At 52.5% G+C, this 55,757-nt stretch carries 63 protein-coding genes and 2 pseudogenes (1 of these 65 running past the window's edge); 54 read left to right on the top strand and 11 right to left on the bottom strand.

Annotation, left to right across the window (positions count from 1 at the left end; translation table 11 throughout):
- The 3 genes from JUF11_RS09390 to tsaE form a co-directional block, all read left to right on the top strand.
- Positions 1-250: the 3' portion of a uracil-DNA glycosylase gene (locus JUF11_RS09390; protein WP_204119376.1), read on the top strand. The gene continues 443 nt to the left of window position 1, outside the view; the window shows 250 of its 693 coding nt (coding positions 444-693); its start codon lies off the left edge, out of view; it ends in the stop codon at positions 248-250.
- An 86-nt stretch (positions 251-336) separates the two neighbouring features.
- On the top strand, positions 337-1,314 hold the full coding sequence (gene pta, locus JUF11_RS09385) for a phosphate acetyltransferase (RefSeq protein WP_204119375.1): 978 nt from the start codon (positions 337-339) through the stop codon (positions 1,312-1,314).
- A gap of 14 nt (positions 1,315-1,328) precedes the next feature.
- Positions 1,329-1,781, top strand: a complete 453-nt coding sequence (tsaE, locus tag JUF11_RS09380; RefSeq protein ID WP_204119374.1) for a tRNA (adenosine(37)-N6)-threonylcarbamoyltransferase complex ATPase subunit type 1 TsaE — start codon at positions 1,329-1,331, stop codon at positions 1,779-1,781.
- Positions 1,782-1,831: 50 nt separating this feature from the next.
- Here the strand turns inward: tsaE and JUF11_RS09375 are convergent, their stop codons facing one another.
- Both JUF11_RS09375 and JUF11_RS09370 read right to left on the bottom strand, forming a co-directional pair.
- Complete coding sequence (locus tag JUF11_RS09375) at positions 1,832-2,368, bottom strand: 3'-5' exonuclease (protein WP_204119373.1); 537 nt, start codon at positions 2,366-2,368, stop codon at positions 1,832-1,834.
- A gap of 1 nt (position 2,369) precedes the next feature.
- On the bottom strand, positions 2,370-3,137 hold the full coding sequence (locus JUF11_RS09370) for an exodeoxyribonuclease III (protein ID WP_204119372.1): 768 nt from the start codon (positions 3,135-3,137) through the stop codon (positions 2,370-2,372).
- A 492-nt stretch (positions 3,138-3,629) separates the two neighbouring features.
- Here JUF11_RS09370 and murB point away from each other — a divergent pair, with 492 nt between their 5' ends.
- The 10 genes from murB (at position 3,630) to JUF11_RS09320 (ending at position 13,799) form a co-directional block, all read left to right on the top strand.
- A complete protein-coding gene (gene murB, locus JUF11_RS09365) occupies positions 3,630-4,520 on the top strand; it encodes a UDP-N-acetylmuramate dehydrogenase (RefSeq protein WP_204119371.1) in 891 nt (296 codons plus the stop codon).
- Between the two features lie 21 nt (positions 4,521-4,541).
- Positions 4,542-6,638, top strand: coding sequence for a cation:proton antiporter (locus tag JUF11_RS09360; RefSeq protein WP_204119370.1), 2,097 nt, complete (start codon positions 4,542-4,544; stop codon positions 6,636-6,638).
- A gap of 14 nt (positions 6,639-6,652) precedes the next feature.
- On the top strand, positions 6,653-7,819 hold the full coding sequence (locus JUF11_RS09355) for a MalY/PatB family protein (RefSeq protein WP_204119369.1): 1,167 nt from the start codon (positions 6,653-6,655) through the stop codon (positions 7,817-7,819).
- A gap of 211 nt (positions 7,820-8,030) precedes the next feature.
- Entirely contained in the window at positions 8,031-8,570 is a 540-nt protein-coding gene (locus JUF11_RS09350; protein WP_204119368.1) for a helix-turn-helix domain-containing protein, read from the top strand.
- A gap of 225 nt (positions 8,571-8,795) precedes the next feature.
- Positions 8,796-9,884, top strand: a complete 1,089-nt coding sequence (locus tag JUF11_RS09345) for an ABC transporter ATP-binding protein (RefSeq protein ID WP_125580880.1) — start codon at positions 8,796-8,798, stop codon at positions 9,882-9,884.
- Between the two features lie 7 nt (positions 9,885-9,891).
- Positions 9,892-10,710, top strand: coding sequence for an ABC transporter permease (locus JUF11_RS09340; protein ID WP_204119388.1), 819 nt, complete (start codon positions 9,892-9,894; stop codon positions 10,708-10,710).
- Positions 10,707-11,543, top strand: a complete 837-nt coding sequence (locus JUF11_RS09335; RefSeq protein WP_204119367.1) for an ABC transporter permease — start codon at positions 10,707-10,709, stop codon at positions 11,541-11,543. The genes JUF11_RS09340 and JUF11_RS09335 overlap by 4 nt, the downstream gene beginning before the upstream one ends.
- Positions 11,527-12,600 carry an ABC transporter substrate-binding protein gene (locus tag JUF11_RS09330; protein ID WP_204119366.1) on the top strand — a complete coding sequence of 358 codons (1,074 nt, stop codon included), beginning with the start codon at positions 11,527-11,529 and terminating at the stop codon, positions 12,598-12,600. The genes JUF11_RS09335 and JUF11_RS09330 overlap by 17 nt, the downstream gene beginning before the upstream one ends.
- A 104-nt stretch (positions 12,601-12,704) precedes the next feature.
- Complete coding sequence (locus tag JUF11_RS09325; RefSeq protein ID WP_204119365.1) at positions 12,705-13,469, top strand: epoxyqueuosine reductase QueH; 765 nt, start codon at positions 12,705-12,707, stop codon at positions 13,467-13,469.
- Between the two features lie 69 nt (positions 13,470-13,538).
- The gene (locus JUF11_RS09320) at positions 13,539-13,799 is read left to right on the top strand and encodes a hypothetical protein (protein ID WP_204119364.1); all 261 of its coding nucleotides are present in this window, start codon (positions 13,539-13,541) and stop codon (positions 13,797-13,799) included.
- A 50-nt stretch (positions 13,800-13,849) separates the two neighbouring features.
- Here the strand turns inward: JUF11_RS09320 and JUF11_RS09315 are convergent, their stop codons facing one another.
- Positions 13,850-16,633 (bottom strand): cation-translocating P-type ATPase, encoded by a 2,784-nt coding sequence (locus JUF11_RS09315; RefSeq protein WP_204119363.1) that lies wholly within the window; start codon positions 16,631-16,633, stop codon positions 13,850-13,852.
- Positions 16,634-16,862: 229 nt separating this feature from the next.
- Complete coding sequence (locus JUF11_RS09310; protein WP_236000511.1) at positions 16,863-18,287, bottom strand: aldehyde dehydrogenase family protein; 1,425 nt, start codon at positions 18,285-18,287, stop codon at positions 16,863-16,865.
- A gap of 318 nt (positions 18,288-18,605) precedes the next feature.
- Between JUF11_RS09310 and cdaA the strand changes: the two genes are divergently transcribed.
- The 4 genes from cdaA to glmS all read left to right on the top strand — a co-directional run bounded on the left by cdaA (position 18,606) and on the right by glmS (position 23,918).
- Positions 18,606-19,451, top strand: a complete 846-nt coding sequence (cdaA, locus tag JUF11_RS09305) for a diadenylate cyclase CdaA (protein WP_204119361.1) — start codon at positions 18,606-18,608, stop codon at positions 19,449-19,451.
- Complete coding sequence (locus JUF11_RS09300; RefSeq protein ID WP_204119360.1) at positions 19,448-20,491, top strand: CdaR family protein; 1,044 nt, start codon at positions 19,448-19,450, stop codon at positions 20,489-20,491. Before cdaA ends, JUF11_RS09300 begins: the two co-directional genes overlap by 4 nt.
- Before the next feature lie 39 nt (positions 20,492-20,530).
- Positions 20,531-21,892 carry a phosphoglucosamine mutase gene (glmM, locus tag JUF11_RS09295; protein ID WP_204119359.1) on the top strand — a complete coding sequence of 454 codons (1,362 nt, stop codon included), beginning with the start codon at positions 20,531-20,533 and terminating at the stop codon, positions 21,890-21,892.
- Positions 21,893-22,112: 220 nt separating this feature from the next.
- Positions 22,113-23,918: a glutamine--fructose-6-phosphate transaminase (isomerizing) gene (glmS, locus tag JUF11_RS09290; RefSeq protein WP_204119358.1), complete on the top strand. Its 1,806-nt coding sequence runs from the start codon at positions 22,113-22,115 to the stop codon at positions 23,916-23,918.
- A 106-nt stretch (positions 23,919-24,024) separates the two neighbouring features.
- Here glmS and JUF11_RS09285 read toward each other — a convergent pair whose 3' ends face one another.
- Positions 24,025-25,830 carry a M3 family oligoendopeptidase gene (locus JUF11_RS09285; protein ID WP_204119357.1) on the bottom strand — a complete coding sequence of 602 codons (1,806 nt, stop codon included), beginning with the start codon at positions 25,828-25,830 and terminating at the stop codon, positions 24,025-24,027.
- Positions 25,831-25,913: 83 nt separating this feature from the next.
- Here JUF11_RS09285 and JUF11_RS09280 point away from each other — a divergent pair, with 83 nt between their 5' ends.
- The 3 genes from JUF11_RS09280 (at position 25,914) to JUF11_RS09270 (ending at position 27,899) form a co-directional block, all read left to right on the top strand.
- On the top strand, positions 25,914-26,399 hold the full coding sequence (locus JUF11_RS09280) for a VanZ family protein (protein WP_204119356.1): 486 nt from the start codon (positions 25,914-25,916) through the stop codon (positions 26,397-26,399).
- Complete coding sequence (locus JUF11_RS09275; protein WP_204119355.1) at positions 26,396-27,067, top strand: DUF6198 family protein; 672 nt, start codon at positions 26,396-26,398, stop codon at positions 27,065-27,067. Before JUF11_RS09280 ends, JUF11_RS09275 begins: the two co-directional genes overlap by 4 nt.
- Positions 27,068-27,161: 94 nt before the next feature.
- A complete protein-coding gene (locus JUF11_RS09270; protein ID WP_125580854.1) occupies positions 27,162-27,899 on the top strand; it encodes a YebC/PmpR family DNA-binding transcriptional regulator in 738 nt (245 codons plus the stop codon).
- A gap of 133 nt (positions 27,900-28,032) precedes the next feature.
- On the opposite strand, the gene JUF11_RS09265 is transcribed toward JUF11_RS09270, so the two are convergent.
- Entirely contained in the window at positions 28,033-28,896 is an 864-nt protein-coding gene (locus JUF11_RS09265; protein ID WP_204119354.1) for an Rgg family transcriptional regulator, read from the bottom strand.
- Between the two features lie 146 nt (positions 28,897-29,042).
- On the opposite strand from JUF11_RS09265, the gene JUF11_RS09260 reads away from it, so the two are divergent.
- From JUF11_RS09260 to JUF11_RS09180, 17 genes are all read left to right on the top strand, one after another.
- Positions 29,043-29,462 (top strand): hypothetical protein, encoded by a 420-nt coding sequence (locus JUF11_RS09260; protein WP_204119353.1) that lies wholly within the window; start codon positions 29,043-29,045, stop codon positions 29,460-29,462.
- Between the two features lie 191 nt (positions 29,463-29,653).
- A complete protein-coding gene (locus JUF11_RS09255; protein ID WP_204119352.1) occupies positions 29,654-30,496 on the top strand; it encodes an ATPase, T2SS/T4P/T4SS family in 843 nt (280 codons plus the stop codon).
- A gap of 1 nt (position 30,497) precedes the next feature.
- Positions 30,498-31,466: a type II secretion system F family protein gene (locus JUF11_RS09250; RefSeq protein WP_204119351.1), complete on the top strand. Its 969-nt coding sequence runs from the start codon at positions 30,498-30,500 to the stop codon at positions 31,464-31,466.
- A gap of 1 nt (position 31,467) precedes the next feature.
- The gene (locus tag JUF11_RS09245; RefSeq protein ID WP_204119350.1) at positions 31,468-31,770 is read left to right on the top strand and encodes a prepilin-type N-terminal cleavage/methylation domain-containing protein; all 303 of its coding nucleotides are present in this window, start codon (positions 31,468-31,470) and stop codon (positions 31,768-31,770) included.
- Complete coding sequence (locus JUF11_RS09240) at positions 31,767-32,195, top strand: hypothetical protein (RefSeq protein WP_204119349.1); 429 nt, start codon at positions 31,767-31,769, stop codon at positions 32,193-32,195. The genes JUF11_RS09245 and JUF11_RS09240 overlap by 4 nt, the downstream gene beginning before the upstream one ends.
- Positions 32,192-32,494: a hypothetical protein gene (locus tag JUF11_RS09235; RefSeq protein ID WP_204119348.1), complete on the top strand. Its 303-nt coding sequence runs from the start codon at positions 32,192-32,194 to the stop codon at positions 32,492-32,494. The genes JUF11_RS09240 and JUF11_RS09235 overlap by 4 nt, the downstream gene beginning before the upstream one ends.
- The gene (locus tag JUF11_RS09230) at positions 32,463-32,927 is read left to right on the top strand and encodes a hypothetical protein (protein WP_204119347.1); all 465 of its coding nucleotides are present in this window, start codon (positions 32,463-32,465) and stop codon (positions 32,925-32,927) included. The genes JUF11_RS09235 and JUF11_RS09230 overlap by 32 nt, the downstream gene beginning before the upstream one ends.
- A complete protein-coding gene (locus tag JUF11_RS09225) occupies positions 32,911-33,093 on the top strand; it encodes a hypothetical protein (RefSeq protein ID WP_204119346.1) in 183 nt (60 codons plus the stop codon). The genes JUF11_RS09230 and JUF11_RS09225 overlap by 17 nt, the downstream gene beginning before the upstream one ends.
- Before the next feature lie 98 nt (positions 33,094-33,191).
- Complete coding sequence (locus JUF11_RS09220) at positions 33,192-34,202, top strand: class I SAM-dependent methyltransferase (RefSeq protein WP_204119345.1); 1,011 nt, start codon at positions 33,192-33,194, stop codon at positions 34,200-34,202.
- Between the two features lie 11 nt (positions 34,203-34,213).
- Positions 34,214-35,404 (top strand): acetate/propionate family kinase, encoded by a 1,191-nt coding sequence (locus tag JUF11_RS09215; RefSeq protein WP_204119344.1) that lies wholly within the window; start codon positions 34,214-34,216, stop codon positions 35,402-35,404.
- 44 nt (positions 35,405-35,448) lie between these two features.
- The gene (locus JUF11_RS09210) at positions 35,449-35,904 is read left to right on the top strand and encodes a hypothetical protein (RefSeq protein ID WP_204119343.1); all 456 of its coding nucleotides are present in this window, start codon (positions 35,449-35,451) and stop codon (positions 35,902-35,904) included.
- A gap of 147 nt (positions 35,905-36,051) precedes the next feature.
- Entirely contained in the window at positions 36,052-37,416 is a 1,365-nt protein-coding gene (locus tag JUF11_RS09205; protein ID WP_204119342.1) for an amino acid permease, read from the top strand.
- A complete protein-coding gene (locus JUF11_RS09200; protein WP_204119341.1) occupies positions 37,413-38,750 on the top strand; it encodes an amino acid permease in 1,338 nt (445 codons plus the stop codon). Before JUF11_RS09205 ends, JUF11_RS09200 begins: the two co-directional genes overlap by 4 nt.
- Before the next feature lie 123 nt (positions 38,751-38,873).
- The gene (locus JUF11_RS09195; RefSeq protein ID WP_204119340.1) at positions 38,874-39,896 is read left to right on the top strand and encodes a LacI family DNA-binding transcriptional regulator; all 1,023 of its coding nucleotides are present in this window, start codon (positions 38,874-38,876) and stop codon (positions 39,894-39,896) included.
- Between the two features lie 168 nt (positions 39,897-40,064).
- A complete protein-coding gene (locus JUF11_RS09190) occupies positions 40,065-41,390 on the top strand; it encodes a PTS sugar transporter subunit IIC (protein WP_204119339.1) in 1,326 nt (441 codons plus the stop codon).
- A 13-nt stretch (positions 41,391-41,403) separates the two neighbouring features.
- Positions 41,404-43,365, top strand: a complete 1,962-nt coding sequence (locus JUF11_RS09185; protein ID WP_204119338.1) for a heparinase II/III domain-containing protein — start codon at positions 41,404-41,406, stop codon at positions 43,363-43,365.
- Between the two features lie 44 nt (positions 43,366-43,409).
- A complete protein-coding gene (locus tag JUF11_RS09180) occupies positions 43,410-43,763 on the top strand; it encodes a cupin domain-containing protein (protein WP_204119337.1) in 354 nt (117 codons plus the stop codon).
- An 81-nt stretch (positions 43,764-43,844) separates the two neighbouring features.
- Here the strand turns inward: JUF11_RS09180 and JUF11_RS09175 are convergent, their stop codons facing one another.
- The 4 genes from JUF11_RS09175 to JUF11_RS09160 form a co-directional block, all read right to left on the bottom strand.
- Complete coding sequence (locus JUF11_RS09175) at positions 43,845-44,972, bottom strand: hypothetical protein (RefSeq protein WP_204119336.1); 1,128 nt, start codon at positions 44,970-44,972, stop codon at positions 43,845-43,847.
- Positions 44,973-45,249: 277 nt separating this feature from the next.
- On the bottom strand, positions 45,250-46,398 hold the full coding sequence (locus JUF11_RS09170) for a site-specific integrase (protein WP_204119335.1): 1,149 nt from the start codon (positions 46,396-46,398) through the stop codon (positions 45,250-45,252).
- 193 nt (positions 46,399-46,591) lie between these two features.
- Positions 46,592-46,846 (bottom strand): hypothetical protein, encoded by a 255-nt coding sequence (locus JUF11_RS09165; RefSeq protein WP_204119334.1) that lies wholly within the window; start codon positions 46,844-46,846, stop codon positions 46,592-46,594.
- Between the two features lie 392 nt (positions 46,847-47,238).
- A complete protein-coding gene (locus JUF11_RS09160) occupies positions 47,239-47,943 on the bottom strand; it encodes a helix-turn-helix domain-containing protein (protein ID WP_204119333.1) in 705 nt (234 codons plus the stop codon).
- A 156-nt stretch (positions 47,944-48,099) separates the two neighbouring features.
- On the opposite strand from JUF11_RS09160, the gene JUF11_RS09155 reads away from it, so the two are divergent.
- The 3 genes from JUF11_RS09155 to JUF11_RS09145 are packed head-to-tail and all read left to right on the top strand — an operon-like array spanning position 48,100 to position 49,369.
- Positions 48,100-48,348, top strand: coding sequence for a helix-turn-helix domain-containing protein (locus JUF11_RS09155; protein ID WP_204119332.1), 249 nt, complete (start codon positions 48,100-48,102; stop codon positions 48,346-48,348).
- 14 nt (positions 48,349-48,362) lie between these two features.
- Positions 48,363-49,172, top strand: a complete 810-nt coding sequence (locus JUF11_RS09150; protein ID WP_204119331.1) for an ORF6N domain-containing protein — start codon at positions 48,363-48,365, stop codon at positions 49,170-49,172.
- A gap of 2 nt (positions 49,173-49,174) precedes the next feature.
- Positions 49,175-49,369 carry a hypothetical protein gene (locus JUF11_RS09145; protein ID WP_125753762.1) on the top strand — a complete coding sequence of 65 codons (195 nt, stop codon included), beginning with the start codon at positions 49,175-49,177 and terminating at the stop codon, positions 49,367-49,369.
- Here the strand turns inward: JUF11_RS09145 and JUF11_RS09140 are convergent.
- Positions 49,362-49,613, bottom strand: coding sequence for a DUF1883 domain-containing protein (locus JUF11_RS09140; protein ID WP_204119330.1), 252 nt, complete (start codon positions 49,611-49,613; stop codon positions 49,362-49,364). The genes JUF11_RS09145 and JUF11_RS09140 overlap by 8 nt on opposite strands.
- A gap of 54 nt (positions 49,614-49,667) precedes the next feature.
- Between JUF11_RS09140 and JUF11_RS09135 the strand changes: the two genes are divergently transcribed.
- From JUF11_RS09135 to JUF11_RS09075, 14 genes and pseudogenes are all read left to right on the top strand, one after another.
- Positions 49,668-49,982, top strand: a complete 315-nt coding sequence (locus tag JUF11_RS09135) for a DUF771 domain-containing protein (RefSeq protein ID WP_204119329.1) — start codon at positions 49,668-49,670, stop codon at positions 49,980-49,982.
- Positions 49,983-50,088: 106 nt separating this feature from the next.
- Complete coding sequence (locus JUF11_RS09130; RefSeq protein ID WP_204119328.1) at positions 50,089-50,289, top strand: hypothetical protein; 201 nt, start codon at positions 50,089-50,091, stop codon at positions 50,287-50,289.
- Entirely contained in the window at positions 50,279-50,413 is a 135-nt protein-coding gene (locus JUF11_RS13315; RefSeq protein WP_268886767.1) for a hypothetical protein, read from the top strand. Before JUF11_RS09130 ends, JUF11_RS13315 begins: the two co-directional genes overlap by 11 nt.
- Positions 50,410-50,634, top strand: a complete 225-nt coding sequence (locus JUF11_RS09125; RefSeq protein ID WP_204119327.1) for a hypothetical protein — start codon at positions 50,410-50,412, stop codon at positions 50,632-50,634. The genes JUF11_RS13315 and JUF11_RS09125 overlap by 4 nt, the downstream gene beginning before the upstream one ends.
- 17 nt (positions 50,635-50,651) lie before the next feature.
- On the top strand, positions 50,652-51,137 hold the full coding sequence (locus JUF11_RS09120; protein WP_204119326.1) for a siphovirus Gp157 family protein: 486 nt from the start codon (positions 50,652-50,654) through the stop codon (positions 51,135-51,137).
- Complete coding sequence (locus JUF11_RS09115; RefSeq protein WP_236000509.1) at positions 51,138-51,809, top strand: ERF family protein; 672 nt, start codon at positions 51,138-51,140, stop codon at positions 51,807-51,809.
- Between the two features lie 4 nt (positions 51,810-51,813).
- Positions 51,814-52,503, top strand: a complete 690-nt coding sequence (locus JUF11_RS09110; protein ID WP_204119325.1) for a putative HNHc nuclease — start codon at positions 51,814-51,816, stop codon at positions 52,501-52,503.
- Positions 52,503-52,820 (top strand): annotated as a pseudogene (gene ssb / locus JUF11_RS09105) (single-stranded DNA-binding protein); the annotation flags it as partial. The gene JUF11_RS09110 and the pseudogene ssb, both read left to right, overlap by 1 nt.
- Before the next feature lie 59 nt (positions 52,821-52,879).
- Positions 52,880-53,776 carry a phage replication protein O gene (locus JUF11_RS09100; protein ID WP_236000507.1) on the top strand — a complete coding sequence of 299 codons (897 nt, stop codon included), beginning with the start codon at positions 52,880-52,882 and terminating at the stop codon, positions 53,774-53,776.
- The gene (locus JUF11_RS09095; RefSeq protein WP_204119323.1) at positions 53,760-54,191 is read left to right on the top strand and encodes a RusA family crossover junction endodeoxyribonuclease; all 432 of its coding nucleotides are present in this window, start codon (positions 53,760-53,762) and stop codon (positions 54,189-54,191) included. Before JUF11_RS09100 ends, JUF11_RS09095 begins: the two co-directional genes overlap by 17 nt.
- 19 nt (positions 54,192-54,210) lie before the next feature.
- A complete protein-coding gene (locus JUF11_RS09090) occupies positions 54,211-54,711 on the top strand; it encodes a hypothetical protein (protein ID WP_204119322.1) in 501 nt (166 codons plus the stop codon).
- Between the two features lie 132 nt (positions 54,712-54,843).
- Positions 54,844-55,020, top strand: coding sequence for a hypothetical protein (locus JUF11_RS09085; protein ID WP_204119321.1), 177 nt, complete (start codon positions 54,844-54,846; stop codon positions 55,018-55,020).
- A complete protein-coding gene (locus JUF11_RS09080; RefSeq protein ID WP_204119320.1) occupies positions 55,017-55,553 on the top strand; it encodes a DUF1642 domain-containing protein in 537 nt (178 codons plus the stop codon). Before JUF11_RS09085 ends, JUF11_RS09080 begins: the two co-directional genes overlap by 4 nt.
- Positions 55,543-55,757 (top strand): annotated as a pseudogene (locus JUF11_RS09075) (hypothetical protein); the annotation flags it as partial. The gene JUF11_RS09080 and the pseudogene JUF11_RS09075, both read left to right, overlap by 11 nt.

Here is a 55,757-nt window from a genome sequence, read left to right as displayed (position 1 = left end):
CATTGCGGCGCTGTCAGATCGCGGCCGGGTGGTGTTCATCCTGTGGGGCAGCTCGGCGCGGGCTAAAACCAGCTTGATCGACCAGAGCAAAAACGCCATTATCACGTCGCCGCACCCCAGTCCCTTGTCGGCTTACCGCGGCTTTTTTGGCAGCAAGCCGTTTTCCAAAACGAACGCGCTGCTGACGCAAATGGGGGAGAGGCCCATCAATTGGCAGCTCCCGGCGCAGCCAGACCTGAGCAACCAGTAATTTATGAGTGCAAGCGGTAAAGAGGACTGATATGATAGAGGGCGAGCGTTGAAGGCGCTAACAATTCGCAATTTGGAGGGATCATCTTGGATTTATTTGAAAGCTTAGAGCAAAAGATTACGGGCAAAAACTTGTCGATTGTCTTTCCTGAAGGCAACGACGCACGGATTTTAGGCGCAGCGGTGCGCTTGGCCGCAGAAGGGCTGATTAAGCCAGTCCTGCTGGGCACCACCAGCGAGATTGCCGCCGTGGCTGAAGCGAAAGGGTTGGACATCAGCAAGCTGGAACTGCGTGATCCGCAAACCGATGCTATTTTGCCAGAAATGGCGCAGGCCTTTTTCGAACGGCGCAATGGTAAGGCCACCGAAGAACAGGCCCAAGCCATGGTCAAAGATCCGAATTACTTCGGCACGATGCTCGTGTACATGGGCAAGGCAGACGGGATGGTGTCTGGCGCCGTGCACTCCACGGCGGATACCGTGCGGCCTGCTTTGCAAATCATCAAGACCCGCCCTGGTGTTTCTCGAACCAGTGGCGCCTTCATCATGCAGCGCGGCCGCGACGAACGCTATCTGTTCGCCGACAATGCCATTAACATCGATCCTGATGCCCAGACCCTAGCCGAAACCGCCGTTGAATCGGCCAAAACGGCTAAACTGTTCGACATTGACCCAAAAGTGGCCATGTTGTCCTTCTCCACCAAGGGTTCGGCTAAGGCACCGCAAGTGGACAAAGTGATTGAGGCGACCAAGCTGGCCCATGAACTGGCCCCAGATTTGGCTTTGGATGGTGAATTGCAGTTTGACGCGGCCTTTGTCCCAACGGTGGCGAAGCTCAAGGCGCCTGATTCAAAGGTGGCAGGTTATGCGAACGTCTTTATCTTCCCCGACCTGCAATCTGGTAATATTGGTTACAAGATTGCCCAACGCCTCGGCGGCTTTGAAGCGATGGGGCCGATTTTGCAAGGCCTGAACAAGCCAGTCTCTGACCTGTCACGCGGCGCGAATGAAGAGGATGTGTACAAAGTCGCCATCATTACGGCGGCGCAGAATTTGATCAACTAAGGAGTCGTGATTGGATGGAATTTAGCGATGAAGCAAGTTTACAAGCCTTTGCCCAAAGCCTAGCGCCGCACTTGCAAGCAGGGGACATTCTGCTGCTGGATGGTGACCTGGGCGCCGGCAAAACCAGTTTTACTAAGGGGCTAGCGCGCGGACTTGGCATCGCGGATTACATCAAAAGTCCCACCTTCACCATTATCCGCGAGTATCCAGATGGCACTTTGCCGCTGTACCACATGGATCTGTACCGGCTGGAAAATGGTGGGGCTGGCGATCTGGGCTTAGAGGAATATTTTGAAGGCGATGGCGTGTCAGTCGTGGAATGGCCTGATTTTCTGGGTGAAGCCACGCCTGAGGACTACCTGCTCATTCACTTCCTCAAAGATCCTGATGACGATCACAAACGCACCTTGACCTTTGAAGCCGTGGGGCCCCGCGCCAAAGCGCTGCTGGCAACCATTCAGGCATAATTCAAAAACGTGCTCCTCACGCTGTTGGGAGGAGCACGTTTTTGAATCCGTTAAGCGGTGATTTTCAGCATGCTAGCTAAGGTCGCATCGCCGAATTGTTGTTCCTGAGCGAGCAGGATGCGGGCGCAGGCGTAACTGTCCTGCAACGCATTGTGGTGATGCGCCAGGGGGATGTGCAGCGCTGCGGACACGGTGTCCAGGCGGTGATTGGGCAGCTCAGGCATCAGGCGCTTAGCCGTGCGCGCGGTGTCAATCACCTGATAGCGCGGAACAGCCATGTCATAGCGCTCCAGCGTCCGTTTGAGCACCGACACGTCGAAGGGCGAATTGTGCGCTGTGACTAGGCGGGTAGGAGCGAAGAAGCTGGCGATATGCGGCCAGACCTGCGGAAAAGTCGGCTCACCGGCGACTTGGGCTTCCGTGATGCCATGGATCCGCACATTTTGGCTTTCGAAGGGCACCTCTGGGTCAATCAAGGTGTAGAAGCTATCCACCACTTGGCTTTGCCGCACCACCACTAAGGCCAAGGAGCAGGCACTGGCACGCTGGCGGTTAGCCGTTTCAAAATCCATTGCGATAAAATCCATTTTATTCTCCTAATAAATCAACGGTTTCCAGCTCAACTGGGCAGTGGTCAGAGCCGAGCACTTCATTGTGAATCTTGGCATCCTTGATGAACGGTACGAAATTGTCGCTGGCGACGAAATAGTCGATGCGCCAGCCGGCATTGCGGGAGCGAGCGCTGAAGCGATAGCTCCACCAAGAATACACGTCTTCAAGGTTCGGATAGAAATGGCGAAAGGTGTCAGTGAACCCTGCTTCCAGCTGGGTGGTGAAGTCGTTGCGTTCTTCGTCGGTGAAGCCGGCGTTATGGTGATTGGAACTCGGGTTTTTCAAATCAATTTCATGATGGGCGACATTCAAATCACCGCAGTAAACCAACGGCTTCTTGGCGGCCAGCGCCTTGGTGTAGGCCAGAAAGGCTTGGTCCCAGGCCTGCCGATAATCGAGGCGCTTCAATTCGCTTCCTGAATTCGGCGTGTAAACCGTGATCAGGTAAAATTTCGGATATTCCAACGTGATGACGCGGCCTTCATCATCAAACTCAGGCTGGCCGATGCCGTAAGTCACCGCCAGTGGTTCGTGCTTGGTGAAAATGGCGGTGCCAGAGTAGCCTTTGCGCTCGGCGTAGTTGAAGTATTGGTGGTAGCCCGGCAGGTCCAAGCTGGCTTGGCCTTCCTGCATCTTGGTTTCCTGGATGCAGAACCAATCAGCATCCAAGTCATTGAAGCTCGTCATAAAATCGTGTTTCAACACGGCGCGCAGCCCGTTGACGTTCCAAGAAATGAGTTTCATGAGCTCAACTTCCTTCTTCGGTATTTGCCCCTAGTATATAAGAAAAGGGTGGTCTGCTCAAATCACGGTTGGGCTCTTAAGTCACTGGGAAGGTAATCGGCTCTTGTCTAGTGCTGTGATAATTCAACATCTGGTGAAGGTACCTTCTTTATGTGTGTGCTGAATGCTACTTTAGATGGCGTATTTGAGGGTGGATGTAAGCATGGGGGTCGGACTGTTCCATGGCCCACAAATGTATACGGCGATTTAGATACTGCAGTGAACAACCACCGTAGGGCAGGGCGACCGGAGCTGGCATGGGCTCAGTGGTGAAATTGTTCTTTGCCAACTGGTTGGCTTAGAACAAGCCGCGACTTTGAGACTCGCAGAGGCTCAAAGCGCTGGCCACCACGTTCCAGCCCATGCCAACGGAGGTTGCCCGGCCCGACATTTCAACCGGATTCGGTGAGGGTATGCTAAACTAGACCTGTAAACTTTTTGCGGAGGCTAACCATGGCAGAAACCCTTGATGGTATTCGAATTTTAACGAACGAACCGCTTAGCCGGTATACCTTTACCCGCACCGGCGGGCCCGCGGATCAGCTGGCCTTTCCTAAGTCGGTGGCGGAAGTGCAGCGGTTGGTCGTGGCGGCTGAGGAACACGGTTGGCCGCTGACGGTGATTGGTAACGCCTCAAATTTAATCGTGCGGGATGGTGGTATTCGCGGGCTGACCTTGATTTTAACTGAGATGGCGGCTATCGAAGTCAACGGCACTACCGTCACGGCGCAAGCGGGCGCGCGGCTGATTGATACCACTGAAGCCGCTTATCGTGGTGGCTTATCTGGGTTTGAATTCGCCTGCGGGATTCCCGGGAGTATCGGCGGGGCCGTGTACATGAACGCTGGGGCGTATGGCGGCGAAATCAAAGACGTGCTAACGTCGGCGATAGTGCTGACGAAGGCCGGTAAAATCAAAACCTACGACAATACGGCGATGAATTTCAGTTATCGGCATAGTTTGGTGCAGGAAACTGGCGAAGTGGTGCTCAGTGCCACCTTCTCATTGATACCAGCGCCTAAGCCTGATATCCGGGCCCGGATGGACAAGCTCAATGCCCGCCGCGCTAGCAAACAGCCACTGGAATATCCTTCATGTGGTTCGGTGTTCAAGCGGCCAGTGGGGCATTATGTCGGCCCCATGATTCAGCAGGCCGGGCTGCAAGGGCATACGATTGGCGGGGCCCAGATTTCGATGAAGCATGCCGGGTTTATCGTCAATATTGCCCAGGCCACAGCGACGGATTACATGAACATGATTAAATATGTTCAAACTAATGTGTTTGCTAAGTTCGGGGTGCATCTGGAGCCGGAAGTGCGAATCATTGGTGAAACTGCCTCATAACCAGAAAGGAGTGGCGCATTCGTGCATCTAGTTGAAGCTGGACTGTTACTGATTAGTTTGGTCGTGGTCTCGAATGTCATCAGCCATTATTTAGTGGCTGTGCCAGTCTCCCTGATTCAAGCCGCGCTGGGGTTAGGCGCGGCTTTGTTGTTTCATGTCACGCTAGATATGCAAACCAGCTGGTTCATGGTGCTGTTCACAGCGCCACTGCTGTACAACGATGGCCGACGGTTCCCGCGGCGGGAGTTGTGGAATCTGCGAGGGCCGATTATTGGCAATGCCATTGTGCTGGTGTTTGTCATTACGTTCCTGGGCGGCTTTTTCCTGCACTGGTTGGTGCCGAAAATGCCGTTAGCGGCCAGCTTTGCGTTGGCGGCGATTATGGCGCCAACAGATCCGATTGCGGTTCAGTCGTTGGCGCAGCGGGTGCATTTGCCCAGCGGCTTGCTCCATTTGATCAGCGGGGAAAGCTTGATTAACGACGCTAGCGGTTTGATTGGGTTCAAATACGGGATTGCCGCCGCCATGACTGGGAGTTTTGTGCTGACGCAAGCGGTGGGCGACTTTCTGTATATTGCCATCATTGGGGCCCTGGCTGGGGCGGCGCTGATGGGGCTGATCAACCTACTGCGGCTGTGGTTGTTGCAGCAAGGCATTAACGATACGATTTTGCATACGGTGCTCCAATTAATCACGCCGTTTGTCATTTACCTAGTGGTGGATGATGGCCTCGGCGCGAGCGGTGTGATTGCCGTTGTGGTTGCTGGCCTATTGACCAATGTCGTCGGTAATCGGTACATTTCGGCGTTGCCTGAGCTGCGGATTGTGGCGGAAAAATCATGGGAGCTCCTAGTGTATGTACTCAATGGGCTGATTTTCTTGATTTTGGGGCTGGAGCTGCCGGTGGCGATGCGGATGACCATCGAAAGTCGTGAAGTGTCGACTTGGCAGGCCGTGCTGGATGTGGTGCTGGTCTACCTGGTGATGCTGGTGATCAGAACTTTGTGGACCTATGGTTACATGCTGGCGACGGCACACCGCCCCAATGCGGAAGCGCCAAGTTTGAAGTTGGCCTTGCTGAATGGGATTGCTGGCGTGCGCGGGGCGATTAGTTTGGTCGGCGTGCTGGCAGTACCAGTGGTGCTTGCCAATGGTCAGGCTTTTCCTGAGCGCAGTTTGATGTTGTTTATCGCCGCGGGGTATATCATTTTGAGCATGGTGGTGGCGACAGTGCTCTTGCCAATCATGACCAAGAACCGGGCGCCGCTGAAGTTGCGGGGTTCTAGCGTCAGCGAGGAGCCCGCAACGGCCACCGAGTCGGTGCGCCTAATTACTTTGCCGCAGGCGCAGCGTTACCTCTACCAAATGGCAGTGCGTAAACTGGAAAGTGAACGCCGGGAGGATAACCAAAAGCCGGTGCTGGATTTGATCACCGAGTATCAACACCTGATTCGGCGCATTGACTTGCAAGCTGATGATAGTGAAGGGTTGCCGCCGTTTGTGCAAGACGAGGTTGATCTGCGGTTGGTCGGATTAGCGGGCGAACTTGATGCACTAGAGGCCTTGAAACAAGCCGACGCCATTCAGCCCGGTACCTATCAGCGCTTTCAGCGCCGCTTGCAAGCCAAACAGCGCGATTTGCAAAGCATGACTGCGAAGCAAGGCACGGTGACCAGCCATATTGTTTGGGACCGCATTCGTTTTACCCTCGCCACCTGGTGGCAGCAGCTGCTGGCGACGCGCGTTAAGCAGCCAGCACGCTACCATGAGCGGCTGGCGGTGGAAAAAGCGCTGGCCAAAGGCGGTTTGAAGGCCGTGAGTGCTTTCCTCCGGCGACCGGAAAACCGGGCGCATCACTACAATCGTCAGGTGATTTATGCCTTGATTGTGCAGTATCGTAGCCGAATTGCCACGGTGAAAGCCAAGACCACGCATAAAAGTATGCAGTATGAAAAGGAAATGGCGCGTTTGCGGACGCTGGCTTTGGCGGCGGAACGCGCGGCGATTCATGAATTGCGGGAACAAGGCTATATCAATACCAGCTTAGCCCAGCGTCTGATTCAAGGCGTGAATTATACGGAGAATGCGGCCGCCATGGCTGAACTGGAAGATTCATAAGGAGGAATGCAGGCATGTTTGACGAAATCATCAACCGTCGTGGGAGCAATTCAATCAAGTGGCAGGTACAACCAGGCGAATTGCCGATGTGGATTGCCGATATGGATTTTGCCACGGCGCCAGCGGTGGTCGCGGCGATGAAAGCCAAAGTTAACAGCGGCGTTTTTGGCTATGAAGAGGTGCCGGCGGCGTATTTCACGGCTGTCGCTGATTGGTATGAGCAGCGTGACCACCAGCGTCCGGACCCGGCTTGGATGAGTTTTGCCAGCGGGGTGATGCCAGCGATTGGGGCGATGATTCGCCAGCTGACTCAGCCCGGCGATCAAATCGTGGTGCAGGCCCCTGTGTACAATATGTTTTTCTCGACCATTGCTGTCAATGGCCGCACCGCTGCCTCGGCGGACTTAAGCTATAATCCGCAAACGGCGCGCTATGCGATTGACTTTGACCGGCTCGAGTCGGTGTTGGCCCAGCCAGCGAGCACACTGATGCTGCTGTGCAATCCGCATAATCCAATCGGTAAAGCATGGTCCAAGGCCGACCTTACTCAGATTGCCACGCTGTGCGTGAAGCATCACGTCCGGCTGATTGCCGATGAAATTCACGGTGATTTGGTCTTCGGGGAGCCGGCGTACACGCCGGTCTTCAGCTTGCCTGATGAGCTGCGGGCCAACAGCATCGTCTGTGTTTCGCCGTCCAAAACCTTCAACTTGGCTGGTATTCACGCGGCCACGGTGATGGTGCCAGATGCCGCCTTGCATGCCCAGGTGGACCGGGCGCTGGCCACGGCGCAAGTGGCCGAGCCCAACGCTTTGGCCACGACGGCGACCATCGCCGCCTACACCCAAGGCGGCCAGTGGCTCGATGCCTTGAAAGCGCAACTGACCACTAATCGCCAGACGCTGGCCACCTGTCTGGCTACGCAGCTCCCAAGTGTGCGGTTGGCCTCAGAGAATGCCACCTACTTGGCCTGGCTCGATATCAGTCAGGTGAGTGCGGATAGTGCGGCTTTTTGCCAGTGGCTCCGAGCGGAAACCGGCCTGATCTTGGCCGCAGGGGACGCCTACCACGGTAATGGTGCTCACTTCCTGCGGCTAAATCTGGCCTGCCCGCCGCAAATGTTGGATGATGGGTTGCAGCGCCTAGTCGCTGGCGTGACTAAGTATCCGCACGCTTCGTAGGGTTTCATCCCGCACCGCTTCACCTGGCTCATGCTAGCAAGGTGAAGCGGTGTTTTTTTGTATGGTGACTTGAACATGTGAAACCGGTCACAATTTTTCTTGTAAAAAGTTGGCACTGCCGCTTGAAATTCGCTTCATACCCAGTATAATTAGCAAAGCGTACTAAACTTTTAGTTTAGTTTAACGAAACTTGCGTTGTGGAGGTGACTAGATGGATATAGGCCAAAAAATCCGGGATCTGCGAATTCAGAAGAATTTGACTCAAGAAGAACTAGGCGAGCGCACTGATTTAACTAAGGGGTACATCTCCCAGTTGGAACATAATCAAAGCTCACCGTCGATGGAAACCTTCTTCGACTTATTAAACGTCTTGGGTCAAACGCCGGCTGAATTTTTCACCGAAGACCAAACTCAGCAGCTGGTGTATCCAGTGGGTGATCAGGTTGAATATGAGGACGAAGAGCGCGGCTATTTATTGCGCTGGCTGGTCCCGGAATCCAATGAAAACGAAATGGAGCCGGTGCGCATTGAATTCAACGAAGGCGGAGAATTCAAAACCTTCGAACCTTCGCCGGCGGAAACTTTTATTTATGTCATGAAAGGGCGCGTCACGCTCCAGCTAGGTCACCACACGTACAGCGCCAAGCGAGGAGAGACCATCTACTTTCACGCCACCCAGCAGCACCGCATCGTCAACGCCGCCAAAGGCCCGTCGACGATTCTGCTGGTCGCAACCGCGTCGTATTTATAACAGGCTGCGGAGCGCAACTATGAAGGCTGCGGAGCGGGGACGGTTTTAGCTCGACAAATAGCCTAGCTTTAGGCATTGCCGCTGAATTTTGGCGGCGAAGCCTGAAGCGTAGCTATTTGCTCGAGCGTTGTCCTGCGGAGCGCAACTAGAAGCTGTGGAGCGGGACGCTTTTAGTCCGTCGCCAGCACACGTCAGGGGATGCATCGAGGATTAGGGGGAATCAGATTGAGCAATACCATCATCGAACTGCAACATGTCAGCAAGCAATATGGTGACACTGAAGTTTTAAAAGATATCAATATCGAAATCGAACAAGGCAAGTTTTATACCTTACTGGGCCCGAGTGGCTCCGGTAAAACCACGATTCTGCGGGCGATTGCCGGCTTTTTGGATCCGACCAAAGGGGATGTGCTGTTCAATGGTCAGCGCATCAATGATATCCCGGCTAACGAGCGCAAAGTGAACACCGTGTTCCAGGACTATGCACTGTTCCCGCATTTGAATGTGTTTGAAAACGTGGCATACGGCTTGCGGGTCCAAAAAATCGCCAAGGCCGACATCGAAACGCGCGTGGATGCGGCGTTGAAAATGGTCCGGCTCAATGGCTTAGCGGATCGAGAAATCTCTGAATTATCTGGTGGCCAGCAACAGCGGGTCGCCATAGCCCGCGCCATTGTCCTGGAACCAGAGGTGCTCCTGCTGGACGAGCCACTGTCAGCGCTGGATGCCAAGCTGCGCAAGGATATGCAATATGAATTGCGCGAATTGCAGCAGCGCCTCGGCATCACGTTCTTGTTCGTGACGCATGACCAAGAAGAGGCGCTGGCGCTGTCCGACGAAATCTTCGTGATGAATGACGGCGAAGTGCAGCAATCCGGCACCCCGGTGGACATTTACGATGAACCGGTCAACCACTTTGTCGCCGACTTTATTGGCGAAAGTAATATCGTGGCTGGTCACATGGTGCAGGACTACTTGGTGGAATTCAACGGCAAGCAGTTTGAATGTGCCGATGCCGGCATGCGCCCCAACGAATCCGTTGAGGTCGTGCTCCGGCCGGAAGACCTCGACATCACGGCCCTTGGCGGCGGCAAGGTGACGGTGGATGTGGACACGCAGTTATTCCGTGGTGATTACTATGAAATCGTGGCCTACGATGATGCTAAAAATGAATGGTTGATTCACTCCACCAACCCGGCCAAAGATGGTGAACGCGTCGACTTGACCTTTGATCCGGAAGACATTCACGTGATGCGCCTGAACGAATCGGAGGAGGACTTCGACGCCCGACTGGAAAGCTACGAAGGGGAATAGGGGGCCGCTGATGAAAAAAACCACCAATCTGGCCTTCTATGTGCCATATATCCTCTGGATTTTACTGTTTGTCATTGCGCCGATGCTGCTGATTGTTTATCAATCCTTCTTTAACATTGAAGGTCAGTTCACCTTCAGCAATTATGCGACTTATTTTCATTCCAGCACCTACATCATGATGACCATCAACTCGGTGTGGTATGCCTTCCTGATTACCGCGCTGACGTTGGTGATTTCCTATCCGGCGGCTTACCTGCTGCACTACGCGAAGCATAAAGAGCTGTGGTTGCTGTTGATCATTTTGCCGACCTGGATCAACTTGTTGCTGAAAGCTTATGCCTTTATTGGCATTTTCAGCCAGGATGGCGGCATCAATACCTTCCTCCAGATGATGGGGCTGGGCACGCACCAGTTCTTGTTCACGGATTTCTCCTTCATTTTCGTGGCGAGTTACATCGAAATTCCGTTTATGATTTTGCCGATTTTTAATGGGATTGAGGAACTGAATGAAGGTTTGGTCAACGCCAGTCGCGACCTGGGGGCCAAGTGGTGGCAGACTTTCACCCGCGTGATTTTGCCGCTGACCATGAGTGGCGTCAAAAGCGGGGTCCAGGCCGTGTTCATTCCAAGTCTGAGCTTATTCATGCTCACCCGCTTGATTGGCGGTAATCGGGTCATCACCTTGGGGACCGCGATTGAAGAACACTTCCTGACCACCATGAACTGGGGGATGGGCTCAACCATCGGGGTCATCTTGATCATTGCGATGGTCGTGATCATGTTCCTGACTGGTGAACGGAAGAAGAAAGGAGGCCGCCGGGCATGAAGTCACTGAAAAAATGGAAATGGACTAATCTCTATTTGATTTTTGTCTTCATCATGTTGTATGTCCCAATTGCTTACCTGATTTTCTACTCGTTTTCGGCAGGGGATACCATGAGCAACTTTCATGGCTTCACCTGGACCCATTACCAGGAACTGTTCGCTGACACCCGGATGATTCAAATTGTGGTGGATACGTTGATGCTGGCCTTGCTCTCCAGCCTGATTGCGACGATTGTTGGCACGCTAGGGGCGCTGGCGATTAGCCGTACCAGTCGGCCAGTGGTCAAAAACTCGATTCTCTCGCTGAACAACATTCTGATGGTGTCGCCGGATGTCATCATCGGCGCCAGTTTTCTGATTTTCTTCACCGCGCTGCACATTCCGCTAGGGTTCTTGTCCGTCCTGCTGAGCCATATCGCCTTTTCCATTCCGATTGTGGTGCTGATGGTGCTGCCGCGGCTGCAGGAAATGAGCAACACGATGCTGGATGCAGCCCGTGATTTGGGCTCCACCAACTTGCAGGTGTTGACCCGCGTCATCATGCCGTTCATCACGCCTGGGATTTTAAGCGGCTTCTTCATGGCCTTCACTTACTCGCTAGATGATTTTGCCGTCACCTTCTTCGTCACCGGCAACGGCTTTGAAACCCTGTCCGTTGAAATCTATGCCCGGGCGCGTCAAGGCATCAGCCTGGAAATCAATGCGCTGTCTGGCGTGATGTTCCTGTTCTCCTTGGTGCTGGTAGTGGGGTACTACTTCATCCAGCGCGGCACCAAGTCGCATAAGGCGAAGCTAAAAGCAAAGGGGGCAGTCACCAATGAAGCGACTCATTAGCATGGCCGCCATTATCTTGGCTGCGGTGCTCGGCTTGGCCTTCTGGAGCCACTCTTTGGCCAAAGCGCAAGGCGCCACCGGCGATAACACGTTGAACCTGGCGAACTGGGGCGATTACATCGACCCGGCTTTGATTAAAAAGTTTGAAAAGCAAACGGGCTACCATGTCAATTTGGAAACCTTTGACTCGAACGAGGCGATGTACACCAAGATTCAGCAAGGCGGGACTTCCTATGATTTGACGGTGCCTTCTGAATACATGGTCGAAAAAATGCGTAACGCCAAGATGCTGGTGCCACTGGATAAGAGCAAACTCAAAGACCTCAGTAATTTCGGCGCGTTGTACATGAACCGCTCCTTTGATCCCGGCAATAAGTACAGCCTGCCGTATTTCTGGGGCACCTTGGGGATCATTTACAACGACAAGTTTGTTAAGCCTGGTGAAATCCAACACTGGAATGACTTGTGGAAGAGTAAATATCGCGACAACATCATGCTGATTGACTCGGCGCGCGACATCATGGGCTTTTCCCTGCGGTCGATGGGTAAGTCGATGAACACCACGGATCCGAACACCCTGGCCTTGGCCAAGGCGAAGCTTGATCAGATGTCACCGAATGTTAAAGCCGTGGTGGCCGATGAAATCAAGATGTACATGGCCGCCGATGAATCGGCGCTGGCGGTGGACTGGTCAGGGGAAGCGGCGGATATGATGGCCAATAACTCGCATCTGCACTATGTGGTGCCGAGTGAAGGCTCGAACTTGTGGTTTGACAATTTGGTCATCCCTAAGACTGCGAAGCACTTCAAGGCCATTTATGCGTTCTTGAATTTCCTCACGAATGCCAAAAATGCGGCGCAGAACGCGGATTACGTCGGGTATTCTACCCCCAATGTAGCGGCGCTGAAGTTGCTACCCAAAGCGGTGCGTAACGATAAGCAGTTCTATCCAGATGAGGATGTTATCAAGAAGTCTGAAGTGTATAGTGACTTAGCCCCGAAGACAGTAGGGCTGTACAACGATCTATACTTGGAATTTAAAATGTACCGGAAGTAGTGTCAAATGCCGAGGTGCGGCGCCAGTCGTCCTCGGTTTTTGCTTGCCCGCAAATTGTCTTCGCGACTGAGTTTTTGTATACTTAGGCCACGGAGGCGAGACGGATGTTGGAATACGCAGAAATTGCCAGTCAATTCGAAAAAGACCAAAAAATCAATTTTGACCTGATTTTGCAAGAGGTCATCAAGGGCTGGCAGGAACAAAAGCTGCGTCCGCGCCTGTTGATGCACGCTTGTTGCGCGCCTTGTAGCACCTACACGCTGGAATATCTCACCCAGTTTGCTGATGTGACGATCTTCTTCTTCAACCCCAATATTCATCCGCGGATGGAGTATGAGCGGCGTAAGCTAGTGCAACAGCAGTTTATTCTTGATTTTAACGCCCGGACGCACAACCAGGTTCAGTTTATCAGCGCCGACTACAAGCCCAGCGATTGGCTGGCGCAAACCAAGACGCTGAAGAATGAACCAGAAGGCGGCGCGCGCTGCCGCGTCTGCTATGATTTTCGGCTGGATGCGGTGGCGGCCAAGGCGCAGGAATTGGGCTTTGACTACTTTGGTAGCACGCTGACCATTTCGCCGAACAAGAATGCGCAGTGGATCAACGAAGGCGGGCTGGAAATTCAGCATCTGTACAATGTGGCTTACCTGCCGAGTGACTTCAAAAAGCGTGGCGGCTATGCCCGATCGGTGCAGATGTGCAAGGACTACAATGTCTATCGCCAGTGCTATTGCGGCTGTTTGTTTGCGGCCAAGGCGCAAGGCATCGACCTGGCTGCCATCAACCGCGAGGCTACCAAGTATGTGGCGGCCCACGAAGCGGATGATTTCTCACCGATTCAATTTCACATTGCCGAACAGGCAAATTAAAGTGAAGGGTTGAACCTTGTTTTCCCTTGCTCAACGTTTTACACTTTGAGCAGTAGAGGAGGCGAGAACATGGCAACAGATCCAATTTCGACCCCAACGGCTTTGGGCGTGGATTATCTTTTGACCTTCACGGCCGCGCCAGCAGAACGCTCGGTGCGGCTGGCGCTCGATCCTGTGGTCACTTATCTACGGCGCTATCAAGATGGCTATCGGTTCAATTCATTACTGGGCCCGACCAGCTTGAAGGTGCGCTTGCAGCATGCCTTGACCCTGACTCCTGACCAATTTCAATTACGCTCCACTAGTGCCGCGTTTGACCGGCGGTACTGAGGGCAGACAAAAACCCAGCCACTTTGGCTGGGTTTTTTCGTTTGCTAGACTTAATCGGCGGCGTCGGCAAGCGGATCATTGCGCCGCGCTAAGCGTTTGCGAATTTCCTCGATTAACACAATCGGGAACGGAATGATGAACAGGAACAGCCAATCACCAGGGTTGAGGACCGTGGTATTGAACAATTCTTGCACCCCAGGCGTCACGGTCAGGAAGGCAAACAAGACGATTTCAAAGGCAATCCCATACCAGACGCGCCGGTTGCTGAACAACCCCACTTTGAACACTGAAGCCATGTTGGTCCGGCAGTTCAAGGCATTGGCGATCTGGGAGAAGACAATCGCGCCAAGGACCATGGTGGTCGCCCGCGCATAGACATTGCCGCTGGCAGCCAGGGCCACGTTAGGCCAACCGTTTTGGTAGTTGACGAAGAAGTAGGCGGCGGTGGAAATCACACTGGAGATCAAGCCATACCAGGCAAAGGCCTTCCAGATGACCCGCTTACTCAAGAGGTGCGCGTTTTTGGCGCGCGGCGGCTGGTGCATGATGCCAGGCTCCGCTTTTTCAGAACCCAGCCCCAGCGCTGGCAGCATGTCCGTCCCTAAGTCGACAGTCAAAATCTGCATCACCGTCATAGGCAGCGGAATCAGCCCACCAGAGAACAGGAACAGCGCAGAAGGAATGGCTTCAGGCACGTTGGAGGTCAAAATGTAGGTCAGGAACTTCTGCAAGTTGGCGTACACCGTGCGGCCTTCTTCAATCGCGGCCACGATCGAGGCGAAGTTGTCATCGGTCAAAATCATATCCGCCGCATCCTTCGCCACGTCGGTCCCGGTCACACCCATGGCAACGCCGATATCGGCCTTTTTGAGGGCGGGGGCATCGTTGACGCCATCACCAGTGGAAGCAACGATTTCACCGTTCTTTTGCAAGGTGGAAACGATCTTGTACTTCTGTTCAGGGGCAACCCGGGCGAAAATGATTTCGCCTTTCAAGGTGTCTTGCAACTGGTCTTCAGTCATGGCATCCAATTCGGTGCCGGTAACGACGCGGGCTTGGTCCGAGGTCAGGCCAATTTTAACGGCGATGGACTTCGCTGTTAACGTGGAGTCCCCAGTCACCATGATGATCTTAATGTTGGCTTCGTGGCACTTGCGCACCGCTTCGTAGATTTCTGGGCGCGGTGGGTCAGCCATGACGGTCAAGCCGACGAAGGTCAAATGGTTTTCGGCGTCTTCGATGGTCATTTTGTCCAGCTGACTGGCGGTATCGGCTTCAGCGGGGAACTCACGGTAGGCGGCAGCCAGGCTACGTAAGCCTAACTTCGCGTACTTGTTGTTGGCAGCGTTGATCGCGCGGCGGTCATCTTCGGTGATCGGCCGCACTTTACCATCGACTTGAATCGTGTCGCACTGGTGCACCGTGTCGCTTAATGAGCCTTTGACGCACAGCATCAGGGTTTGATCATCGAGGCGGTGCACCGTACTCATGCGCTTACGGTCGGAGTCAAAAGGAAACTCTTTCAGCCGCGGAGTTTTGGCGGTAGCGGCCGCGAGATCAAAGCCGGCTTTTTCGGCTAAAATCACCAAAGCGGCTTCGGTTGGTGTGCCGAGAATTTTCGGCTTACCACTGTCTTTGTCTTGCTGCACCTGGGTATCGTTATTCAGCGAAGCCACCCGTACCAGCAGAGCCAATTCCGGCTCGGTGGTCGGGTCAACGCGCTTGCCATCCAGTTCGATGTGGCCGTTGTTCACATAGCCTTGGCCGGTGATTTTGTATTCCTTACTCCGAGTCCAAACGTGATTGACGGTCATTTGGTTTTGCGTCAGGGTCCCAGTCTTATCCGAGCAGATCACCGTGGTTTCGCCCAGGGTTTCAACGGAATTCAGATCCTTCACCAGTGCATGCTTTTTGGCCATGCGGGTGACGCCTTGGGCTAAACTCAAGGTGACAGTTGGCAGGAGGCCTTCAGGAATGAACGCGACGATCATCCCTAAGGCGAAAATGAACGCCTTGGCAGCTGGATAGTGGACAAAGAAAATCGCCGAGATGAAAAAGGCAATCCCAATGGCAATGGCAATCATAGAAATCTGCCGGGTCAGGTGATCCAGCTCAATGGCGAGGGGACTCTTGACCTTCTTTTGCTGCTGGGTCAAAGCAGCGATTTTCCCGAACTCGGTGTTCATGCCGGTGGCAATCGCGACCGCTTTGCCGGTGCCGGCGCCGATGGTGGTACCGGCATAAATCAGGTTGGACTCGGCGAATTGGCCTTCGCCCGGGTCGTATTTCACTTCTTTGGATTCTGGGACGGATTCACCGGTCAGCGCACTTTGATCGACTTGCATGGAAGTCGCTTCAAGCAAGCGTGCATCGACCGGAATGGCGTTACCGGCTTGCAACAGGAAGACATCACCTGGCACCAAGGCCGTGGCGTCTTTTTGTTGCACCTTACCATCGCGATAAACCTGCGTGTAAGTGGGCAACATCGCCATTAAGGAGTCGGTGGCTTTTTTGGCTTGGAATTGCTGCCAGAAACTGAAGACCCCATTAATGATGTTCACGAGCCAAATGGCAATCCCTAGCTCCATGGTGCCACTGATCATCGCGACCAGCCCTGACACCCAAAGCAAAATCGCCATCAGGCTCCCAAAGTTTTTGATAAAGGCCTTAAATTGCGATTCCCCTTGGGTGTGGGTAATCGTGTTTTCCCCGTATTGAGCTAAACGCTTTTGCGCCTCAGCCTCAGTAATGCCGGTGTTCGTGCTGTCAAGATCCTTCAGCACTTCTGCCGACGTCTGGGTCGCATATTGCGTCCGCTTATCTGTTGCAGTCATCTTTCTAACCTCCACATGATTGAGTCGCCTCAATCAAAGATCGGCCTGCTGACGCAGGCCATTCCCCCTAGAGCCTTGCATGGTTCCAGTATATAGAGCTATTCTAACGCTTTGCACTTAATTGAACACCTTTTCTCGGTAAAATTCGCAAAACCAAATCGGCCACCACCAAAAAGGCCAGCCAACGCGGTTTTGCTGCGCAGACTGGCCAAAAGAATATGAGAAAATGCTAATTTTCGTGGATGAGGTCGCGTAGTTCGCCAATCAAAGCATTGGGATGGCGCGTGGCACGGGCCACGGTTTTGATATTCAGCAGATCCATCACGGTCAGATTGTGGGAAATCGAGTTCTTCCCGTAAGACCCAGTCCCAAGCGTCAAGGAAGGGGTGAGGCGATTGAACAAGCCGCCAATCCCGCCTAAACTGGCCGGGCTGTTCACCAGAATGCGGCAAGCTGGCATCGCTTCTCCAAAGGCGTCAATCACGGTTTGGTCGGTGGTGTGAATCGCTGCGGTATGGCCTAAGCCGCCATAGTGGAGCAGTGACTGGCATAAGTCGAAAGCTGAGGCATGGTCGTTGGCCAGATACAATGACAGCACGGGACACAATTTTTCCCCAGATAATAGGAAGTTTTTGCCAATGCCGTCGAGTTTGGCAATCAGTAGTTTGGTGCCTTTAGGGACGGTTAAGCCCGCCAGTTTAGCGATTTTCTCGGCGCTTTGCCCGGCCACCGGACCGCGGACGGTGCGGCGCTGCGGATCAATCACTGCCGCGGTCAACTTGGCGACCTCTTGGTCAGGAACAAAATAGGCGCCGCCGGCTTGGAAGGCCGCTTTGACAGCCGGATAAATGCTGCGGTCGACCACAATGCTGTTTTCAGAGGCGCAAATCATCGAATTATCGAAGGATTTGCTGAGTAGAATATCCTGTACGGCAGCGGCGATGTCGGCAGTTTTTTCAATGTAAGCGGGCGCGTTGCCTGGGCCAACGCCAAGCGCGGGCTTGCCGGTGGAGTAGGCCGCCTTCACCATGCCAGGGCCGCCGGTGGCTAACACCAAAGCCACCCGGTCGTGATTCATCAAGGCACTGGAAGCCTCGATGCTGGGGTGGGCGATGCATTGAATGAGGCCGGCTGGTGCGCCGGCAGCGGTGGCAGCGTCTTCCATGATTTTCACCGCGGCGCTACCGCATTGCTGCGCTTGGGGATGCAAGCCGAAGATAATCGCGTTGCGCGTCTTCAAAGCCAAAATCGCTTTAAAAATGACGGTTGACGTGGGATTGGTCACTGGCGTAATGCCAGCCAGAATGCCGAGGGGTTCGGCATATTGCGTGAGCCCGTTGGCCGGGTCTTCACTGATTTTGCCTACGGTCTTCGTCGTCTTAATCGCATTCCAAATGTATTGGCTAGCGTAAATATTTTTAATGGCCTTGTCTTCGGCATTGCCGCGGCCGGTTTCCTTCCAGGCTAAAAACGCCAGGTCTTTGGCGTGCGCCCTGGCGGCGGCGACCACCGCATGCGTGATGTGATCCACTTGCGCTTGGGTGAAGTTTTGATAAAGATTGAAGGCGTGCTCCGCCTGGTTGACGAGAGCATCGACCTCCGCCGCGGGGTCTGCCGCGGCAACGGGTTGTTTAAGGACTGTGACTTGAGCCATCATTGCCATCTCCATTCATAGATTACAGGGCTAGCGTAACGAACTCCTGTCTGGTTGTAAATACCGTGAAAGCGTGCTGTAACAGGCTTTGATTGGTGTGCAAAGCAGGTGAATGCACGATGAGCAAACAGGTGCGTCGGTAGGCCTTTGTACATTTTTTCACGAAAATTTCTTGAAAATGATGGCGGATACATGCCGACAAGATTGGTACAGAAAAATATTTTCACGGCACAGCCTCGCCATTGCGTCCTTGAGCGCGGTCCCAACGCCAGCCGTCCACGTGGTATAATAAGTCGATAACATTTGGGAGGATCGGATATGCAGGATTTACTGAGTAATTTCTTCCATTGGTCAACGTTGACGAATCTGATCGACATTCTCGTGGTTTGGTATGTGATTTATCGCCTGATCATGTTGGTGCGGGGCACCAAGGCCGTGCAACTGCTCAAAGGCATCTTTGTGATTGTGGTGATCAAAGTGGTGTCTTTGTATTTACAGCTGCATACCGTGGGCTACTTAGTCGATTTGGTCATCACTTGGTCAGTGCCGGCTTTAGTCATCATCTTTCAGCCGGAAATTCGGCGCGGCCTCGAACACTTGGGTCGCGGCTCGGTGCTTCCATGGGCGCGCAATGATGCGCATCAGGCCGAGGAGCGCTTGGTCAAAGAGCTGGATAAAGCCATTCAATACATGAGCAAGCGCCGCATTGGGGCATTGATTACCATTCAGCAAAATACCGGTTTGGAAGATTATATTGAAACCGGGATTCCGATCGACGCTGATGTGTCTGGGGAATTGCTGATCAATATTTTCATCCCCAATACGCCGTTGCATGATGGGGCAGTCATTATCCGCGATAACCGGATTGCCGTAGCCGCCGCCTATTTGCCGTTGTCTGAAAGTAGCCTGATTCCCAAAGAACTGGGCACCCGCCACCGCGCGGCGGTCGGGATCAGTGAAGTCACAGATGCCTTAACGTTGGTCATTTCGGAAGAAACTGGCGGTGTGACCATCACGATGAATAATCATCTGATTCGCGACTTGACGCGGGAAGATTATCTCAAGTTATTCCGGGCGCAGCTGATTCCCAAAGAGGAAACCAAGCGTAATCCGGTGGCGAACTTCTTCTTTGATCTGACCCACAAAGGAGGAGACAAGCGATGAAATTCAAATTCAATCAAATTTGGGATAGCAAATGGTTTTATTGCCTCCTGGCGTTGATTTTAGCGGTGGCGTTGTTCGCTTATGTGAATATGGAAGACTTGAACCGCAACCGTAATAGCGGCAGCAACGACACGGCGATCACCGCCACCACCAGTCGTTCGCTCAAGGTGCCGCTGGAACTCAAAGCCGACACGGACAAGTACTTCATCACGGGTTATCCCCAGCATGTGACCGTTGAAGTCGAAGGCAGTAGTAGCCTGGTGACGGTCACCGCGAACACCTTGAACTTCCGCGTGGTGGCTGATTTAAGTGGCCTGGGGGTCGGGACGCACACGGTCACCTTGAAACAGCAAGGACTCAATAAGGATTTGACCTATGCAATCAAACCAAAAACTATCAAGGTCACCATTCAGGATCGCAAATCCAAGCGGATGCCGATCCAAGTGAAGTACAATCATGACTCGCTGGCGCCTGGCTACAGCGCCGGCGATCCGACGCTGAGCAGCGAAACCGTCGATGTCACTGGCGGTAAAGGCGAAATCAATCGGGTTTATCAAGTGGTGGCCAATGTGGTGATGAGCCGCAATACTAAAACAACCATCGATCAGGAAGTCTTGCTGCAAGCCTTGGCGGAAGACGGGAGCACGTTGAACGTGGTGCTGTCACCAGCCACGGTGCATGTGCGGCTACCGATCACGCTGCCAAGTAAAAAATTACCCGTGACGGTTAAACAAAGCGGCACTGGTATTCGTGGCCAGAGCTACAGCTTTAAGACCAGTACGGACTCCGTGACGGTGTATGGCAGTTCGGCAGTGCTTAAGAAATTGGACAGTGTCACCATTCCGGTGGATGTCTCCAAACTGACGCAAACCACCACGCAAACCGTGCGCCTGACGGATGTAGTGGATGGCATTGTCTCCAGTGATCCCAAGACCGTTAAGGTGACGATCAACATGACCACCGATGCCGCAGCGGCGGCAGGTGAGACCAGCAGTAGTGCTGAAACCAGCAGTAGTAGTAGCGGTTCGAGCAACGATTAAGCCAATTTGTAATCTAAAAACAGAAACGAGGAAATTTTCATGACGAAGTATTTTGGTACCGATGGGGTGCGGGGCATTGCTAATCAGGAATTAACGCCGGAGCTGGCGTTTCGCCTAGGTCGCTGCGGAGGGTATGTGCTGACCCAGCATGCCAAAGATGCCGCCAAAAAGCCGTTGGTGCTGGTAGCACGCGATACCCGCGCCTCCGGTGAAATGTTGGCGGAATCGCTGATTTCTGGCCTGCTATCTGTCGGGATTGAAGTCTTATCTTTAGGCGTCATCACCACGCCAGCAGTGGCCTACCTGATCAAGGTGCAAAGTGCGGATGCCGGCATTCAAATTTCCGCCAGTCACAACCCGGCAGCCGACAATGGCATCAAGTTCTTCGGCCCAGATGGCTACAAGCTGTCTGATGCCACCGAAGAAGAAATTGAAGCGTTGCTGGATGCCCCAGAAGACACCTTGCCACGCCCAGCGGCAGAAGGCTTGGGCCGAGTGAATGATTATCCAGAAGGCGCTTTAAAGTACACCCAGTTCTTGGAACAGACCTTATCTGACGACCTGACTGGCCTGCATGTGTGCCTGGATGCGGCTAACGGCGCCACCAGCAATTTGGTCGCGCGCTTGTTTGCAGACTTGGATACCGAGTTCGACACCATGGCGACCCATCCTGATGGCCTGAACATCAACAAAAATGTGGGTTCCACCCATCCAGAAGCTTTAGCCAAGTTTGTGGTGGAAAAAGGCGCCCAGGCTGGCTTAGCCTTTGATGGTGATGGCGATCGCTGCATCGCCGTGGATGAAAAGGGTCAAATCGTTGATGGCGACAAGATCATGTTCATTTTGGGCAACTACATGAAAGAACATGGCCGCCTGAAGCAAGATACCGTGGTGACCACGGTGATGAGCAATCTTGGCATGTACAAGGCGCTGGAAGCTAACGGCATGAAGTCGGTGCAAACTGCAGTGGGCGACCGGCATGTGTCCGAAGAAATGCGCGCCCATGGCTACAACATCGGCGGCGAGCAATCCGGCCACGTGATTTTGTTTGACTATCACAATACTGGGGATGGGATGCTGACCGGGATTCAGCTCTTGAATGTCATGAAGCAAACCGGGAAGCCGCTGTCTGAACTGGCGTCGCCAGTGCAAACCTATCCGCAAAAACTGGTCAATGTCAAAGTGGCCGATAAGAACAATTGGCAAAGTTACCCTGCCATCCAGGATGCCATTGATACCGTGGAAAAAGAAATGGCCGGCGATGGCCGCGTCTTGGTTCGCCCTAGCGGCACCGAACCGCTGTTGCGGGTGATGGCGGAAGCCAAAACGGAAGCTTTGGTCAACCAGTACGTGGATCAAATCGTTGCCGTTGTTGAAGAACAAATGGGGGCTAACGCCTAATCGTTGCATGAACGTCATGGCTTCGGCGATGACGTTTTTTTATACCAAAAATGAAACCGGTTCCGTTGAAATTGACATATACCAATATTATTAAGAATATCTATACCACTATCTATTTTTCGTTGACAAGGACTAACTACGGCGCTATATTTGAAATCGTTAACGGCATACCAATATCAATTAATGATGTATACCAATAAAATATAGAGGACGTGGCAATATGTGTGGAATCGTTGGCGTCATTGGGCGCGAAGATGCAAGTACGGTGTTACTGCATGGCTTGAGTAAGTTGGAATATCGCGGTTATGATTCAGCTGGCTTGTATGTGAATGGCGCCGGCCAAGATTACCTGGTCAAACGCGTCGGCCGCATTCAGGCGCTCAAGGACGCAGTCGGGCCAGAGGTGCAAGGCACCATGGGCATCGGGCATACCCGCTGGGCGACCAATGGCGAGCCGACCGTGGCCAACGCTCACCCGCACCAGTCGCAAGATGGCCGGTTCTACCTGGTGCACAACGGCGTGATTACCAACGCCGCCAAGCTGAAGCAAACCTACCTGCAAAACGTGACGTTGGCGAGTCAAACCGATACCGAAGTGGTGGTGCAACTGATCGCCTTGTTTGCCCAGGAGGGGCTTTCTGCCAAGGCTGCCTTACGTAAAACCTTGAGCTTGCTGGAGGGCTCTTACGCCTTTGCGCTAGCTGACCGCACGGCGCCAGATATTTTGTACGCGGCAAAGAAACAAAGCCCGCTGCTGGTGGGTCTGGGCAATGGCTTCAATGTGATTGCTTCCGATGCCATGGCGATGATCGATCAAACCCATCAGTTCCTCGAATTGAATGATGGGGAACTGGTGACCTTAACCGCGCAGGCGGTGACCATTGAAGATGCCGCCGGCACGCCCGTGAAGCGTGACCCGATTACCATTGAATTGGATGCCCAAGAGACGGAAAAAGGCGCCTATCCCTATTACATGCTCAAGGAGGTCAGTGAACAGCCAGCAGTGATGCGGCGGCTGCTCAGGCGCTACACCAAGGGCGCCTCGCTGCAGTTTGATGTCAAGCTGCTGGCGGCGCTGAAGGATGCAGACCAACTCTACATTGTCGCCGCCGGAACCAGCTATCATGCCGGACTGGTAGGCCAAGCACTGTTCGAACAGTTGGCCGGCGTGCGCACCACGGCGTTTCTGGCTTCTGAGTTTGCTTATCACCAGCCGTTGCTCAGTCAAAAACCGTTTTTCATTTTCTTGACGCAAAGCGGCGAAACCGCCGATCTACGGCAGGTGTTGGTGCAAATCAACGCCAAAAACTTGCCGAGTTTGACCATGACCAATGTGCTGACGGCAACGCTGGCGCGGGAAGCCACCTTTGCTTTAGATTTGGCGGCGGGGTCGGAAATCGCTGTGGCCTCGACCAAAGCCTACACGGCGCAGGTCGCCTTGGAGGCCCTGCTGGCCAAAGCCTTAGGGGCAGCCAAAGGTCAAGCGGCGGCCAAGGCCTTTGACGTCGAACATGAGCTGAGCTTGGCTGCTACTGGCCAGCAAGCCTTGATTGATCAGCAAAGCGCCATTCATGAGCTGGCCAAGGAAATGTTTGCCACCACGCGTAATGCCTTTTTCATTGGCCGCGGCACGGATTACTATGTCAGTTTGGAATCGGCGCTGAAGCTCAAAGAAATTTCCTACGTGCAAGCAGAAGGGTTTGCCGCCGGCGAGCTCAAACATGGCACGATTGCCTTGATTGAACCCGGCACGCCGGTGGTGGCCATCATTACCGATCCCACCACTGCGGCTCGCACCCGCAGCAATGCCGAGGAAGTCGAAGCGCGCGGCGGCAAAGTACTGCGCATTGTCGCTGAGTCATTGGCTGAACCTGGCGATGACTTGATTGTCCCGGCGCTGAACCCGCTGTTGTCGCCGCTTTTGACGATTGTCCCGGCGCAGCTGCTGGCGTATTACACCAGCTTGGATCGCGGCTATGACGTCGATCGGCCCCGCAACTTGGCTAAATCTGTGACTGTGGAATAAGGCTGCAGTCAACCCAAAAGCGGGTTTAAGCCAAAGCAAAAAAACACGCCTACCATCCCTCAGCTGAGGGATGGTAGGCGTGTTTTTGGCGACTTCAGGTCACGCTTTAGGCCCAAAATGGCTGGCTTAAGTCGATAAAGGTTTGCGCATCTTTGGCGGCCAGGTCAATGCCTTGCTGCCAGAAATCCGGTTTGGTCAAATCGACGCCGAGGTGCTTTTGTGCTAAGGCCTCGGTGGTCATGTTGGCCGTGTCCTTAAGCAAGGCAATGTAATGATCTTCGAAGTTTCCGCCTTGGGTTTGGGCCTTGGCATAAATGCCGCTGGAGAACAGGTAGCCAAAGGTGTACGGGAAGTTGTAGAACGGCACATCATCAATGAAGAAGTGGAGTTTGTCCGCCCAGTACATTGGGTCATAGCTGCTCAGGGCGCCGGCATAGGCTTTAGCCTGCGCCTCTTGCATCAAGGTTTGCAGCTGTGCCACAGTCACTGTGCCTTCGGTGCGGGCATCGTAGAAGCTGCGTTCGAACAAGTAGCGCGCGTGAATGTTCAGCAGCATCGCCAGCGGATTGCTCATTTTGGCATCGAGCAAGTTCAGACGTTCTTCCACGCTGGTCGCTTGCTTGACCGTGGCATCGGCGATGATCAGCTCGGCGAAAGTCGAGGCGGTTTCGGCGACGTTCATGGCGTATTCCCGGCGCATTCGCGGATAGTCCTTGAGAATGCTGGCATGGAAGGCATGGCCGAGTTCATGGGCGATGGTGGACACACCGGCAGCGGAGCCATCAAAGGTCATGAAAATGCGACTTTCCTTGGCGTCAGGCACTTCGGTCATGTAGCCGCCGGCAATTTTACCAGGGCGATCTTCGGCTTCAATCCAGCCATTTTCAAAGGCATGCTGCGCAAAATCAGCCATTTTCGGGGAAAACTGGCGGAAGTTGGTGATGATAAAGGCCGCCGCTTCATCGAAGGTGTAGGTTTTCGGCTGGTAACCACCCAGCGCCACTGGGGCCCATTGATCATGCCATGGCATTTGCGGCTTGCCAATCAGGCGCGCCTTTTGGTCCAGATACTTAGTGAATGGCGCCTTGTTCGCACTGACCGTGGCCCACATTTGATCAACGGTGGCTTGCTGCATGCGATTGAGCTGCAGCGGCACATGCATATAATCGTCAAAATGATGCGCCTGGTAATTAGCCAGCCGGAAACCGGTCAAATGATTCAGGGTGTCGGCAAACGGCTGGGCATGCTGGGTCCAAGTGTTTTCCCAAGCATTGAAGACGGCCTCGCGGTGGGCCGGCTCAGGGTCGCCTTCAAAGCGGTTTTGCGCCTGCCCAGCCGATAAGCTGAGGGCTTGGCCATCCAGCGTCACGTCAAAATGCAAATCAGCAGATAAGGTGTCGTAATGGTCGCTCCAGCCGTGGAAGCCATCAATGGCCAACTGATTGATGAGCGCTTCCGTTGCATCGTCCAACAGCTCCTGGCCTTGCTCACGCTGTTCCGTGAGGCCAAAGGCGCTGGGGGCGATGGCAGGCACCGCAATCAAAGCCTTGAAATCAGCTTCGGTCATCGCCACCAGTTTCTTGGTGAGGGCGTTGTTAGCTGCGGTGAGCGCAGTGGCCAACTGGGCGACTTGGTTGCTGACGACGCCGGCCTGAGCGTTTTTCGTGTCTGCGGAGTGAATCATGTTGGCAAAAGTGCCCACGGTGCCGAGGCCATTTTCGACGTCTTCCAGCAAGGCAAATAGGGTCTGGAAAGCGGCGAAGTCTGCATCTTCAGTCGGCTGCCACGCGGCGATCTGGGCGCTTAAGGTTGGCAACTTGGTCGAAACATCGGTCAACCGGGCTTTGAGCTGCGGCGAATCGATGCCACCAGGGAAAATGTTGTCGAGCTGCCAGTTCAGGGGATAGGTCATGGGAAAACCTCCTTATAATTTTCCTCATTATACCGCTGGCTTATGGCGTGTGCTATGCTAGCGAAAGGAAATGAGGGGATCGCGTGCGCCGCAGAGGTTGGTTGATTGTTGCCGGAATCTTAATTCTATTATTCATCAGTTCAAGCATGACTTACCGCCAGCAGTCCCTGGTGCCGTGGCTAACCCGGCTAGTGGGCCAGCATGGTCCTAAGTGGCTGGCTGGCGTCGATTTTTGGTGGGCTGATCAGCACATCAGCACCCAGGTGAAAGGGCCAGCGGTGGTGATTGAATTCTTCTTGCGGAAGTTGGCGCACTTTGGCACCTACCTGGTACTCGGGGCGGGGCTTACCGTCGCCCTACGTAAAGCGGTGACGCCAACCTGGCTGCGGGCGGGGTTGCTGTTTTTTGCCTGCACCGGCGTGGCGGCATTTGATGAATTTCATCAAGGCTTTACGCCTGGGCGCTCGCCGTTGTTTCAAGATGTGATGCTGGACGCGGTTGGGGCGGCGTTGGGCATTTTGGTGACCGTGGCCATTCAGGCGCTGCGGGCAAGGAGGCGGCGAGGATGAAGGCCAAAAATGACGCGCCGCTACGCTCGCGGCAATTAATCGGTTATTTTGTGTTTTCGATTTTGCTGAACGGGTTTGGTAATGGCCTCACGGTGGCGATGAATCTAGGCTCGGCGCTGTGGACGGCTTCGGCGGTGAACCTGGCCCATGCCTTGCACTTAACGCTGCTGACGGTGCTGCTGGCCGAAGGGGTGGCGGTGGTGCTATTTAACGCCTTGGTGCTGCGGCGACTGGAATGGCGGCGGATTGCTGGCAACTTTATTTTTATGATTCCGTTTTCGTTTTTGGTGTCGTGGTTTGCCCAGTTAATTGGCATGACCCCGTTAGTCGCGCTGCCGTTGATGTGGCGGGTGGTTTTGGATTTGTTCGGGATTGTTTGCACCGGGGTCGCCGTGTCGATTTATCAGCGGCTGAATGTGATGCTGCATCCCAACGATGACTTGATGCAGATTCTGCGATTTCACTTTTTGCATGGCAACGCCGCGCTGGCGCAGCCGCTGTCGTTTGTCCCCCCGATTACGTTGATTCTCATCTGTGTCTTGGCGACCCGGCAGGCGTATGCTTTGAACATTGGTACTTTGTTTTCCCTGGTGGCGCAAGGGGCGATTGTCGGGCTGGCGGACCGTGTGGTGTTCCCGCAGCTCAAGCATCGGCATTTGGTCGTGTAAGCGCTGGCGGTTAGTGATTGAACCGGCAAGCGTTTTTTGCTATACTCTATAGCGTTTATGTGCATATTACATTCATTCGAAAAGAGGGTTTACGATGTCAGGACATTCCAAATGGCACAACATCCAGGGCCGTAAAAACGCTCAGGACGCCAAGCGCGGCAAAATTTTCCAGAAAATCTCCCGTGAGCTTTTCATGGCAGCAAAGCAAGGTGGTTCTGACCCCAACAACAACCCTTCGCTTCGGTTAGTCATGGATAAAGCACGCGCTGCCAACATGCCTAAGGACAACGTGAAACGCGCCTTAGATAAAGCGGATGGCGGCGATGCGACGCGTTATGATGAAGTGACCTATGAAGGTTATGGGCCAGCCGGCATCGCGATTTTGGTCGAAGCCTTGACCGACAACAAAAACCGCACATCCTCCGATGTGCGGGTGGCGATCACACGTCATGGTGGGACCATGGCGACGGCTGGGGCCGTTTCTTACATGTTCGACCGGCGCGGTTATTTCGTGATCGACCGTGAAGGGCTCGATGTGGATGAGGACCAAATGCTTGAAGCGGTACTCGAAGCAGGGGCCGAAGATTTGCAAACGTCTGACGACGAATTCGAAATTTACACCGATCCTAAGGATTTTACTGAAGTCCGGGATTCATTGGAAGAACAAGGCTTCCACTTCACCACCTCTGAATTGACCATGGTGCCGCAAAACACCGTGCCGATTCCCGAAGAAAAGCTTGAAACCTTCCAGAACCTGATTGACGCGCTTGAAGATAATGACGACGTGCAAAACGTCTACACTTCCGCGCAATGGCCTGACGACGCCGAATAAGCGGCGGCCGGTTGCCCTGAGCTGAACTTGAGCTCAGGGCTTTTTTCTGATGGCGAATGAAAAACCACCCCAGAGTCAGTCGGAGTGGTGTCGGCTATCGAATTTGCATAGAAGCTTATGAATGCTTGCGTTTTTAATCTTGCGCTGTTAACTGCTTGAACCAACCACGAAATTTGGCGGCTAGGGTTGCGTCAATCAGGCTGGTTACATTCAGAAACTGATTTAGGGCAGCGGTCGTAGCCGGCGTCGGATGCTCCAGCTGTGGCAATAGTAAACGTAGAAAGGCTAGATGGTGGTTGAGATAGAGAAAGTCACGGTTGGTGTCACTGACGGCCGAAATCGCCCTGAGCATTTGGCGCGTGCCATCGAAATCATGCGCTTCAATTCGATTCACAGCGAGATTATACAGGGCCGCCGTGAAGTAGCGGCTGTACTCTGGTAAGTGGAAGCTCTGATATTCGGACAACATTCTTTTGAGCACGCGATTATTTGTTTCGGGTGAAAGACTGTACGCTAAGTTGCAGAATGCTATGTATTCAAGGCCATACCAAGAACCATCTTGCATCAGGTAGTTTTCCACAAAACTATCATCAGTCAGTGACAGCTGCGTTTGCTCATTTTTAAGTTCTGCTACGCAGGATGCTAAAATCAGGCGAATAAGATAGCGCACCGAGTCTGCCGATGTTGCGTCTGAGTACGTCGCTAAAAATTGCTTTAATGTTGTCCAATCAAGGTCGTCGTATGCGTGGCTAATTTTTTGCATGATGGCTTCGACGCTAGGAGTGGGTGTTTGGATTAACTGGGCAAATTCTGCCATGGACATTCCAGTCGGCTGCAGTAATGCCATTAGATTAGTCATTCGAATGTCAGTGTTATCTCGTTCAAAATGCGAGACCGCCGATGCATCTAGTTGCCCTCTAACTTGTTTAATTGCCAGCCCACGCCGAGTGCGAACAGCGTGGTACGCGGCACCCAGCGTTGGTGTAGTTAATGCCATTGAATATGCCCCCTAAAAATATGAATATATTCACTTTTATGCCAGCGGGAAAATACAATCGTTACACTATGATTGTAGGCGCTGCTTCCATTCTAGGTTGAGAGCGCTTAAAAATAAAGTGGAAGGAAGACCGAAGAATAGTCGCATTGACGCAAAAGGATGCACTTAACATTCTCAATGACCTCTCAATTATGCCTGAAAACAATTATTTATGGGCCAGAACAACGGGTTCGTCGGCTTCAAATTTGCTGTGGTTCATCACCTCAAATCCCGCTATTTATGGTGACTTATTCGAACGACAGGTCCTACTTGTCTTCACCTCGGCCAAGCTCTGGGTGTATCCCTTGGTGGGTCGGCGTAAAGGACACCCGGAGGGCATGGATATGGCTGAAATCAGCGAATTTCGTGTGACAAGTACCATGACTGAGAAGCGGATTGACTTTCGCTTCAAAGAAAAGCCAAAACACTTTAAGTTTCCCACAGATCATCGTGGGGCAATGCAATATAACGGAGAAAATGCCGATTGGTTAGCATCGAAGAATTGGTTGGGTTTAACCGCTAAGTAAACCGTTTTGAATGAAAGTATCGGCCAAGACAATTGCATATTCTTCCTAGACCATTTAACGCAATCGGTACACGCAAAACTCGCGGTACCGATTTTTTTCGTGCACCAGTGTGGTGTCATCAAGATCTGAAGACTGTTAACCATATGATAGGTACGCACGTGTTTGCGAAATATCTATACGAGGTGGTCAAAATGGACGAAGCACTGCTTGAAATATTCCGTCAGGCCAAAGCCCAGCAAGCGAGTGATGTTTATTTGCTGCCCAAACCTGATGGCCTGGCGGTGATGCTCCGCGTGCCCAGCGGTCCGACCTTGCTAACGATGGTGGCCGCAGCCCAGGGTCGCAATTGGATCAATGCATTGAAATACGACGCCGGGATGAACGTGTCGGAAACTCGGCGCGTCCAGTTGGGGGCGGTGACCGTGGCGAGCTTACAGCTGACGCTGCGGCTGAGCACGGTGGCTGATTTTCAGGCTCAGGAGACTTTGGTGGCGCGGCTGATTTACGGGGTACCGCCACTAGATGCCTGGAGTCGGCCAGTGGTGACGCAACTCTTGGCTGCGCTGCAGCATACCGGCATGCTGGTGCTGTGCGGCCCCACTGGCAGCGGCAAAACGACCTTGCTGTATCAGATTGCCACTGAGTTGGCAGCAACGCAGATGGTGATGACCATCGAAGATCCTGTAGAAATTTGGCAGCCGACTTTTTTGCAGTTGCAGGTCAATCCTGAGGCGCAAATGAGTTACGCGGCGTTGCTCAAAGCTGCGCTGCGCCATCGGCCAGATGTGTTGGTGATTGGTGAAATTCGGGATTTAGAAACGGCTACGATTGCTTGTGAGGCTGCCATCAGCGGCCACACGGTGTTGACAACAGTGCATGCCGATCGCGCCGACTTGGTCCGGCTACGGCTACAATCGCTTGGTGTCGCACCTCAGTTGGTCGAAGCCGCAGTGCAAGTCGCCGCGGCGGTGAGATTGGCCTTCACGCCAGTCGTGCATCCTGAGGTGACGCTGGCAGTGCGACAGGAGGGATGACATGACGCGCAGAAAGATTCCGCTGACGGTGCAGGTGGCCGTGTGCAGCCAGTTGCGCCAGCTTCTGATGGCCGGTTTTTCGTTGCGGGTGGCACTGACCATCATTGGCTTAAATTTTCCCGGGTATCAGCCGCACTGGCAGCGGCTCACCACCATGTTGGCGGCGGGGGCGCCGTTGGCCGAAGGAACGGCGATGATTGGTTTTCATCCGGTGATTGTGCAGCAACTGACGCTAGCCACTGGGCATGGTGATTTGGCCGGCGCATTAGGCGCCGCCAGCCAATTCATGCAGGTGCAAACTCAAAGTCGCCGTAAACTGCAACTACTGCTCTTGTATCCGGCGGTGTTGATTGGGCTGCTGCTGGTGCTGCAAGTGGGGTTGATGATTGGCGTGCTGCCCTTGTTAAGCTCACGCCCGTCACCGCTGCTGGCGGAAGAAGCCGTGGGGATGGCCGGTGTGGCATTGTTTGGCGGCCTCATGGGTTGGCGGTTTCACCGCGCCGCGGCCCCCAAAAGAGCGCAGTGGCTGCTAGGTTTGCCTTGCGTGCAGGGGGCGGCCAGGCAGTATTATCAATATCTTTTTACCAGCGGCTTAGCGCAATTTCTGACGGCTGGCTTGACCTTGCCGGATTATCTCAATCAGCTGAGCCGGTTGGTAGCTAGTCCGCTACATGCGACTGCTGAGGCGGTGCAAACGGCTTTGGCCCAAGGCGCCAAGGCGAGCGCGGCGCTCCGACAGCCGCTGATTGAGCCGGCCGTGGCGGAATTGATGAGCCTGGGTCAGTCCGAACAAGTCGTAGCGGAAGGAATGCGGGTGTTTGCTGCCCAGCGCCTGCAGGCTTTTGAAGCAACCTTGACGCGGTGGCTGGCAGTGGTGCAACCGGTGATGTTTTTGTTGATCGGCGGTCAAATCGTCTTGATGTATCGTGAACTACTACTGCCGCTGTATGGCGGCTTGGGAGGTTACTGACATGAAAAAACGCCGGGCTTTCACCTTGATTGAGGTGCTCGCGGCTCTGGGCCTGATTATTGTGCTGACCTTGACCTTGGTGGTGACCATCAAAACTCAAGTCGATCAGGCTAACGCCCGCCAGTTGCAAAGCATGGTGGCCACTGTCAACGCGCAAATCGAGATCGCCTACAGCCAGACGGGCCGCAATGAGGCCGATTTTGCCACCACCGCTAGCCTCGTGCGGGCAGGCATCATCACCCAAAAACAAGTCGAGCAACTCAGCGCGGCCAGTTATCAGCCGCATGCCTTCACCGCGCCATGACCCGGCGCGCCTTCACCTTGATGGAAGTGTTGGCGGCGTTAACGGTCACGATCTTGCTGGCCGCGGGCAGTCTGGTGGTGGGCCGGCAGGTGCTGGCGCATCAGCAGGAGGAAGTATTTCTGCGCGCCGTGGCGGTCAATTGGACGACTCTGCGCCGGCGGGTGGAGGAAACCGGCCAAGCAGGCAAGTTGACCGTGACAGCAGATGCTTTGAGTTATACCCTCGCAGATGTCCCATTTGCATACTTGCGCGTGCCGGCCAGCATGACATTAACCGATGGGCTGGGCGTGATCACGTATAGCAGTGCCGGCGCCTTTTCTGACGTTACCGCCATCAAGCTGACTCGAGGCAATGGCCGCTTAGTGACGCTCAGTTTTCAGATGCAGTGGGGCTTGTTCCGGCAGAAAGAAGAGGCAAGCAAATGAAACGGCGTGGCAGTGTGATAGCAGAGCATCTGGCTGCCATTGCCGTGGTGGCCATGGTGGTGCTGTGGGTGGTGTTGGTGCAAACAGCCTACCAAACCCAGGTGGCTCAGGTGCAACGCGCGCTGGAAGCACGCTACGCCGCCATGGTGGCGCTACAACTGCTTGCACCAGGTGAAATCGGCAGTCAAAGCATCAGCGTTGGGCAGCATACTTGGCAGGTGACAGTCACTAACGGTGGCGTGGAGGCGCTTGAAGGAGGTCAGCAGTTTGCGTTCACATTCGGCAATGACGATGACTGAAGTGGTGATGGCTTTGGGCCTGATGGCGAGTCTGGCGCTGTGGTGGCGGCCGCTACTTCAACTGACGGTGGCCGTACCACCAGCGGCGGACTTGGATTATTATCAAGCCGCCGCTGCTATTGAGCGGTATGTGAGCGAAAGTGAAATTCTGACGGTGGCGACAAGCCAACTCAAGGTCAAACATGTTGGGCCGCGAACGCAACTTGAACAAATCAGGATTTTAGAGCGGCTGGCCTCTTCAGTGGATGGCCGCGATTACTTACAGTTTTCCGCCATTGGCACCAGTGGCAGTGAGAAAGGGTATAGCCCTTTGCTGTACGGCGCCTTGCAGATCCGGTTCACTCTATTGCGCCCAGGCGTGGTGCAGTATCAACTGACAATGCTTAGTGGCAGCCAGTACACGGGGGTGGCGATCGATGCGACGGCGAGGTAGTGCGTTGCTCTCCGCGTTAGCGCTACTGGTACTAGCGACGCTGGTAGGGGCAGGGAGTTTATATCAGATTTCGGTGTGGCAGGCCGATTATGTGGCCCAATTGGCTAGGGAGGATCAAGCAATGCGTGAAGCCTTTAATCAATGGAAAAGGCTTCCATTGCCGTAAGCGCGGCGCTTGGTGGCGATTGCTTGCTCATTAATTTGCTTGAATAACCCTTTAAGCACCGGTAGAATGGTTCTGTACGACTAAGGGGGTCCACAGGCGTGGCAAATGAGCACATGGAATCGTTATATTCGGCCTTAGATCAGGCCGCGACTTTGCTACACAAGCAGGTTAAAACTAGTTTTGTCGAGGCGGCCACTGAAGCCGGCGAAGACTTACAAACTGGCATGATCAATCACCAAGATGGCGTGCCCGATGCCGACGCCACGGCTAAGTTGGAGGCGTTATTCGCGCCACTGGATTTGAGCACCTTTTCGGCTGAAGAATGCCGCCAAGCGCTGCAGTTGCTGCTAGTGAAGGCCATTACGATTGATGGCGTGGAGCCGAACAAACAGGTGACACCTGATGCGATGGCCGAGCTGGCCACCTTCATCGCCACGGTGTTCATCACGCCGCAAAAAGAAACCGTCAAGGTCGCCGACTTGGCAGTGGGCTCAGGCAACTTGCTGTTTGCTGCCATGAATCAGCTGGCCGCGGCGCTGAAGGTCAAGGTGCAAGGCATCGGCGTGGACAACGACGATACCTTGCTGGCCTTTGCCGGGATGAGTAGTGCGCTCCAGCAATTGGATGTCGCCCTGTATCATCAGGATGCGTTGGGCCCATTGGTGGTCCAGGATGCAGATCTGGTGGTGTCCGATTTGCCAGTGGGGTATTATCCGCTGGATGATCGGGCTAAACAGTTCGAAACGGCTGCGCCTAAAGGCCATTCATATGCGCACCATTTGCTGATTGAACAAAGCTTGCGCGCCTTGAAGCCAGGCGGGTTAGGTCTGTTCTTTGTGCCAAGCAGTGTCTTCCAATCTGATGAGGCCAAGAGCTTGACCGCCTGGTTAACGCGTTCGGTTCATTTTCAAGGGCTTTTGAACCTACCGCAAAATTTATTTGCCGATAGCAAAGCCCAAAAGTCACTGTTGATTTTGCAAAACCCTGGTCCCAAGACGCATCAGGTCAAACAAGTGCTGCTAGGCGCGTTCCCAGCCTTGACCGACCAAGCGGCTTTTCGCCAGTTCATCGCTTCGGTTCATGATTGGGCCAAGCAAAATTTAGCGTAGGAGATGTCAAAATGCCCAAAATTCTAGCAATCAACGCCGGTAGTTCAACGCTTAAGTGGAAATTATTCCAAATGCCTGAAGAGCATGTGATCGCCAGCGGTATGGTCGATCGGATGGGATTGTCCAATTCCGAGTTCAAGGTCAAGTATGGCGACGATAAAAAATACGTCGTGAACCAAGATATTCCAACGGCAGAAATGGCCGTTGATATGTTGCTGAAAGCCTTGATTGAATTGAAAATCATTACCGACTACAAGGAAATCCAAGGGGTCGGTCATCGCATCGTGGCTGGTGGCGAACGCTTTAAGGAATCCGAACGGCTCGATGAAAAGTCCCTCAAGGAAGTCGAAGCCTTGGCCGAATATGCCCCGTTGCATAACCCAGCTGAAGCGGAAGGCATCAAAGCGTTCATGAAGCTGCTGCCTGGCGTGCCAGAAATCGGGGTTTTTGATACCTCGTTCCACAGCACAATGCCGAAGATGAACTACTTGTACTCCATTAAGCCCGAATACTATGAAAAGTACGGCGCTCGGAAGTATGGCGCGCATGGGACCAGTCATCGTTATGTGTCGCACCGCGCTGCCGAAATGCTGGGCAAGGACCTCAAGGATTTGAAGATGGTCACCATGCATTTAGGCTCCGGGGTTTCCATCACCGCCGAAAAAGACGGCGTGTCCTTCGATACCTCAATGGGCTTCACCCCACTGGCTGGGGTGACGATGAGCACGCGCAGTGGGGATATCGACGCTTCCTTGGTCGCATTCCTGATGCAAAAGCTGCACATCACTGATCCTGAAGACATGGTGAATATCCTAAATAAGGAATCCGGGATTTATGCCTTGTCGGGGTTGTCGCCTGATATGCGGGAGCTGGAACAAACGCGCCATGAACGGCCGGAATCTCAGCTTGCCATTGATATTTTTGTCAACCGCATCGTGAAGTACGTGGCTGGCTATATCGCCGAAATGGGCGGCATCGACGCTTTGGTCTTCACGGCTGGCATGGGCGAAGGGGACATTGTGATGCGCAAGCGGATCATTGATGCCTTGAGCGTCTTCGGCGCCAAGATTGATGACGAGCGCAACAATGTCATGGCCAAAGAACGGCTGATTTCCAGTGATGACTCAAAGGTAAAGGTGTTGTTGGTGCCAACCAATGAGGAACTGATGATTGCCCGCGATGTCATGCGCTTAGGCAAGTAAACCAAAAGGGGCTGCGGCCCTTTTTTATGTTAAGGAGGCTGGCCATGGACTTTTTGAGCTGGATTTATCTCGCAGTATTTGTATTGGCGCTAGGCGTTTTGATTTTTGTCCGCCTGCAATTGGTCTTCACGGCACGGCCGAATCGGTTTTTGGTGGGCTTCTATGCCGTGGCCGCAGTGATGATTGGGGGCTTTACGCTAGTCACCAGTCGCACGCTGGCAGATTATATCAGTGGCTTTTTCATCGCTGGCATGCTGGCCTTGTTTGCCTTGTGGCGCCGCGGGGTGACGGCAGATTCGCTGATTACCGGCGTCGGACGCGTGACCGGTTTGTACACGCTGGCCGCGGTGCAACTCACCACGGTTGATGGTGGCTGTGTGCTCGAAGCCACGGTGGGCACGGTGACCGTGGCCAAGTTGCGGTTGCGGCAGTCCGCCGAGACGGTGGCCGCTTTTTTAGGCGAGAAAATGGAGCCGAAGCGCGTGGTCATTGTGCGGTGAATAATTTTCATCTATCTGTTCAATAAGTGAGTAAAAGCGCGGCCGGGTGGGAACTGGCCGCGTTTTTGCGTGGCAAACGCCGGTGCGGCGGCCTTTCGGTTCCCTAACAAGAAGGCTACAATAGATAACATGTCTGGAGGGATTTTGATGGAAACACAGCACCAACAAGCCGACTTGGCGCGCATCCTCAAAAGTCGCCATGTGCAGTTGATTGCCATTGGCGGCACGATTGGCACGGGCTTATTTCTTGGCGCCGGCCAATCGATTCACCTGGCCGGGCCGTCGATTATTTTGGCGTATCTGCTGGCCGGCGGCATGTGCTTTTTGCTGATGCGGGCCATGGGCGAGCTGTTGATGTCCGATTTCTCGCAGCATTCCTTTGTTGATTTTATCCATCGTTATCTCGGCGAGCGCGCCGGCTTTGTGGTGGGCTGGACGTATTGGCTGTGCTGGCTCGCCATTGCCATGGCCGAAGTGACGGCGATTGGCATGTATATTCGCTACTGGCTGCCGGGCCTGCCGCAATGGCTACCGGGGCTGATTGCACTGGTGATTTTACTGCTACTGAATTTGATTTCCGTTGGGTTGTTCGGGGAAACCGAGTTCTGGTTTGCTTTGATCAAAGTCGGCGCCATTATTGGCTTGATTGTCGTTGGCGTTTGGATGATTGCCGTCCATTACCCGACCAGCAGTGGTCATGCTAGCGTCATGAATCTGGTGAACGATGGCGGCTTTTTCCCCCGCGGTCTGGGCGGCTTTTTGGCCTCATTTCAAATGGTGACCTTTAGCTTTGCCGGTATCGAAATGGTGGGGATGACTGCCGGCGAAACCGCCAATCCGAAAAAAGTGATTCCCGAGGCCATCAACGAGCTACCGCTACGCATTATTTTATTTTACGTCGGCGCCTTGGCAGTGATCATGTGCATCTATCCTTGGTCTGCTGTTAGTCCGGCCACCAGTCCGTTTGTCCAGGTGTTCAATAACGTCGGCATCAAGGCAGCGGCTGACATCATTAACTTTGTGGTGCTGACGGCAGCGGCTTCAGCCTGCAACTCCAGCATTTTCACAACCGGGCGGATGCTGTTTTCCTTGACCTTCAAAAGCCAAAATCCACTGCTCAAGCGCTTTGGCCGCCTGTCCCGGCGCCAAGTGCCGGCGAACGCCATTATGGCGTCCAGCCTGCTGATTGCTTTGGCCGTGGTGCTGAATTTATTCTTACCAGGGGCGGTGTTCCAACTGATCTCCAGTGTTGCTACCACCAGTTTTTTGTTTGTGTGGGGCGCTATTGTGTTGGCTCACTTACGGTACCGCCGGCAAAATCAGCACCCTACTGGCTATGTGGCGCCGTTTTATCCCGTAGCAGATTATTTCGTGCTGCTGTTTTTGGCTGGTACCGGGGTAATCATGCTGTTGAACAAGGCGACGGTGCTGCCGGCGGCGCTGGCGCTGGTATGGATGCTGGTGTTGAGCTGTGGCCGCTGGTGGCATGACCGAAGGGGGGCGGCGCAATGAGGCGCGAGACGCCGGAATTGGCGCGCCATCTGACCAGTCGGCATTTGCAGCTGTTGGCGATTGGCGGCACGATTGGCACAGGCCTTTTTTTAGGGGCGGGGCAATCGATTCATGTCGCCGGCCCCAGTTTGATTTTTGCCTATCTTCTGGCTGGGCTGATGTGCTTTTTCCTGCTGCGGGCGTTAGGGGAGTTGCTGCTGGCTGATGGCGGCGACCGCTCGTTCTTGGACTTGCTGCAGCATCATCTCGGCCCCAAAGCCGCCTTTGTGGCCGGCTGGACTTATTGGTTCTGCTGGGTGGCGGTGGCCATGGCGCAAGTAACTGCGATTGGGGTTTACATCCGTTTTTGGTGGCCGAGTTTACCGCAGTGGCTACCGGGGTTGGTGGCGTTGGTGGTGTTGCTCCTGGTTAATCTGGCTTCAGTGGGCACCTTTGGCGAGCTGGAATTCTGGTTTGCCATGATCAAAGTCGTGGCGATTGTGGCGCTGATTGGCGTCGGGGTCGTGCTGATCGCCGGTCACGTCAAGACGGCTGGTGGCACCGCCAGTTTGACTAATTTGACGGCGCATGGCGGTTTCTTTCCTCGGGGATTGCGCGGCTTTTTACTTAGTTTTCAGATGGTGACTTTTAGTTTCACCAGCATCGAGCAAGTGGGCTTGACCGCCGCTGAAACCCACAACCCGCGCCGGACGCTGCCAAAGGTGATCAACTGGCTACCGATCAACGTGCTGACGCTCTATGTTGGCGCCCTGGTGGTGTTGATGAGTCTTTTTCCTTGGTCTGAGGTCGATCAAACTGGTAGCCCGTTTGTGCAGGTCTTTCATAGTCTGGGTATTCCCGGCGCGGCCGGGTTGATCAATTTTGTCGTTTTGACGGCAGCCGCGTCCGCCTGCATGGCGTGCCTGTACAGTGCCGGTCGCTTGCTTTTTGAACTCAGTGTCAAACAACCACGGCTACAGGCCTTGACCAAATTGTCACGGCGCCAGGTGCCAGTGCGGGCGCTGATGGTTTCCAGCTTAGTGATTGCGCTGGCGGTAGGGCTGAATGCGGTGCTGCCGGCCTCGGTGTTTACGCTGGTTTCCAGTGCGGCCACGGTGTCGTTTTTGTTTGTTTGGCTGATGATCATCATTGCCCATTTGCGGTATCGGCGGCACGCGGCGGCCCAGATTTTCGCGGCGCCACTGTTTCCGGCAGGGGACTGGTACGTGATTGGCTTTTTGGCTTTTGTGTTTGTTCTGATGTTTCTCAATCGTGATACCGCCACGGCCACGTTGGCGGCGGGGGTTGGGCTGTTCGCCTTAACGGGCCTGGCTTGGGTGCAAAGCCGACGCTAATTGACCACCAGCTTTTCGACGTGGTGGTCTTTTTCTATGGCTGAATACAGAAGCGGCTGATTGCGCTGAGGGCAGTTAACCATTAGAATTGAGCCTAGGTAGCACTTTCCGATGGAGGAGCATATGACGAAACCCACGATTCAGGATGTCGCCGATTATGTCGGCGTTTCAAAAAGCACAGTCTCCCAATATTTAAATCATCACTATAACTTTATGAGTCCGGCCACCCGCAAAAAGATTGCCGCGGCCATTAAGACGCTCGACTATCAGCCGAACCAAGTGGCGAAGAGTCTGAAACAAAAGCGCACCAAAATTATCGCCATTGTCTGTGCTTCGCTGTCATCGCGGTTTTCAATTCAACTCATCTCGGCAGTGGAAGGCTACTGTCAAAAGCAAGGCTATACCGTCGTGATTGCGCGGACCCATGACGACCCCGCCACTGAAAAGCAGCTGATCACGTCGTTCATCAATCGCCAGATCGATGGCATTATCGTCTTCCCCACCAAACAAAACACCGCGTATTACCAAGAGCTTGCCCAGCGTGATTTTCCGATTGTGTTCGTTGATCGCTATCTCCCTGATGTGTCAATCGACAGCGTCTTGCTGGACAATCCGCTGGCGGCACAGCTGGCCGTTGAGGAGTTGATTAACCGCGGACATCAGCGCATTGGGATTGTGACCTTGCCGCTTGGTGATCAAATCACCACCCGGCAGGAGCGCCTGCAAGGCTACCTCGACACCTTGGCGGCACATGAGCTGCCAGTGATCAAAACCAATATCATCAGTTGTGAACGCAGTGAGGTGGCGGCGCGCCTGACAAGGCTGTTCGCAGTCAAAAAGCCACCGACTGCCTTGTTTTTAACGAACGACATGTTGCTTGAGGATACGTTGAACTGGGTGCGGACGACGAGCCTACACGTTGGCGAGGAGTTGTCACTGGTGTGCTTGGATGATGTGTCCTTTGCCCGGTTTTACGAACCGCCAATCACGACGGTGGCGCAGCCGGTCACAGAAATTGGGCTCACGGCAGCGACCTTGCTGCTGGCTAAAATCCAGGCGCCAGCTTCAGCAGCACCAGCAATCATCCGCAAACAACCGCAATTACATGTGCGCGAGTCCGTTCGCGACTTGAATGCCACCACTTGAAAAATGGACCAAAAATTTTCCTGAATTCGCTTGCAAAAAGTAGATTCAGGTTTTATTATTCAGAGTAGATAAACCGGTTTAGTTAATTCGGACCGGTTTATCTTCTGCAGATTAACTAAACCGGTTTACCTATTGACAGTATAGCTTTTGTATAGGAGGGATATTCAGATGGAAACTTCACCCAAGCCCAAATTCAGTGATCGTTTTGTTAGTGTCGCTGGTCGCATTGGCGCCGAAGTTCACTTGCAGTCATTGCGTGATACCTTTTCAATTTTGATGCCATTTTTTGTTCTTGCTGGGTTAGGTACGTTGCTGAACAGCGTCCTGTTTCCGGTCATTTTTAAAGGCGACACCTTGGTTCAAATTCAAACCTGGGGTGGTTTGATCAACAATGCCACCCTCAACATCTGCGGCCTGTTAGTGGCGCCGATTTGTGCCTACACCCTGGCGCAGCATAAAGGCTTCTCCAATCCGATTGGGGCGGCTGCAGTGGCGATTGGTGCTTTAATCACCTTCATGCCGCTGACCAACCAAATCATTCCGACTGGCGCCACCAAGGCTGTTAGCATTGCCGGCGCCGTGATGTACACCGATCTCGGCACGCAAAGCATGTTTGCTGGGGTGATTGTTGGCCTGCTGGTTACAGAACTGTTTATGACTTTGGCCAACAATAAACACCTGCAAATTAACCTGGGCGAAAATGTGCCGCCTCAGGTGGGCAAATCTTTTGCTGGCATGATTCCAACGATTTTAACCATCAGTATCTGCGCCTTGTTGTCCGCGTTAATGCTGGTGTTCCTAAATAAAGATCTTATTACCTTGATTGCCACCTTCATTCAGGAACCGCTACGCCGCATTAACACGAGTCTACCAGGATACTTACTGATTTTCTCGCTGGGCAATTTGCTGTTTACTTTCGGGATTCACCAGGCCGTCATTTTCGGCACGGTGCTGGAGCCACTGCTGATTGTTAATATTAACGAAAACGCCGCGGCTTTTGCTAAAGGCGTGCTGCCACCCAATATCTTGACCAAGCCATTCGTCACGGTTTTTGCCCAGATGGGTGGTAGTGGGTGTACCATTGCTTTATTGCTGGCGATTTTGATTTTCTCTCGCTACACGCCAAGTCGGCGGATTGGGGCCCTGTCCTTCGCACCAGGGATATTTAACATCAATGAGCCATTAATATATGGGTTCCCCATTGTCTTCAATCTGCCAATGATGATTCCATTTGTCGGCGTGCCGTTTGTGCTGTCGATTTTGGGCTATGCCTTAACTGCCATGGGCTGGGTCTCACGGACCGTGGTCTTCATTCCTTGGATGACCCCACCGTTGATTAGTGGCTATCTGGCTACTGGTGGTGATTGGCGGGCGGTTGTGATTCAAATCGTCTTTATCGCCTTGGCCACCGCCATGTACTTGCCGTTCTTGAAGATCAGTGACCGGGTCACCCAAAAACAGGCGGAAGCCAGTGCTGATCAAACTGTTGCCTAAAGGATGATAATTAATGAACAATGCACGAACAATGATTGATAGCCAAGCGGTGAGGCAGGAGCTCGATGCCTTCATTGCCGATTGGCATGATGATGCCAGCTGGATGTCTGGCTGGCGGCACCATTACTTTTGTGATGACGATGGTAGTTACCTGATTTACGATCCGACGCAGCCGCACGCCCATACCTGCCCAGAATGTGGCCGGGTTTACACGGATGACAAAAAGAACTTCGCTTGGGTCACAATCATGCGCAACAAAACCCTGCAAATGCTGAAATTGGCGGTGATTATGAATCGCCAGCAAGCGGAGGCTCGGTACGCGAGCTTTATTCGGCAGGTCATTCTCTTTTATGCCGATCATTACCGGGAGTTTCCCATTCACATTAAGGCCAAGCGGTTGCCGGATATGCATGATTATGATCGGGTGCAAGCGGATTTGGCCGCTCATAAGGTGGCGTTCGATCCGCATACCACGGACTGGACCTTTGGCGATTACGCCATCAATTTTCAAGGCCCTGGTAAAATCATGGCGCAGGGGCTATCCGAAGCCATTGCCTTAATCAGAATCAGCCTTTGTTACCAAATGGTTTTGCCGCTGTTTAGCGATGAGGAGCAGGCCCGCATCAAACACGAGCTGTTCGGGCCGGCTTGTCAATTTTTGGAAAAGCAGCAGTTTATCGAACATAATATTACCCTGTGGCGGGAGGTCTGCATTCAGATTCTTAAACTGATGACGGGCACCTATGCCTCTCAAGACCTGGATCGGCCCTTGGGGATTCATGAGCATTTGACGCATGGTTTGCTACCTAGTGGTTTCTGGTACGAGGGCTCGATTCATTACCATCATTACGTGCTTGAGGCCTTAGGTTACCTCGGTTTTTTCCTGCACCGGTATGGTCAAAGTGACCAGCAACTCGAGACCGCCTGTGCTGAAATGGCTCAATTCAGTGTCAAAATCGCGTTTGATAACGGGACTTTTCCCAATCCCAATGACGGGTGGCCAAATGTCAATCTCAAAACCTATCTCAATGTTTTTGAGCTACTGGCGGTTAGTTACCCTGACAATGCTGCGATCCAGCAAGCTTATGCTGAAGTGCTGTCGCAGCAGGCAGCGCGAGTGGCGTTGCCGATTGAAGATGAGCGCTTCTGGGGCGATACTTCGGCAACCGGATTATTGCTTGGCCAGGTTCCAGTTGCCAAGCCGCAGTTGCGTCCGGTTCAAAGTGCTAATTATCCAGATGCGCATCTGTTGATGCTGAAGAATGCCACCTTTAACGTTTTCCTGAAATACGGGGTTTATTCCCGCTCGCATGCGCATTATGACCCGTTTAACACCGAGCTGACCGTAAACGGCCAGTGCTTGGCTAAGGATTTGTCAAATGTCGGGTACGGCAGTGAGCTCGTGCGCAGGTGGTACAACACGCCGCTTGGGCACAACACGGTGATTATTGATGAATCCGATAATGAAATCATGTATCATAGTCAAATCGAAAGTTTGGGCGCAGATGATTATCGCGTGATTTCCGACGATCAGTATCCTGGCGTTACCATTGCCAAAGCAGTGAAACTGACCGCGCAAACGGTGCAAATCACGAGTAGCGCCGAAGCCAGCGTTCGCCATACCATCGATGTTGTGCAGCATTTTGATGTGCCAATTATGGTGACGGCGGGGGCGGCCACGCTCACGCCACTAAGCGAAGTGCCGTTCTACCAGCAGCAGTTGGACCCGACGGTGGTGCATGAAGCCTATCGGGTCACCGATTGGCAGCAATTAACCTTGCATGATCCCCGTAGTGGCGCCACAATTAGTTTTACCAGCGCCTTGCCGGCGGCGTTTTACCTACTGGAAACCGTTGGCAATCCCAACACAGACAATCGTTTCACCGTGCTGGCCCGCTTCAATGGCCTGAGTGCGGCACTGACGATGAATGTTACAGTATCAGGCGTCATGGCCAACGGACGCTTAAATGATTAACCTAACCGTTCAATGTGAACGGTTAGGGTGGAAGGTGATGCGCAGTGTTTTTTAAACAAAAAGATTTACACATTGATCAACTAGACGACAATTCTTCACGGGAGGTGCTGGCCTATGGTGACCAGCTCATGAATGCCCGTATTTTCTTCAAGAAGGGGTTGGATCCGGAAACGGCCATTCCAGTGCACAATCACCCACATGTCCAAACCACCTATGTCTTGAAAGGTTCCTTCAAGTTCATCATCAAATATCCCGATCATGATGATATTCAAGTGGTTAAAGCCGGGGATGGCATTTATTTTCCTGCCCAGCTGTTCCATGGCTGCATACCCTTAGAAGATGATAGTCAGCTACTTGATTCATTCACGCCGATTCGCGTGGATTTTCTGCAGGCCTGAGTGTTGTACCCCATAACCAAAAATCGCATTACCGGCCAGCGTCGGTAATGCGATTTTTGGTGTACTGGTCATTGCAGAGACTTAGTTGACGTTGATTTTGCCTTTGCTAATGGTGACCGGTTCGGTGCCGTTCACGCCACCAGCATAGTTTTGCGTGATGAAATGCAGGTTCACCGTCAAGCCAACCAGGTATTGATGCTCCCCTTGAGGTCGCAATGAGCCAGCGAGGGTGCTGGACGAGCGCTTGTCGAGCTGGCTGAAAATGGTGAAGACTGCGCTTGGGAGGCTGGTCTGATTGGCTTTTTGCTTCGTGTAAAGCACGGCCTGACCCGCCGCGTTGACCGCGACCATTTTGGTTGGGGTCAAAAAGACGTAAAGGTTATTGTAGACGTCGCCGCTGGCCAAGCTTTGGTGACTGAGCTTGACTTGCGCCTTGCTGAGCTGGGTTTGCCGCAGCTGATAGGCAATTTTGGTGTAAAGCGTTTTGGTGCTGTATTGGCCGAGGTTTTCAATTTGGCCGCGGGTATAGGCGCCATTTTGCGCCGCGAACAGCTGGCCATTTTTGACGACGGCAGTTTGACCAGCCTTGGTTTGCCAGGTGCCAGAAATGGCGGCGGGTTTCACCACTTGATCGCTGGCATAAGCCATTTTGCGGGTGAACTTGTTGCCGCGGTTAATGACGCCGCCGGTTTCGCCGGTGGTGTAGGCCATTTGCACCGCGTACAGGGCATCACCTTGAATCAAATAGCCCACTGGACTTTGAGCAATACTGCCATCGGCCTCTTTAATGTAAACTAGATCATTGCGACTGGTGATTTGCTTCGTGGCGCCCAAGGTCTTGAGGGTGCGGTTGATTTGCTTCACCGTCGCCCATTTGGTCTTAATTTTGGGGTTGGGATTTTTGACCTTCGAGACGCCTGCCTTCACCGCCTGGTAGGTGGTTTGGCTTTGGGCGGCGCCATGATAAAATTTGCCGGCGTCGGTGACCCAAGGGCTGAGCTGGCTGGCAGCCTGGGCGGTTTCACTCCCAAGACTAGCGCTTGCGGTTTGCGTGGCCGTGGCGGTTTGCACTTCGCGCCAAACCTGATCACTTTGGGCCAAGACCGCTGTGGTGTGCTGGTACACAGCTGAGGTGGAAGGCGCTTTTTGGCAGGCAGCAAGCAGGCCAGCGGCGACGACCGTCAGCAACATCAGAATAGTTTTTTTCACGTTTTTTCTCCTAGTAGGCTTCATTATCGCCATCATGCGAATAACCGGCTTGATTGTCAATCAAATTCGCGGCGCTTCGGCGAGTCGCAAGAAATGTTTAGGCATTCGGCATAGAAAAGTCATACTTGTCAGGCAGAATTTTCTTATCAGCTGGAAAAGAAAAAAGTCCGCGTCGGTTGAAACCTCAACCAACCCGGACCTCACGATGGAGACGACGTCCATGGCAGAACTAAGTTATAGCAGGCGTTACATCACGTTTTGTCCAACTGACGTCCAATCAGTTTTCCAGACTTTCCAAGGCCTCCAGGGCAAGATTGTTCTCTTTTTCCCGACTATCATCAAGCATGTGTGAATACACGCGCAAAGTGATGGTAATGTCAGAATGCCCAAGCCGTTTTGAGATGTAGTAGATATCGACGTTCCTGCTGAGCAGAAATGACACATGGGAATGGCGCAGTCCGTGAAAGGTAATTCGGGCAGACAGTGGCCGGTCCATTTTTTTCTCCACCCGATCTTCAATGGCCCTGAGCGCTTTATTGGCAGCAGCATTTGTCGGCACAGTGTTCTGCTTATTACGAAACACCATTTGTAGATCATCACGCCTCCCTGTGCGAATATAGTACGCGGTCTGCTCTGACTTGATCCTGTGCAGTAGCATCATGGCCTCCGGAGTTAGGCTGACCGTTCGCACGCTGGATGGTGTCTTAGTGGGCTGAAAACCCTGGCCAAAGTGATAGTCCCACGTTTTGTTGATGTTGATTGAGGAGGTGACCCAATCAACATCTCCCCACGTCAGCCCTACCAGCTCGCTGTACCGGGCACCGCTAACCGCGCCAAGATAAATTAAGCAGTTAGAGATGTTATTGTAGCTGGCGTGGCTGAGTGCATCTGTCATGATAGCTTGCAGTTCATCAGCTTGCAGAAACTTATCTGCCTCACTTTTACCACGACTACCAGACAGCTCAACATTTAGGGTGAAGTCAACAGAAATCAGTTGATCGTTGATGGCGTTCTTGACCATTGATCGGACATAGCCATTTAACCGCTGAGCGGTAGACCGGCTGCGAGTTTCACCGAATTGGTTCATGAAGTCCTGCCATTCGGAAGGTCTCACTTCCCGCAGAAGCCGGTTGCCGAACCCGGCACGCAACTCTTTTCCAATAATGGGATAACGCTTCTCTGTTATCATAGTGTGCTTGCCAGTCTTGTAGCGGGCAACCCAAGCATCCCAGTAGTCAGCTAGGGTAACGTCACGATTAGAGAGGTCGCCTCCATTACGCTTGGCTTTCTCTACTTCTTCGGCCGCTGCGGAAGCTAGCTGCTTGGTGCGGAAGCCACCGTGTGACACGATTTTTTGCTCACCATCTTTGTCTAGGTAAGAAACTCGGTATTCCCACTTGCTGCTACGTTTCCGAAATGATGCCATGATTTCACCTCCGTGTGCTATACTGGGGTACGCAAAGAGCGCACTCGTGGTGCTGTTTGCCCTAGCGTCTACCCGACCGGCCATGGTGTGGGGTAGACGCTTTTTCTATACTATATTGGAACATCAATTTCATTGGCTATGATGTAATACTAGCTTTTATGAGTTTCATAATATGGTCCTCCTTTATGGCAAATTATTGGTTTGATTTTGGACCATGCACAGGCTTAATGAATTGTGGTATTTCAGAAAGCTTACTTTTATTCTTGATTTTCTTTATTGATACAACAATACAATTGTTAAGCTCAACTTTTTCTTTGGCAGTAAACTCTTGTGAATTTGAAATATCGAGCAAGACGGAACACTCGTACTTTTTTATTGGCACGGCTTCGAAATTAGTCCACTTCTTATCCTCAAACTTATAAATGCTAACTATTACAGAGTTTTCCATAAGCATTCCTCCAATAAATCGTTTTAGGCATTGATTGGATAAGTAGTTCAACACCCGTTGGTCGGCTCGCACGACCATGCCGCTAGACGGGTTTTGTTGCGCAGGTGCTACTTATCTGTGTGGCGCCAGTGGAATATGAATAGCAACGAAGACACTATTAGCATGATTGCCCCGTTGAATAGCTGCTGGTAGAGGTAGATACCGGGCTGTGCGGACTTGTCGAACCAGATCAGCGATGAAATACCAGATACAACGGTGTATAGCGAAATCAAAGCAACTACAAGACAAACCAAGCATGCTGCATACATATATAAGTTCTTGATCTTCATGTCGATTCTCCTTTCAGATTAACGCCCGCGGCCCGAGTTGCACGGGCCTGATACTGTGGTGGGTTAGTTCAGCACAACACCGATGATGCTGACATCTTCGGGATCGAGGTATCTGTCGGGATACTTGTCATTCAGTGAGTGTAGAACAATTTTCTTTTGTTGATAATCGCGGGATACCTGCTTGAATGTGACGCCCTCGTCGGCCACACGGACAACGGCCAGATCGCCATCGTCTATTGTGTCTTGCCATCGGACGAATATCTGCGAGTACTTCGGGTAGTCTGGCTCCATCGAGTCGCCTTCAACGGTAACGATTTCATCTGCACTAGCTGGGATGTCGTCAACATTGACGCGCGTCCTACGCACCTCAGCGTCCTGTGCATCGCCATCGATTGGAGCACCGGCTGCCGTACCACGCCCGCAAACAATCTCACGCTGCTCTGGTAATGGGACGACATTCTCGTTCTGCTGCTCCTTCAGCTGGCCCTCGGCGTAGGTGTAAACGTTCTGCTGGCGGGCAGGGTGGAGCTGGACAACGGTGTCGTGAATGCTTTCTGCCAGTCCGGTAGATTTAAGACCCATCAGAACTTGGGGTTTAACCCCAAGAGCAAGGGCAACTTTGGCAACGACTTCTATAGGTACCTTTTCTATGTCTCCCTTTTCGTATCTGAAAATGGTTGATCTCGAGACACCAATCGCGTCAGCGAGCGTGTCTGCACTAATCTTCTTTTGCTTTCGGATAGCTCTCATACGTTCTCCAACATTCATATATGGCACCTCCTTTTTCTTTAATTATAATGTCTTGTCGCAAAATTGCAACATAAAAAAGTCGCGATAATGCGATTTTTGTGTTGACAACTCAAACAACACGGATTAAGATTGGTTCATAAAGTCGCAGGAACGCGACAGAAGGGAGGAACACAAATGCTATATGTAAACCTCGATAGGCTAAAAGGACTAATGACAGAACGACACATTACCCAGGAAAAATTAGCGGATTCGCTTGGTGTTGCGCGAAGCACAGTATTTCGCAAAATGCAGCGCGGAGGGCAGGACTTTACCGCACGGGAGATTTTCAAAATGATGGAGGTCATTCCGTTAAGCGATCAGGAAGCTATAGATATTTTTTTAACCAAAAAAGTCGCATTAACGCGACAAAAGGAAGCCGTGTAAAAGGAGGCATAGTAATGAACGAATTAAAAGTAATTGGCCGTGAGCATATCGGCCACATTGAATTCACTGGTATCGAAGGCGGGTTCGGCAAAGACAAAAAGGCGATGTTGGTTAAGGACATTGCGTTGATTCACGGCCAGCCGCTTGGCGAGATTAATCGACGGATCAATGACAACCGAGAACGCTTCAAGAATGGCATCGACATTATTGATCTCAAATCCGTGATGGGTCTGAGCCATAACGAATTTGGCTATACCCAGAACGCTTGGAACCGTAGCGCAAATGCATATCTGCTTTCCGAGCGTGGGTATTCCAAGCTTCTGAAAATTCTCGAAGACGATAAGGCATGGGAAGTATATGACCAGTTGGTCGATGGTTACTTCACCATGCGAGCGGAGGCCAAGGCAACACAGCCGCGTATCGATTCCGCCAAGCGACTTGAGATTATGAGCGAGAATGCACAAACACGCAAGGGAACATTGCTTTACCGTATCGCCATGCAAACCAAGTCCGAAACGTCCAAGCAGGCACTGTTGGCCAAGGCTGCGGAAGCAATCACCGGTGAGATGACCATTCCCGTGTTGCTCAAGAAGGAGTACAGCGCAACGGCGGTCGCCCAGAAGCTTGGAACCACAGCCAACAAGGTGGGCCGCACTGCTAATCAAATTGGCATCAAGGCTGAACAGCCGGGCCAGAACAAGTATGGCCGATGGGCTAACAGCAAGTCACAGCACAGCGACAAAGAAGTACCGCAATGGCTGTACTTCGATGAAGGTGTCAAGGCTATTGCAAAGGCAATTAATTCAGCTAAGGAGGCCGTATAGGTATGAACGAACATGCAAAGGGTGAGCGTAGTGCTGAACATCTTGCTTCGGTAAAGAAGGTACAGGACAAAGAAGTCGAAGACCAAGTTACTGAAATGGTCATTGATCTGCTCGCGCAAAAAGGCTTCACATTTGCCAACTTCGAATCCGTTGTGGCTCGTGTGAAGTCTCACTTTCAAGACAATGCAACTATTTAGACCAGGTGTAACGGTATTGTTCGCCTGACCCGTTATCGACAATCAGATACCAGCGTCCCGATCCAGACACCCGAATTGTCACAGGCGTTTGGTCATAGTGGCCGCCAAAATACTGGAAACGACCGCCACGTTGTCGAACGTTGAAATTTGCTTGATCCACCAAGTAAACATCTGCAGCGTGCTGGAGTTCAACAGTAACAGCTAAAGATCCGCTCGGATTGTCGTAATAAGGAATTTTTGCCATTAAATTTCACCTCCTTCCCGAGGTGAATTATCTCACAAAAAGGAGGCATCAGATATGCCACCCACATTAGACCTGATGCCATTAATTCAGGAGGCAATCAAAATAGCCGTGGATCGATCCGTTGCTGACCAGCTCAAGCACGAACCTGATTACCGCCGCTGGTGGTCAGCGAAGGAAGTGCAAGAACGCTATGGCATCACGCCAACCTGGCTGAGCGAGCACATCCTCAACCAGCCGCGGTTCCAACGACAACTTGACGGGTTCGCATTCAACTACCATGGCCAGATGGGCTGGCGGTTCGAGCCACTGGCGTTCAGCGAGTTCATGCGTAAAGAGTTCCGCAACATAGCAAAGGAGGCTAAGTCATGATGCAACAACTAATCGAGTTTGTATTATCACACCCGCGGGCCATTCCAGCGGTTATCATGGCGCTCATGATCGGGTACTTCATGCGTGATCCAAGGGGGTACTTCGAATGATGCGCGATCAATTCCGCGAGGCTGAACTATCACGCCAGCACGAAGCCGAAGGGGAGCCGCAACAGTTTGAAGACTGGAAGGGCAACCCGGTCGATGAAAGCCGCGACTATCTCGACTTCCACGGCGAACTGGTTCTGCTAGACGAACTGGAAGACTATGTACGCGACGAACTGGGGGCGACAGACTATGAACCTTAGCACATATGAACGCCTGCGCCGCATCAGGAACCTAGCGATTATTCGCGGCAACGGATACGAATGGCTGGAGAAACTAGCGTGGATGAAGATGCGGGAAACCATGAAGGAAGGTGAAACGAAATGATTGTGTACTTAACACCGCAAGAAATCATGCAAGTGCTACTAGACAATATCAGCAATGCTAAGGCAGACGTTGGTGAGTCAAATGGCAACAATCCATACGCAGTCGGCAAGCTTTCTGAAGCGATTGGCGTGTATACGCAGGTTGTGAACATGAACGAAAGCAAGCGCCGTGAATTGCTTGAAGACACGAAAAAAGCCGCCGGCATTCAGGCCAACGACTAGAAAGGAAACCAAGGGGTATGAACATATTATACGACCTAACAGATAAATTGACCAGCCTACAACGACAAGCAGAAAGCGGCAACGCTGATCCACAAGCGATTGCTGACACGATGGAAATGGTTGAGGGTGACTTTGAAGACAAGGCAGTCGGCTATGTCAAGGTTTACAAATCAATTGACGCGGACGTCAAAGAGATTGACGCCGAAATCAAGCGTCTGCAAGAACGCAGATCTAGCTTCAAGAACAATGCTAATACGATTAAGCAACGGCTAGTGCAGGCAATGGTTGAAACCGGGCACGAACACATCAAGACGCCCCTGTTCACCATCTACACACGGCGGACAGTCAGCGTGCAAGCACCAGAAGACCCGAACCAACTGCCGCAGGAGTTCATTAAGACCACGTTGGCGGTCAACAAAGCCGACTTAAAGAAAGCATTGCAATCTGGCCGTGACGTACCGAACGCACGGCTGGTCGAAAACGTGTCACTGGGGGTGCGGTAGATGGCAGAAGATAAGCAGGAAGCCACTCAAGAAATGTCTGAACAGAAGGGACTAAATATTGTCCAGAAGCTTGTGATGGCAAGCAAGATGATTAAACCTGTGGCCAAAGATGGCGAGAATTCATTCAATAACTACCGGTTTCAGTCTGAAGCCGCCATTAAGGCCGCGGTAAAGCCGGCGCTAGAAGCAACCGGGTTAATGATCATTCCTTCATACGAAATGCTCAATCAGGAAGATCGGCAGGGGCGTAAAGGAAGCAACCATTATGTTGACGTACTTGGCCGTTATGACATCACAGACGGTCACGAAACGTTGCATGGATCAATGCTTGGTAGCGGCCAAGATACCGCTGAGAAAGCGATGATGAAGGCTGCCACGGCTGCGCAGAAGAACTTCTATAAGCAGTTATTTAACATTAGCGACCAAGAAACAGATGGAGATGCTGACGAAAGTCCACATTCAACAGGCAAGACAAATGCTCCCGTTGCGTATGCGCAAGATAGGGCCACGTTCAAGCAATTGGTGGCTGACTTCGCGGTGAAGGACGGTTCCAAGCCAAACGATATCTACAAGAGCATTGCCAGTTCTGCGGGAGTCACAACAAGGTTCACCGAGTTATCCGAGGCTGAACTCGGTAAGTTAAAGATTGCACTCAGCAAGATTACGGGGTGATCGTTTGCTACTCAACGGGAGCATTGAAAAGCTGAGCGGTGATGAGCTTACTGTCAGGCTAAATAAAATGCCTGACACACTGAGGTTACATCAACTTGCTAATGGCAAGAAACCAAGTGTCGCCGTTGAGGTTGAAGACGGCCGGAGTATCAGCCCTGACCAGCGTAAGAAGATATGGGCACTGATCAACGATTATGCGCTATACACGGGGTATTCACCACTTGAGATGGAGGCCTGGACTAAGGCGTTCTACATGGCTGAGACTGGCTCCGAGTATTTCTCAATGTCCAACTGTTCGATGAGCAAGGCCAGTGAGTACCTGAGCTATGTTATCACGTTTGGCTTTGACCACGGCTTGCCATGGAGCACCAAACACATGGACTCAATACCAGACGACTATCCCCTGATGATGCAGTGTCTTAAGCATCGGATGTGTGTGATCTGTGGCAAGCATGCGGACATCGATCATGAGCCACCACTTGGAGCAGGACGCAACCGCAATGACGTAGACAACCGGCTATACAAGTTTATGCCGCTTTGCCGAGTGCATCACACAATTCGGCACCAAAAAGGCATCAATTGGTTTATGGATTTCTACAAGATAAAGCCGGTGAAGCTAGACGAAGAAACCCTTATCAGTCTCCGGCTTAATACGAAGAGACAGTTCGAAGAATTTGACGGGAGGAACAAATGATGATTAATAACGTTTCGTTAACCGGTCGGCTGACGCGTGATATAGACCTTAAATACACGCAAAACGGCACCGCAGTAGCACAATTCACCTTGGCTGTGGACCGCAGGTTTAAGAACGCATCAGGAGAGCAAGAGGCCGACTTTATCAACTGTGTGATTTGGCGCAAGAGTGCGGAAAGCCTATCGAATTTCACACACAAGGGTTCCATGATTGGTATTGAAGGCAATATTCAAACGCGCACGTACGACAATAACCAGGGACAGAAAGTATTTGTAACTGAAGTTGTCGTTAGCAACTTTTCATTGCTAGAGCCGAAGCGTAAGCCAGCAGGAAACAAGCCGGATGATGGCCTTCCCTTCTAGATTGAGGTGATTGCATGGCAGACGGAGGCTGGATCAAGCTGTACAGAGTATTGCTAGACGACGACCTCTGGATTGACTGCACACCAGTTCAGAAGGTCGTGATGATTACCTTGCTATTGATGGCCAACCACAAGGAACGAAAGTGGATATGGCAGGGAAAAAAGTTTGTTGCTAAGCCTGGCCAAATGGTGACGTCGCTTGAGTCAATAAAGCAAGAGGCTGGCAAAGGGGTGAGCATTAAGAACGTTCGTTCCTCCCTGGATAAATTTCAAAAAGTCGGATTTCTGGCAAACCAATCGGCAAAGACGGGAAGGCTTATAACCATTGCTAATTGGGCAAAATACCAAGATGGCGTTGAAGAAGTGGCAAAGCAACAGGCAAACAACTGGCAAACAGGTGGCAAACAGGTGGCAACTAACAAGAATGTAAAGAATGATAAGAATGAAAAGAAAGAAGATAGTCAGCATTCCCGCAAGCGGGAATATGCCGACGACTCCCCGGAGCTGATCGAAGCGACCTACCTCTGGGAGAAGATCAAAGGCAACAACCCGGAACACCGGAAACCAGACTTGCAGTCATGGGCTGATGACATCAGAAAGATGAACCAACTGGATCATCGCCCGTTTGAAAAGATCCACAAGATGATTGACTGGTGTCAGATTGACACGTTTTGGCAAACCAACATCCTAAGCGCATCAAAGCTGAGATCGAAGTACGACACCATGGCGGCACAGGCCAACCGACCATACACCTCAAGACGTGCGCCTGCTAGGCAGGAGGCCACACCAGAATGGATGCAAGAAGGCTACAAAGCACCTAAGCAAGAGGTCAGCGCAGACGCTAAAGCGGAGCTGGCGGAGCAACTCAAGGAATTAGAACAACTTAGGAGTAGAAATGCAACCAGCAGTTAAATTAACTATTCCCGGTGAACCAGTTGCTCAAGGACGGCCTAGGTTTTCTCGGCGAGGAAAGTATGTAAGTACGTATGATCCGCCCAAGTCACGTGGCTACAAAGAATACATTAAGCAGATTGCACGTCAGGAGCTCCATATTGAGCCTATGACGGGTTCTATCGTGATAAACGTGAAAGTATACAGGGGCATTCAAAAAGCCGGTAGCAAGCTTACTAAGCGGCAAAAACAGGACGGCATCATTAGGCCAACTGTTAAGCCGGATACAGACAACTATTACAAAGCGGTGTCTGATGCGCTGACCGGGATTGTATGGGTAGACGACAACCAAATCGTTGAGATGCATGTTAGCAAGTGGTACAGCGACACACCGCGGGTAGAAATTGAGGTAGATGAACTATGTCACAAATGCTGAAATTACCGGAGGAAATCTAATGGGATTATATAACAGAGGCACTGTGGAAAGCTGGAAGGCGTCATTACGCAATGCCAGACACAGTGGCAATCTGCTGACAATCAAAGTCGATGAGCTATGTCTGAAGCTTGCTATGTCCGGCATGACCATCGCTGACTTGAAAGACAACGATCCACGACTGGTCGAAATTCGGCAGATCGTGCCACGGCGAAAAGATGTAATAGATCATACCGCAGCCGAAATCAGGCGCAAAAAGCGTAACGAACGCATCTGGAACTTGCACCTGAAAGGCTGTTCGCCAAAGCTGATTGGCAATGAAGTCGGCATAAGCGCGACAACCGTGCTAAAGCTGGAAAAGCAGTTAATGCGTGAGCACAACAACGCAATCGACTACACGCAGGTGGCGATTGAGCGATTGACTAAGGAAAGCCAAACAGTCGGTCAAATAGCACTGGCCTTGGGATATAACCAGAAGACAATTACGGCAAAGCTAAACGCTATGGAGCATAGATATGCTTAACATTCTAGCGATAGTATTCATCGGTATCGCGATTGTCGAAATCGGCTTCTATATGAGCATTGTAATGCCAATCATATTTTTATGCCTGGCCGTGGTAGCAATATGGGGTTCAGTGATGATGGAGGATAAGAAATGAAAATTATTAAGGTAGCACTAGCGGTAACTATTTTCCTGACGTTGGCAGCAACAATCATTGCAAAAACGTTTCAAGGAACAGTGCTTAACACGTTAATGGCCTTGGTTAGCCTAGAACTACTTACAAATATTCAGATTAGTGAAATCGCAGATAAAATGGAGGCGCGGAAATGAGTCTATATGCAGTGAAGAACGACAAGGGCGATTACTTAAATGGTGTGGCTGGTGAAAAACCACTATTTGGTGGTTTAGACAAAGATTGTGTATTGAATGGTGAAGATGCCGGATGGTTGGCTGGTCGTGGATACGGCCACGTCGTCGAGCTGATTGAGGCCCCGGCGAAGGTCGTGGTGAGCGAGGCGGAAGCGGAGATGCTGGAGCAGGCGAAGTGTGATGATGACCCCGCCGAGTTAATTGTCGGGTTCGTCAACTCTCATGACAAGTATGACGATGACCGCAAAGCGGAAGACCGCCTCATGCGCGCCTACGTCAACGGTTGGACGGTCGAGAAGCCGAAGCGGTACGGCGTGTGGGTTCCCCATGTGACAGGGAAGATGTATTTCAAAGATGGCCGCGGAAACGATGGACTTGACATTGCAAGTGCAGACTGTCTTAACGAGTCCAATCAGCAGTTCACCCTCGCCGAGATTGAACACTACGGACTGCAAGACTGCGAACGTGTGGAGGTGACTGACGATGAGCAATGAGACGAAGCGGGACGTGTTCGGGAAGTTACTCAATGCATATCAGAATCTAGTTGTGAAGGACATCGAAATGCAGGACGAGAACTACCACGAAAATGTAACAACACCGTGGAATATTGTATATGATGCCGCCTTGCCAGATGATCTGCCGGTGATTCCGGAAGCATGGGGAGATACGATTGAAGAGTTTAAGGCTAACCACTACCG

Source organism: Lacticaseibacillus suilingensis (assembly GCF_016861845.1).
Classification (GTDB): Bacteria; Bacillota; Bacilli; order Lactobacillales; family Lactobacillaceae; genus Lacticaseibacillus; species Lacticaseibacillus suilingensis.
Note: the sequence above shows the minus strand (reverse complement) of the source record. Positions and strands in the feature narration are given on the sequence as shown.

Excerpts from the sequence above, each read along its gene's own strand:
- murB (WP_204119371.1), top strand. The coding sequence starts at position 3,630 with ATGGCAGAAACCCTTGATGGTATTCGAATTTTAACGAACGAACCGCTT.
- JUF11_RS09235 (WP_204119348.1), top strand. The coding sequence starts at position 32,192 with ATGAAACGGCGTGGCAGTGTGATAGCAGAGCATCTGGCTGCCATTGCC.
- JUF11_RS09095 (WP_204119323.1), top strand. The coding sequence starts at position 53,760 with ATGCAACCAGCAGTTAAATTAACTATTCCCGGTGAACCAGTTGCTCAA.
- cdaA (WP_204119361.1), top strand. The coding sequence starts at position 18,606 with ATGCAGGATTTACTGAGTAATTTCTTCCATTGGTCAACGTTGACGAAT.
- JUF11_RS09190 (WP_204119339.1), top strand. The coding sequence starts at position 40,065 with ATGGAAACTTCACCCAAGCCCAAATTCAGTGATCGTTTTGTTAGTGTC.
- JUF11_RS09135 (WP_204119329.1), top strand. The coding sequence starts at position 49,668 with ATGCCACCCACATTAGACCTGATGCCATTAATTCAGGAGGCAATCAAA.
- JUF11_RS09270 (WP_125580854.1), top strand. The coding sequence starts at position 27,162 with ATGTCAGGACATTCCAAATGGCACAACATCCAGGGCCGTAAAAACGCT.
- JUF11_RS09100 (WP_236000507.1), top strand. The coding sequence starts at position 52,880 with ATGGCAGACGGAGGCTGGATCAAGCTGTACAGAGTATTGCTAGACGAC.
- JUF11_RS09115 (WP_236000509.1), top strand. The coding sequence starts at position 51,138 with ATGGCAGAAGATAAGCAGGAAGCCACTCAAGAAATGTCTGAACAGAAG.
- JUF11_RS09350 (WP_204119368.1), top strand. The coding sequence starts at position 8,031 with ATGGATATAGGCCAAAAAATCCGGGATCTGCGAATTCAGAAGAATTTG.
- JUF11_RS09195 (WP_204119340.1), top strand. The coding sequence starts at position 38,874 with ATGACGAAACCCACGATTCAGGATGTCGCCGATTATGTCGGCGTTTCA.
- JUF11_RS09130 (WP_204119328.1), top strand. The coding sequence starts at position 50,089 with ATGATGCGCGATCAATTCCGCGAGGCTGAACTATCACGCCAGCACGAA.
- JUF11_RS09310 (WP_236000511.1), bottom strand. The coding sequence starts at position 18,287 with ATGGCTCAAGTCACAGTCCTTAAACAACCCGTTGCCGCGGCAGACCCC.
- JUF11_RS09140 (WP_204119330.1), bottom strand. The coding sequence starts at position 49,613 with ATGGCAAAAATTCCTTATTACGACAATCCGAGCGGATCTTTAGCTGTT.
- JUF11_RS09155 (WP_204119332.1), top strand. The coding sequence starts at position 48,100 with ATGCTATATGTAAACCTCGATAGGCTAAAAGGACTAATGACAGAACGA.
- JUF11_RS09210 (WP_204119343.1), top strand. The coding sequence starts at position 35,449 with ATGGACTTTTTGAGCTGGATTTATCTCGCAGTATTTGTATTGGCGCTA.
- JUF11_RS09335 (WP_204119367.1), top strand. The coding sequence starts at position 10,707 with ATGAAGTCACTGAAAAAATGGAAATGGACTAATCTCTATTTGATTTTT.
- JUF11_RS09205 (WP_204119342.1), top strand. The coding sequence starts at position 36,052 with ATGGAAACACAGCACCAACAAGCCGACTTGGCGCGCATCCTCAAAAGT.
- JUF11_RS09150 (WP_204119331.1), top strand. The coding sequence starts at position 48,363 with ATGAACGAATTAAAAGTAATTGGCCGTGAGCATATCGGCCACATTGAA.
- JUF11_RS09145 (WP_125753762.1), top strand. The coding sequence starts at position 49,175 with ATGAACGAACATGCAAAGGGTGAGCGTAGTGCTGAACATCTTGCTTCG.
- JUF11_RS09370 (WP_204119372.1), bottom strand. The coding sequence starts at position 3,137 with ATGAAACTCATTTCTTGGAACGTCAACGGGCTGCGCGCCGTGTTGAAA.
- JUF11_RS09120 (WP_204119326.1), top strand. The coding sequence starts at position 50,652 with ATGAACATATTATACGACCTAACAGATAAATTGACCAGCCTACAACGA.
- JUF11_RS09185 (WP_204119338.1), top strand. The coding sequence starts at position 41,404 with ATGAACAATGCACGAACAATGATTGATAGCCAAGCGGTGAGGCAGGAG.
- JUF11_RS09200 (WP_204119341.1), top strand. The coding sequence starts at position 37,413 with ATGAGGCGCGAGACGCCGGAATTGGCGCGCCATCTGACCAGTCGGCAT.
- glmS (WP_204119358.1), top strand. The coding sequence starts at position 22,113 with ATGTGTGGAATCGTTGGCGTCATTGGGCGCGAAGATGCAAGTACGGTG.
- JUF11_RS09265 (WP_204119354.1), bottom strand. The coding sequence starts at position 28,896 with ATGGCATTAACTACACCAACGCTGGGTGCCGCGTACCACGCTGTTCGC.
- JUF11_RS09330 (WP_204119366.1), top strand. The coding sequence starts at position 11,527 with ATGAAGCGACTCATTAGCATGGCCGCCATTATCTTGGCTGCGGTGCTC.
- JUF11_RS09080 (WP_204119320.1), top strand. The coding sequence starts at position 55,017 with ATGAGTCTATATGCAGTGAAGAACGACAAGGGCGATTACTTAAATGGT.
- JUF11_RS09225 (WP_204119346.1), top strand. The coding sequence starts at position 32,911 with ATGCGACGGCGAGGTAGTGCGTTGCTCTCCGCGTTAGCGCTACTGGTA.
- JUF11_RS09315 (WP_204119363.1), bottom strand. The coding sequence starts at position 16,633 with ATGACTGCAACAGATAAGCGGACGCAATATGCGACCCAGACGTCGGCA.
- glmM (WP_204119359.1), top strand. The coding sequence starts at position 20,531 with ATGACGAAGTATTTTGGTACCGATGGGGTGCGGGGCATTGCTAATCAG.
- JUF11_RS09285 (WP_204119357.1), bottom strand. The coding sequence starts at position 25,830 with ATGACCTATCCCCTGAACTGGCAGCTCGACAACATTTTCCCTGGTGGC.
- tsaE (WP_204119374.1), top strand. The coding sequence starts at position 1,329 with ATGGAATTTAGCGATGAAGCAAGTTTACAAGCCTTTGCCCAAAGCCTA.
- JUF11_RS09275 (WP_204119355.1), top strand. The coding sequence starts at position 26,396 with ATGAAGGCCAAAAATGACGCGCCGCTACGCTCGCGGCAATTAATCGGT.
- JUF11_RS09240 (WP_204119349.1), top strand. The coding sequence starts at position 31,767 with ATGACCCGGCGCGCCTTCACCTTGATGGAAGTGTTGGCGGCGTTAACG.
- JUF11_RS09160 (WP_204119333.1), bottom strand. The coding sequence starts at position 47,943 with ATGAATGTTGGAGAACGTATGAGAGCTATCCGAAAGCAAAAGAAGATT.
- JUF11_RS09250 (WP_204119351.1), top strand. The coding sequence starts at position 30,498 with ATGACGCGCAGAAAGATTCCGCTGACGGTGCAGGTGGCCGTGTGCAGC.
- JUF11_RS09165 (WP_204119334.1), bottom strand. The coding sequence starts at position 46,846 with ATGGAAAACTCTGTAATAGTTAGCATTTATAAGTTTGAGGATAAGAAG.
- JUF11_RS13315 (WP_268886767.1), top strand. The coding sequence starts at position 50,279 with ATGAACCTTAGCACATATGAACGCCTGCGCCGCATCAGGAACCTAGCG.
- JUF11_RS09355 (WP_204119369.1), top strand. The coding sequence starts at position 6,653 with ATGTTTGACGAAATCATCAACCGTCGTGGGAGCAATTCAATCAAGTGG.
- JUF11_RS09325 (WP_204119365.1), top strand. The coding sequence starts at position 12,705 with ATGTTGGAATACGCAGAAATTGCCAGTCAATTCGAAAAAGACCAAAAA.
- JUF11_RS09375 (WP_204119373.1), bottom strand. The coding sequence starts at position 2,368 with ATGGATTTTATCGCAATGGATTTTGAAACGGCTAACCGCCAGCGTGCC.
- JUF11_RS09215 (WP_204119344.1), top strand. The coding sequence starts at position 34,214 with ATGCCCAAAATTCTAGCAATCAACGCCGGTAGTTCAACGCTTAAGTGG.
- JUF11_RS09255 (WP_204119352.1), top strand. The coding sequence starts at position 29,654 with ATGGACGAAGCACTGCTTGAAATATTCCGTCAGGCCAAAGCCCAGCAA.
- JUF11_RS09245 (WP_204119350.1), top strand. The coding sequence starts at position 31,468 with ATGAAAAAACGCCGGGCTTTCACCTTGATTGAGGTGCTCGCGGCTCTG.
- JUF11_RS09090 (WP_204119322.1), top strand. The coding sequence starts at position 54,211 with ATGGGATTATATAACAGAGGCACTGTGGAAAGCTGGAAGGCGTCATTA.
- JUF11_RS09085 (WP_204119321.1), top strand. The coding sequence starts at position 54,844 with ATGAAAATTATTAAGGTAGCACTAGCGGTAACTATTTTCCTGACGTTG.
- JUF11_RS09300 (WP_204119360.1), top strand. The coding sequence starts at position 19,448 with ATGAAATTCAAATTCAATCAAATTTGGGATAGCAAATGGTTTTATTGC.
- JUF11_RS09125 (WP_204119327.1), top strand. The coding sequence starts at position 50,410 with ATGATTGTGTACTTAACACCGCAAGAAATCATGCAAGTGCTACTAGAC.
- JUF11_RS09170 (WP_204119335.1), bottom strand. The coding sequence starts at position 46,398 with ATGGCATCATTTCGGAAACGTAGCAGCAAGTGGGAATACCGAGTTTCT.
- JUF11_RS09320 (WP_204119364.1), top strand. The coding sequence starts at position 13,539 with ATGGCAACAGATCCAATTTCGACCCCAACGGCTTTGGGCGTGGATTAT.